Origin of the sequence: Trichocoleus sp. FACHB-90 (assembly GCF_014695505.1) — a bacterium.
Lineage (GTDB): Bacteria > Cyanobacteriota > Cyanobacteriia > Cyanobacteriales > FACHB-T130 > Funiculus > Funiculus sociatus.
This window is the reverse complement of record NZ_JACJOK010000007.1, coordinates 1-57,671: the sequence shown is the minus strand read 5'-3', so window position 1 is coordinate 57,671 and position 57,671 is coordinate 1. Positions and strand designations below refer to the sequence as shown.

Here is a 57,671-nt window from a genome sequence, read left to right as displayed (position 1 = left end):
CTTCATCGACGCGCTGGGGTGCAGCATCTGACAACTCGCGGACAAAGGCGATCGCTTCTGGGTTAGGGTGATAAACGGCAACTGTATTCAACCACTGTCCATCGTCCGACACTAGGCGAATAGTGCAAGTATCCCCGACTAACTCGACTGTGCGCTGACAGATTGTATCCAAGGCAGTTTGATAATCTAGGATTGCTTCAGCAAAAGTTCGGGAAGCCTCGGCTAGAACTTGTAAGCGATTGGCATGGCGAAGAATTTGCTTTTCTGCCCGCTTGCGTTCTGTAATATTAGTATTTACGCCGATCCATTTTATCGGTTTACCATTGTCGTTTTTGATGGCTGTGGCGCTATCTGTCCAATACAGGTAGGTGCCATCTTTTCGCTGGACGCGGTATTCTTGGAAAAATGGTTCACCTGTTTGCAGATGTTGGTCTACCGCCGCTATGACGCGATCGCGATCGTCCGGATGCAGCATAGTTTTCCAACCTTGTAGCGTTCGGGGAAACTCTCCCGGTTCGTATCCCAGGTGTTCGTCTATTTTACCGAACCACTCCATGCGATCGCTCTCGATATCCCATTCATAAATCACATCTGTAGCGCACTGTGCCGCTATTCTAAACCGTTTTTCGCTCTCGCTCAGTGTGGCTTCTGCTTGCTTGTCCAGAGTGATGTCGTTTTGAGTTCCCCACGCTCTTACTAATAGACCATTTTCCACAATTCCCACCAAGTTATTCACAAAGTATTTGAAATTACCTTGCTTATCAATTTCATAAGATTCTGCTTGGTGTAGTCGGTAGCCAGAACGAATAAATGCTTGTAAATATTCAATATTATTTATATCTTCACGAACAAGAAAGTTTTCTAGTCTTGTTCCTACAATTTCTTCCGCACTTTCATAGCCATACATCTGTGCCATAACATTATTACATTCCCCCAAGTAACCATATTGATAAAACTGCTCGATTTGCTCATCTTCTGAAGAGTTTATATAAACTGGCTGCTCAAGTTCAAACCGCCAAATTCCTTCTGAACTTTGTTCTACAAAAGCTCGGTAGCGATCCTCGCTTTGCCGTAATGCTTCTTCTGCTTGCTTGCGTTCAGTAATGTCATTGACGAGAACAAAAAATCCTTTAACTTCTCCCCGTTCTCCAAAATGGGGAACGTAAGTACCCTGAACATACCGCTGCTCTCCATTGCTGCGTGTAAAGGCGCTTTCATAACTTACTTTTTGTCCAGACAATGCCGCTTCTATAAACTTTTCAACTGACTGATAAATCGACTCACCCATAACTTCCTTAAGGTGCTTTCCGGTAATTTGGGCGCGCGAATATCCAAACCATTCTTCGTATGCCCGATTATTAAAGCGATAACGCTGTTCTGAATCAACGTAGGAAATGTATATCGGCACCGAGTCTGTTATCAGACTAATTTGTTCTTGACTATCCTGTAGCGACTGTTCGGTTTGCTTGCGGAGAGTGATGTCGCGGAAGTAAACAGATAAACCATCTTTGGATGGATAAATGCGGACTAATATCCATTTTTGAAAGCGCTGATTAAACTCTTCATACTCGACAGTCACCTGCTCGGAAAGTGCATGATGAGCATGAATATAAAATTGCGAGTTAGGGAGTGGGGGAAATACTTCCCACACAATTTTGCCGATTAACTCTTCGCGGGGTTTCTGGAAAAAATGCTCTGCGTGAGTGTTTACGTAGATGTACCTCCATTCGCTGTCTAAGGCAACAAAAGCATCGGAAATGCTTTCTAAAGTGTTAGTAATTTGTTCTTTAGCAGCTTGTTCTTCCTTGAGTAGTTGAATGCGTTCTTCTTCAGCTTGCTTGCGGAGGGTGATATCGGTAATCATAGCGATCGCGCCCATAAATTGACCGCGTTCGTCTAAAATTTGGCTAGTGGAGACAATCGTCCAAAGCGTTGAACCATCTTTGCGGCGGTAACGAAAGTCAAACTGATCTTTATTTGGCTGCTTGCGTCGCTTAATCCTCTCATGAGCTTCGATTTGAGCTTCTTCATCCATAAAGTCAAAAATCGAACTTCCCAGCATTTCCTCTACGCTGTAGCCAAGAAGGTGCGCCATGCGCTGATTGACATACTCGGTTTTAAACTCAGCGTTGGTTGTCCAAATACCTTCGTAAGCGGTATCGACAATGCGACGATATTGCTCCTCACTGGCTTGCAGTTCTAGCATACTCGTCTCCAGCCGCTGTTTAGCAGTGCAAAGTTCCGAGTTGAGCGTATCAATCAGTAGCGTTACCAGCACGAACACGCCTAGCCGCAAGATATCGCTCAAACTAGCGATCGCCAGCGAGTAAACTGGAGCTACAAAGAAGTAGTTGATGACTAAACTAGACAAAATTGTCGCCAGCAACCCCGGTTTCATCCCGCCATACCAAGCACTAACCGTCACGGCGGCATAAAACAGTGGCAAAATGGTAGGCGCGATTAGTGGCTTCAGCACTAATGTCAGTTGTAGTGCGATACCTGTACTGATTACAGCAACACCGTAGCGCCGCAGCCGGGGATGCGTTACTCTCCACATCTTTGTTCAGTTCTCCTCTGTCGCTACCGTAAACACGCTGTTTGTTAAGGAAGCATTCCGATTAAAAAAATCTAGCTGGCGATTAAAAATCATCAACTGCAAGATGTCAGGCGAACTACCATTCTGCATTATGCCTTGAGTCTTCTAAAATTATCGGGGACAGAGAATTCAAAAAACAAATGGCTCGTACCCCTACATTATCTTTTGATCGAGGAACTTTAATTTTGCATCCACCGCCAAGGGGGAAATCTTGGGTAGAATACGCTACTTGGGATGACAGGGTGGAAAAGTTCCGCATCCAGGCGATACATTATCGCCAATTGGTAGAAGTGCTGCAAGCGGAAGGGACGAATTTTATCGATGAGGCGAAAGGTTTTGAGTCTCTCTCCCTGGTGGCGAGTATGGAGATGGAACCTTACCCGCATCAGAGGGAGGCTCTGTTGGCTTGGAAGCAAGCGGGTAGGCAGGGGGTTGTGGTGTTGCCAACTGCGGCGGGAAAGACTTATCTGGCGCAAATGGCGATACAATCGACACCGCGCAGTACGTTGATTGTGGTGCCGACTCTGGATTTGATGCACCAGTGGTATGCTCACTTAACAGCGGCTTTTCCGGATGCGGAGGTGGGGTTGTTGGGTGGCGGTTCGCGGGATAAAACGCCGATACTGGTTGCTACTTACGACAGTGCGGCTATTCACGCGGAGACTTTGGGAAACAGGTATGCTTTGTTAGTGTTTGATGAGTGTCACCACTTACCTACAGATTTTAGTCGGGTAATTGCTGAGTATGCGATCGCGCCTTATCGTCTTGGACTCAGCGCTACTCCTGAGCGTTCTGATGGCAAGCACACTGATCTTAATATCTTAATCGGTGCGGAAGTTTATCGCAAAACTGCTGAGGAATTAGCGGGTGCGGCTTTAGCCAATCATGAGGTGGTACAGATTAAGGTAAAGTTATCGCAACTAGAACGCGATCGCTACAACGAGCTGATTCAACTACGCAACAATTTTTTGCGAGAATCAAATATTTCTTTAGGCAGTATTCAAGGGTGGCAGCAGTTTGTCATGGTGAGTGCGCGATCGCAAGCTGGACGACGTGCCATGTTAGCTCACCGCGAAGCTAAAGATATTGCCCTTGGTACTGATGGTAAACTGCGAATATTATCTAATATTTTAGCGCAACATTATCCGGAACGCACCTTGATTTTTACTACCGATAATGCTACAGTTTATCGCATTTCTCACGAGTTTTTAATTCCGGCAATTACCCATCAAACCCCTATCAAAGAACGTCACGAGATATTAACTAAATTTCGGGAGGGAGAATACAAAAATCTGATTGCTTCTCACGTTCTGAATGAAGGGGTTGATGTTCCTGCTGCAAGTGTGGCAATAATATTATCTGGTACGGGTTCACAGCGCGAGTTTATTCAGCGATTAGGGCGAGTTTTGCGTAAGGGTAATGATGCTAATAAACGCGCTATGCTTTATGAGGTTGTGGCGGAAGATACGAGTGAGGAGGGTACTTCTAGTAGGCGACGTGGTGAGAAGAGGAATGAACCGCGAAGACCCAAAGAGCGCGAAGGAGGAGAAAGAGAGAAGAAAGGGCAGTTGGAGATTTTTTATGGGGCAAATTCTAATGTTACGAAGAAAGCAGCGGAATCACCAGCAAAGTGGGTAGATGATGAAAATCTTCCTGATTCTTAGTCTTTTCTCTTTTTTGCGGTTCATTCATCATGCTACCAACTGACCTTTTAATCCACAGACAAAATGGCGAAACGATAGTCCCCAAACGCCTAAATATTGATGCGAAAAATTTAGCGGTTGCCAATGAATTGATTATTTGCTTCCAAGAGGCATTAGGCAACACTCAAGGAGAACTAGATCGTCAATTATCAGAATTAGAAGGTGATAGCCCAGATTATCGCTTAAAGCGAGGATTAGCTCATATTCTCAAAAGCAGTTTGTCTACTTTTGAAGTAGTTAGTCCTCTGGAACCGCCGCAACTACGAGAGCGAGTTTTTGCCCTTTCTGCACAATCAATTCCGAGTCCGCAAGCTTCTGGTGCAACACTTAATATATTAGCTGACAAACTCAGTCAGGAATTAGAAAGAGAAATTTTACCAAGTCAAATTCAGGCTGGACTTTACGCAGATTTAGCCGAGAATCGCATCTTAACTCAGTTTGATGGGATTACGCCAGAAGATTTGCTACACCGCTACAATTTATCTCAAGTGCAAGGCGTTTTCTATCGCGCTAGTCAAATTACTTTGAATGCTCACCGCAACGTCCCAGGAGAGTATAAACTGTTATTTCGCTATCTGAAACTATTTCAATTGATGGCGTATATTGAGGGCGATGCGGATCATGGGTTTACGATTACAGTTGATGGCCCGACGAGTTTATTTAAGCCTAGTACAAGGTATGGGTTAGCGATCGCTAAACTCCTCCCCGCTTTACTCCACGTTACAAAATGGAGTCTATCCGCCATCCTCCAAAATCGCGACACCTACACCGGAACCTGGAAAACCGGACGCTTTACTCTCAATTCCGATTGTGGCTTAGTGTCCCACTATCCCCCCGGTAAGCCTTACGATAGTATGCTGGAAGCATCTTTTGCTGACCGCTGGGACTCGCTAAAATCAGATTGGGTATTAGAACGAGAAGTAGACCTGATCCCAATTCCCGGTAGCGTGATGATTCCCGACTTTCGCTTAGTACATCCAGATGGTCGCACCTTCTTACTAGAAATTGTCGGCTACTGGCGACCGGAATATTTGCAAAAGAAATTTTCTCAGGTACGTCGTGCTGAATGCGATAACTTAATTTTAGCGATTTCGGAACGGCTGAATCTAGAAAAAGCAGGGGTCAACTTGAAAGATGTACCAGCAAGAATTATTTGGTTTAAAGATAAATTAATACCTAAGGCGGTGTTAGCTGCGCTCGATTAAGTATCGCAATATGAATGCGATTAATCTACTTTGAAATATTTTTCGCACTCGTACTTTGCTTTCTTCTTTCCAGCTATGGTAAGGCGCTATAGCAGGATAAGAGAATAATTTTGTAAGGTGCAGCCGCGCCTAAGCTCGTAACATTACCCATTATTCCATCACTTAGGAAGCACTACTTCTATCTATAGTATGACGACTATGATGTTGAGGATGAGATTTAATCAAGTGCGACCTGATACTGGTAAGAGCCAAGTAGAAACTGATGAATACATCTCTGAAAACTCGATTTAAAAAAGGCATTGGTATGATGTCGGTGGTTACAACTGCTGGAATTTTTCTGGCTTTCCCAGCATTAGCACAAGTTAGCGCTAATAATAGCGTTAATTCTATTAATGGCAATGCTCGTATTGACTCCTCCGCAAGCAGCCAACAATTCGCTCAAACCCAAACACCCGGCACTACACCAGGCGCTGGCGCCACCGACGACAGCGCACCTGGCACTACACCCGGCACCACCAACGACAACGCACCCGGCACCACCAACGACAACGCACCCGCCACTACACCCGACACCACCAACGACGCCACACCCGCCACTATACCCCCCGGCACTACGCCTGCACGCACACCCACCACTAATACACCACAAAGCACTACTGGAGATAGCAATCTTCGGCCAGGAAGTTGGGATTGTTTACATAATCCAAATCCAGTCTGTATGAATCCCAAAAGATAGTTAAACTCTTTGCGTGTATGGCGTGGGAAGGTAGCGATCGCACGCCATTGACATAACCAAAAAGCCCCTATATTTGGGGGCTTTCGCTTTCTTCTAACTAACGATAAGGAAAGCTGTTTTTTTCCAAACGTGAGAGGTCACTAATAGTTCAACGACATCAATTTGGCACGACGATATATAATTCGTCTTAATGACAATAATCTGTCACAGATGACAAACAATTAGTCACTCTACAACTAATATGGGCGATACTGGATTTGAACCAGTGACCCCATCCGTGTGAAGGATGTGCGCTACCACTGTGCTAATCGCCCAAGCTTTCCAAGTATATCACAGGCATTCACAGCCAACAACCATTTTGAATTTTGAAGTCTCTGAGCAATGTTCAATTAACCTAGTTTTCATGGCGTATATGAACATCAAGGAGAAGCAATGCCTGAAAATAGCGAAATCAATATTAATAGTGGTGATAGCATCAACCAAGAGGTGACAAATGCGGTTGAACAGTTACCAGAGTCCAATCAAGGCGGTTTACCTGGAATCAGGGAATTGCTGACTCAATTGCAAACAGTAATTCAGGCTGACGATAGCTTGCAAGCAGAGAAGAAAACCAAAGCACTTCAGCAAGTGCAGATTTTAGCCGAAGCCGGGAAAAATCCTCAAGTATCCCAACACCAAACGCAAGCAGAAACAGCTCTGGGTGTTTTGAGAGAGATAAGCGCCGAATTACCCAAGACGACTACTTTAATTACAACGTTTAATCAGGTATTGCCTAATATAGCCGAGATATTCGCTTTGCGATGAAGCCAACAGATCGCTTTGTAACAAGAGCGCGATCGCTTTAATATTGTAGAACGCGATCGCGTCAGCTACAGTTAAACCCAAAATTAACCCTTTGGGTGACTTTCCAACCAACTCACCAAATCTGCTGCATCCGAAAAGTCTAACAACACCTCCGCTAAATCTTCTAACTGGGGGAGAGACAACTGGCGAATTTGCTCTTGCAACTCAGGCGCAACTGTACCAATTCGACGGTTGAGTAGCCGCATAATTACTGCCAACTCTCCCTCGTGTCTACCTTGTTCCAACCCTTGTTCTATCCCTTTCTGCATCCAACTGGTGACGATTTCCATAACTACCTCAATTTCAACTGGTTCAAAGGAAGCAATCTCAGCCTGAAAAATTTCTTCTTCTGCTGTATTCAACTGGATATAAGTATCAACAAACCCAGAAATCATTTTCATCTGTGCTGGATTTAGTCGCAGAGTTGCCAGCAGGCGCAGACACTCTAATTTTACTTTAGGACGGTCTTCTGGCGCTATGTTCATTTTAGCCATCAGCGCACTGGCTACTGGATTTTGGTGTTGCAGAAAATCTCGCCAATTCAGGCGATTTAATTGAATCACCTGATAGTTAAACTCCAAAACCACTGTATCGGGAAATTCTACGCGGTGAAAGTTTGGCTGTGGAAGTTTCGGAGAGTTGTAAGAAAAGATAGCGATGGGATACACGGGTATGGCAAATTTTTCATACAACCGGGCGAAATAACGAAACATTCGCCGCCCAAAATCTGCTTGTGGTTGCGCTTGGTGTTCTAAGTGAATTAGAAAATATGATTCTTGTTGTCTGAATCTAGCCTTTACTAATAAATCAGCTTCATATTTTTCCCCAGCCGTGACATCAGTATATATTTCGTTTGGTTCAAAGCTGATTGAATTGGGTTCCAGATAAGCAACCATCTCTGGAAAGAATAACTCTAGAAATTCTGTAAAGAACTCGGTGAGTAGTTCTTTAAATAAACGGTCGTGGTCAATCATGTTAAAATCGCGCCACCCATTAAGCGCTGGTAGCGATAGTCTAACTCAGCTTTCATTAAAGGATGTTGCTCTAATTTTTTATCTTGCAATATCACCTTTTCAGCTGCATCCCGCGCTATATTTAAAACTTCTTGATCTTCCACTAAACTTGCCAAAGCTAAATCCTGCACCCCAGACTGGCGAGTACCTAACACTTGACCGGGGCCGCGTAACCGCATATCCATTTCAGCAATGAAAAAGCCGTCTTGGGATTGTTCCAACACGTTCAGCCGATAACGGGCATCTGCGGTTTTACTGCTGCTCATCAAGAGACAGTATGATTGGTAAGAACCCCGACCCACGCGACCCCGCAACTGGTGCAACTGAGACAAGCCGAAACGCTCCGCATTTTCAATTAGCATTACCGTAGCATTAGGCACATCCACGCCAACTTCAATTACGGTGGTGGAGACAATGATCTGAGTTTGGTTGTCGCGAAATAAGTTAATTGCCTCGTCTTTCTCGGCTGAAGTCATCCGACCGTGTAGCAAACCTACCTGAAACTGGGGGAAAATGCTCTCAGAAAGGCGCTGATGCTCCTCCACTGCTGAGCGCACGTCCAGCTTTTCTGATTCTTCAATTAGGGGTAAAACGATATACGCTTGCCGTCCCTGAGCGATTTCGCGGCGGATCAGGTCATAGGCGTTGGTGCGTTCCCTTCCGGTTAAAACTGTGGTGTGTATCGTCTGACGGCCGGGTGGTAGTTCGTCAATCTGACTGACATCTAAATCGCCATGCACTGTTAGCGCCAAGGTTCGGGGAATCGGCGTGGCTGTCATAGTTAATACATGGGGCTGTTCGCCTTTTTGCTGCAAAAGCGCCCGTTGTTCTACACCAAAACGGTGTTGTTCGTCAATTACTACTAAACCCAGCTTATGAAAATTAACTTTGTCTTGAATTAAAGCATGAGTACCTACTAATAGAGGTAATTCTCCTGTTTCTAATTGGGCGTGAATTTCCCGACGTTTGGCGGTTTTGGTGGAACCTGTCAGCAGTTCTACTGGTAAGTGTAGGAGGTTGAACCAACCGACTAATTTGCGGTAGTGCTGTTCTGCTAAAACTTCCGTGGGAGCCATCAACGCTGCTTGGTAGCCTGATTGAATGGCGGCGAGGATCGCAATTACTGCTACAACAGTTTTACCAGAACCGACATCCCCTTGTACTAAACGATTCATCGGGCTGGATGATTGCAAATCGTTGAGGATGTCGTTAAGAACTCGCTGCTGGGCGTTGGTTAGCTTAAAAGGCAAAACTTTGTGGAATTGCTCGATGAGTCTACCTCTGGGAGCTAAAATTGCACTTGCTTGCTTTTGACGTTGGGCTTGACGACGCATGAGGAAACCCAACTGAAGGTAGAAAAATTCATCAAAGACTAAGCGACGACGGGCGGCTTCCTTGGCGGCACTGTCGGGGGGAAAATGGATGTTAGCGATCGCTTCGGGTAACTTCATTAACCCATACCCATCTCGCAAAGCAGCAGGTAAAGGGTCTTTTAGCTGTTTAGCAGCAGGCAAAGCGGCAATTACCGCACTCCTCACCATATCAGCCGCCACACCCTCAGTAAGCGCATACACCGGCACTACCCGACCAATCGACATAGAATCAATCGTGTCTCCTGGGTGTGCCAAAACTTCCATTTGTGGTTCTTCCAGAGTAATGCCGTATTGACTCTTTTTCACCAAGCCAGATGCCGCCACGATTGTTCCCACCGGATACCGACTCTTTTGACCTTCCTGCCAGCCGCGATTGCTGTAGCGATTGCCCGCAAAAAAGCGGCTGAGGGTGATTTGGCCGGTTCTATCTTTCAGAACCACTTGGAAAATCGTTAATTTCTGGTTTTTCGGACTACTAAAGCACGTACAGCGCTTTACAGTTCCCACCACTGTCACCGTTTCGCCTGCTTCGAGTTCGCAGATATTCACTTGGCGGGCATAGTCAATGTGGTCGCGGGGGTAGTAGAAAAGGATATCCCGCACCGTCTGTAAACCCAGCTTGGCTAAATATCCGCTTTTTCTCACCCCCACATCCGGCAAATGCGAGAGCTGTTGGTCGAGAGATACGCCGCCTACATTAGACTGAACTAAGGGAGCGGTTAGCGGGGCTTTATAGTTGGGGTTTTCAATAGTATATTGTTCCCTATTTTCCCTTGTTTGTTCTTGGGTTTGTTTGTTGCTAGATTGCTGCATCTGGTGAAGAAACCGCCGAGTTTCTGCTACCAAATGTTGTCGTTCTTCAAGTGGGAAGTCAGGATAACGGGCAAATTTGTTTGCCATTTCTTGCCACCTGCGCCGTTCCATAGGTATCAAGGTAGCTGGAGGTTTGCCAAACTCCAAACACAAGAATTCACTGAAACGATATTGTTTTCCCATCAAGTCCGTGAAGCCCCGTTCTGCTTCCACCGCCAGGGCTTTTTGCAATCGCAACCAATCCGGTGATTCTGTTTCCATAGTTTCTCCTTAGTCCCTAATCCCTATTCTTCAAACCAACACGCACGCCAAGCGGCTTGAGCATCTGCAACGGTACGCTCACGCTGCTTTTTCTGAAATTCCCGGCGGAGTGTAGTGAACTGTGCGTTGAGGTTGCGAATTTGGTTGCGAAACGCCATTACAGTTGAGTCAGCAAACTCAATTTCCGATAACCGCAAATGAATTGCCACGATTGGTGTGACATTGGAGTTTTGGATAGTTGGAAATTCTGGCATTTCTATCTCATCATTGGCGATTTCGATTGCCAATTTTATGATATTGGGTCGTCCTCCCACTGGTTGACCTGATGGTTCTGTTTTGACGGCTGCTTCCAGAACCGCTGGCGGGAATTTGTTGGGTAAAATACCAGTTTCCTGTAATAGGCTATTGATGTCGCAAGAGACTGAGATCAAGGTTTCGCTAATGGCGCTTTCTAGCTGCTCTTGCCACTTAGCGATATCTTCCAGGTTTGTTGTCGGGACGCTGTTGGCTGCTGTCTCGATGGGGCGAGGTAGGTGCAACAACAGCTGTGTTTGAGCTTTACGTGCTAATTGCAGGAGGTTCTGCTGTAATTTTTGTCTTGCGTCAACAGGCAAGCTTAGGAACGCTTCTGGGTAAGCCTGGGTGCAAATATAATAAATAGCTTGGATTAACTGCTGGCGCATTGCTTGCCCCAACGCGGTCAGGTATTGGTTGTAGGTATTGTGGAATTCAGACGCGATCGCGTCGGTCGCTTCTTGCAGCACTGCCATATCCCACTCTATTTGCTCTACTGTTCTCGCCATAGCATCATCTAGACAGCTGCTTATCGGAACGTTATTTGCGTACAACTGTACTACTCTACTTTAGAATAACGGCTTATCGTCATTAGTCAATTGTCAATAGATTCAGGACTCAGGACTAATGATAAAAGACAGGTCAGCCATGTGAGGGGTTGACCTGTCTTTTCGACTCTTGATAGCAGCTACTACCTTTTAGAGCAGCATACAAGGGGAGCGATCGCGCTGATTATTTATTGCCGCCCATTTGAGCTGCAACTTCCTCAGCAAAATTGCTTTCTTGCTTTTCTAGCCCTTCGCCCAGGATATACCGGACAAAGTGACGCACTTCGATGTTTCCACCTAACTGGGTAACGTGCTGCTTCACCAAATCTTCCACCGCGATGCTTTGGTCGCGAATGTAAGGCTGATCCATCAAGGTCATCTCTTGCAGGCGCTTGTCAATTCGCCCTTGAACAATCTTTTCCTTGATGTTCTGCGGCTTATTCCCCAGGTCATCCCGCCCCATTTCAATTCCTTTTTCTCTCTCAACGACTTCGGCGGGGATGTCGCTGACTTTCACATATTCCACGTTGGGACAAGCAGCAATTTGCATGGCAACGTTCTGCACCAGAGTTTTGAATCCTTCACTGGCCGCAACCTCATCGCTTTGGCAGTTCACTTCCACCAAAACCCCAACTCGTCCCCCTGTGTGGATGTAGCTGCCTACTAGCCCGGAAGTTCCTTCATTCAGCACAAACCGCTCAAAGCGACGCACCTGAATGTTTTCACCCAACTGGCTGATGTTTTGCTTCACCAACTCTTCAACCGTAATATTTTGGTCGTGAATGTACGGCTGAGACATCAGCGAATTGACATCTGAAGCGTCCGCTGCTTGCATCGCAATGTTCTGCACCAGGGTTTTAAACGCTTCGTTGCGGGCAACAAAGTCGGTTTGGCAGTTAACTTCCGCCAAAACGCCAACTCTTCCCGCAGTGCCAATGTAGCTGCCGATCAACCCATCGGTGGCGGCGCGGGTTTCCATCTTCCCCGCCTTGATCATATTTTTCTGGCGCAGCCATTCAATGGCTTTGTCCATGTCACCGTCGGTTTCTTTGAGCGCTTTTTTGCAGTCCATCATGCCGACGCCTGTTTTTTGGCGCAGCTCTTGGACGACTTTTGCAGATATTTCCGCCATTGCTTGGTGTTCCTACTAAGATATTGATGTTTCCAACGCTGAATTACTCCTGGGTTTCCTCTTCCTCTTCATCTGGAATGGGTGAGTCGGTTTCCTCGTAATCGAGGTCGTCTTCAGCGCCTTCGTAATCTTCGTAATCGTCTTCTGCTTCTGCGTCTAGCTGACCGTGACGCCCTTCATAGATGGCATCCGCCAACTTACCCACTATTAGCTTAATTGACCGGATGGCATCATCATTGGCTGGGATGGGAATATCTACCACATCAGGATCGCAGTTTGTATCAAGGAGAGACACAATGGGAATCCCCAACTTCTGGCATTCCTGAACAGCGTTATATTCCCGACGCTGATCCACGATTACCACGATATCGGGAACTTTCCGCATCAGTTTGATGCCGCCCAGATACTTCTGCAATTTTGTCATTTCCCGACGCAGCATGGAAGCTTCTTTTTTGGGCAACAAGTCGAGGACTCCGGTTTCTTCCCGACGCTCCAAATCCTTCAGGCGCTCTACGCGGGTTTTAATCGTCGCCCAGTTGGTAAGCATTCCCCCTAACCAACGTTGGTTAATGTAATAGGAACCACAACGAGCAGCTTCTTGTGCCACAATACCCGCAGCTTGACGCTTGGTGCCAATGAAGAGAAACTTCTTGCCCTTCTCAGCTTCCGAACGCATATAGTTATAAGCATCTTCCATCAAATGTGCTGTCTGCACCAAGTCGATGATGTGGACACCATTGCGGGAAGTGTAGATATATGGAGACATTTTCGGGTTCCACCGTCGGGTCTGATGCCCAAAGTGAACTCCCGACTCCATCATTTGAGCCAAAGAGACGACTGACATATTTTTTTCTCCTTTCGGGTTAATCCTCCATCCAGACGTATTTCCTGCGGAAACACCCGAAACCCTGGATGTGCGAATTGAGACAACTCTTCTAGTGTATCATAAGTTAGGCTTAAATGCAGTTAAAAGTGTTGGGAGTTTTTAGCGAGAGATACTATAGCAAGCAACTCCTTTAGGAATCGTAAAATTTCCTATTTCCGAGACATGATATAGAACGTCTCTACTTGCCACAACCTATTTAGGACTTACGCACTAGGAACCAGGAAATCAATTTCCTGGCTGAAAGCCCAAGTCAGTTGAAACTGACTAAAAAACCCCGAACCAACCCATTTCAATGGGTTTGGGCTTTGAGCCGGAACTTTAGTTCACGGTAAGTGCGTAAGTCCTGCTATTAAAGGAATTGCTCTTATCTCGTACCAATCAACTCCAATCTTCTGTATCTTGTCGCTTAGCGCGACTTTTATAAGCAAGACCAAGAGAGTGAATTTGACGGGTTTTTTCATAGAGTTCTTCTTCGGTCAACTTCCACGCTTGAAGAACTTTATCCAGGTCTTGTTGGATATCTCTTGCGCCGGGAAAGCCGAAATAGCGAATGCGTAGCCTTGCAAGTTCTGCCAGGTTATAATCATTAATTTCCCCGTTTAAGAGGTTGTTAACAAGTGCGCGATCGCGACTGTACAGAGGATGCTGTTGGTCTTTTTCGTTACTCATAGGGAAAAAGGTAATTTTTTTTCCATTAGCTATTCTTAAATCTCAACTTCATCTCCTACCTGTAAAATTTTACCCGCTTCCGATTCTGGTATCTGCGTATTTAAGCTCAACCGAAAAAAGTGATTGAAGCGAGATAAATTTACGCCATCAGGCAAAGTTTCTTGGCGCTGACTCACGAAAATTTTTTGAAAGCTAGGATAAACTTCTCCCGTAAAGGTGTCTCGTATTGGCACCACACAACGCTGACAGGGATTCACCCCCATCATCTGCACATCTTTGACTTGAAACTGCATTCCTATACCAACTTCTGCAAACAGTCCATCCTCCCAAAATTGGGGAACGCCGCCAATTTCCAGATTAGCTCGAATGCGGCGACGCATCTCCTCTACAGGGGAAATCGCACCTTTTTTTAGTTCGGGAAACCAGGAAGCAACTGTTTCCAAGGTTGAAGTGCTAATTACCGTTGGGCCAGAAGCATCAGTATCATCTGGAAAGCCTAAAAGAGAGTTTTGCAGCAATTTTACCTTGAAGCCGAAATAGTTGCTCAACCAAGCTTCTAGTTCAGCACGTTCTCGTTCGAGGTGAAAAACTCCTCCCAGCTTAGTTCCCTGGACTTCTAAGCAGACGCGATTAATCGTGTCGCTACTAGCGTCAATATCAAATGATGTTCGTAGTAAATGAACTTTCGGGTTCCGCTTGCCATTGACAAACTTACCATGTTCGTCAACAATGGCAAACTCTCGGTCATGCTGTAATGCACCACTTTTGAGAACGGTTGCCTTAGTAACAGCAACACCGTCCAGCGATTTAATGGGATAAATCAGAATCCGGGTGAGGTAAGGCACGGGAGAATTAAGAGTTGTAGAGATGCGATGTATCACGTCTTGAGTTATGAGTTAGAAATTCCTAACTTTGGACATGATACAGGACTTTAATCAAAGCAAGCCACATATAAAAGAAGGTAGAGAAACCATCGTTTCTCTACCTTCTTTTTAGTTTTTAGCCAGCGTGAAAGCTATGAATCTTGAATTAATAACTCAAGAGCTTTTATTCTGCGGCTTGGGGTAACAGCTCTCGCTTTTCTCCTTGCAGCACTTTCACTTCCTTGGTGGTTTCATCGACATCAACAACCGCCGTGTCGCCATCGGAAATCCGACCGCTCAAGATTTCTTCGGCTAAGCTGTCCTCCAAGAGGCGCATGATGGCTCGGCGCAGTGGACGCGCACCGTAGCTGGGATTATACCCCTCCTCCACTAGGCGATCCTTGAAGCGTTCCGTAACTTCCAAGGTGATTCCCTGCTCCGCAAGTCGTCCCATCACCTCTTTGAGCATGATGTCGGAGATTTCCTTCACCTCGTCCTTCGTCAATTGGCGGAAGACGATGATCTCGTCGAGACGGTTCAGGAACTCTGGACGGAAGTATTGCTTCAGTTCCTCGTTCACCAGTGACCGAATCCGGGTGTATTGTGCCTCTGCTTCGTTTTCTTGAGTATCGAAGAAGCCTAAGCCTGTGCCACCTTTTTCTATCACCTTAGAACCGATGTTGGAGGTAAGAATCAGCAAGGTGTTCTTGAAGTCCACTGTGCGTCCCTTGGCATCAGTCAGGCGACCGTCTTCCAAGATTTGCAGCAGCATATTGAAGACATCTGGGTGTGCTTTCTCAATTTCGTCGAATAGCACCACGGTATATGGACGACGGCGCACTGCTTCGGTGAGCTGTCCGCCTTCGTTGTAACCGACATACCCTGGAGGCGAACCAATCAGTTTAGAAACTGTGTGTCGCTCCATGTATTCCGACATATCCAGGCGAATCATCGCTTCTTCTGATCCGAAGAAGTATGCTGCCAAAGATTTCGCTAATTCTGTCTTACCTACTCCGGTGGGGCCAGAGAAGACAAAGCTGGCAATCGGTCGGTTGGGATTCTTCAGTCCTACCCGTGCGCGACGAATGGCGCGAGATACCGCTTTGACAGCCTCTTCTTGACCGATGAGGCGGTTGTGTAGGGTATCTTCCATGTGCAGCAGTTTCTCGGATTCAGATTCTGTGAGTTTGTTCACAGGGACTCCTGTCCAAGAAGCTACAATTTGGGCGATGTCTTCTTCGGTGACGACGGGTGAGGCACTGTCATCGCGAGTGGTAGACTCGGTTTTCTTCGCGTTAGCGATCGCGCGGATTTCTGCTTTAATTTCCATTTCGCGATCGCGCAGTTCCCCGGCTCGGTCGAAGTCCTGACTCCGCACTGCGTCGTCTTTGTCTTTGAGAACTTGACGCAGTTCTTTATCTAGTTCCTTCGCGGCTGGTGGAAGCTGCGAGTTAATCAGGCGCACTCGCGAACCCGCTTCATCAATTAGGTCAATTGCTTTGTCTGGCAAGTAACGGTCGGAGATGTAACGGTCTGAAAGCTTAGCAGCAGCTTCCACCGCCTCATCAGAGATTTTCAGTTTGTGGTGTTGCTCGTAACGTTCGCGCAAACCATACAAAATTTCAATTGTTTCGGTAACTGTCGGCTCTCCTACCATTACTGGCTGGAATCTCCGCTCTAAGGCTGCATCCCGCTCAATGTGCTTGCGGTATTCATCCAGCGTCGTTGCGCCGATGCACTGCAATTCACCTCTTGCCAAGGCAGGTTTCAGAATGTTTGCTGCGTCGATGGCACCTTCTGCTGCACCCGCACCAATCAAGGTATGTACCTCGTCAATCACGAGAATTACATTCCCCGCCGAGCGGATTTCATCCATGATTTTCTTTAAGCGTTCTTCAAATTCACCCCGGTATTTGGTGCCTGCTACCAGCAAACCAATATCCAGAGTGACGACGCGCTTATCTTCCAGAATATCTGGGATATCGTTGTTGGCGATTCTTGAGGCCAAACCTTCTGCGATCGCAGTTTTCCCGACTCCTGGTTCCCCAATCAATACTGGGTTATTCTTCGTTCTGCGTCCCAGAATCTGAATTACCCGTTCAATTTCCTTTGCCCGACCAACTACTGGATCAAGCTTGCCCTCAGATGCCATTTGAGTTAGATTGGAGCCAAACTCATCTAAGGTTGGTGTCTTCGTGCGTCCGCCGGAAGTTGGTGCGCCGACTTCTGCCGTCTCTCCCAACATTCTAATTACTTGCGTCCGCACCTTCGAGAGGTCTACGCCTAAGTTTTCCAGAACTCTCGCCGCCACCCCTTCACCTTCCCGGATTAGACCCAGAAGCAGGTGTTCCGTTCCAATGTAGTTATGCCCTAGCTGACGAGCTTCTTCTAAAGATAACTCTAAAACGCGCTTGGCTCTGGGGGTGAACGGAATTTCTACCGCCACAAAGCCGGAACCGCGACCGATGATTTTTTCCACCTCTATCCTGGCATCTTTGAGGTTTACCCCCATTGATTTCAGGACTTTGGCGGCGACACCAGTACCTTCTCCAATTAGACCCAGGAGGATCTGCTCCGTACCCACGAAGTTATGTCCCAGGCGACGTGCTTCTTCCTGGGCCAACATGATTACTTTAATGGCTTTTTCTGTGAAGCGTTCAAACATGGCGGCTTGTTATTTCCCTGCTGCGTGCCTGTAACGTGATTCTAACATAGGGTTTTTGTGAGGCTGTTACCTTGCAGATAATCAGCAATCCCACAATTTATTTGTTACGGTTTCCCTATCTAATTAGTTGGGATTAGGGAAGTCTACTATCTAAGGTTAGAAACTTTAAATTTTTTAACCTTTAGAGGTAGGTTAAAATACTGAAAATGTAAAGCCAGATGCAGCGAGGCGATGGGAGGCGGTCAAGTACCAATCGCTTAAAGTCTGTTTAAATTCTGGTTTCTGAAGACCGCCGCGCCATAAAATTAGCGCATCTTCACCAGTATCTTTGTAATAATGCCGCCGTCTGCCTACTTCCTCAAAGCCAAACTTCTCGTAAAGAGAACGTGCTGCTTGATTAGAAGTTCTCACTTCTAGGGTTGCCCATTCTAGTCCGCGTTCCCAAGCACTTTTGAGTAAAGCGTAAAGCATCGCCTGACCCAATCCCAAGCCCCGGTACTCTGGATGAACCGCCAGAATTGTGATGTGCGCCTCCTCCAAAATTGCCCAGAGGCAACACAATCCTACTATAGTTTGAACGTTGTCAGGTGGGAAGGTAGGGTTGTTTGAACCTGACAACTCACAACTAGACAATTGCGCGATCGCTGATGATTCGCTGACCATGATCAGCAAGTCACTATTGGGACTTTCTAGCTCTCGCTTGTAACCATCTAGAGTCCACAGTTCACCAAAACAAAGTTTATCTAGCTCCACTACCGCACTTAGCTGGTCTGCTGTTAGTGGCTTAAGTTCTAAAAAATTCACAGTTAACAATTGTACACTAAAAAACAAGACGCACTCGATGCCTGTTAAGCAAGGACAAATATCAGATCATGTTATTGACACCAAATGTCGGGGTTCAGAATTCTGGACGTAAGTATCTACCGACTCCGACAGAAACTCAGGAAACTCCCTCGCCAAATCAGGAACTTTTGCCCCTGACATCTAAAGTCAACAGTCAGGATTGTCTGGAAATTGGCGGATGTGATGTAACGACACTTGTCCAGCAATTTGGTTCGCCACTTTATATTTTGGACGAAGAAACGCTGCGAACAGCTTGTCGTCAGTATCGGGATGGTTTGAAGCGTCATTATGCCGGGTCTTCTCAGGTGCTGTATGCTTCTAAAGCATGGAGTTGCCTAGCTGTTTGCGCGATCGCTCGTTCGGAAGGCTTGGGAATTGACGTAGTATCTGGGTGCGAACTCTACACCGCCCTAAAAGCTGGTGTCAGTCCCGACAAAATTTATTTCCACGGTAACAATAAATCGCTTGAAGAACTGACTCTGGCTGTAGAATCTGGCTGCACCATTGTCGTAGACAACTGGCTAGAATTGAAAACTGTCGCCGGGCTGAGAACCAAGCAAGAATCTTTTCCCCAGTCCCCAGTCCCCAGTCCCCAGTCCCCAGTCCCCAGCCCCCAGTCCCCAGCCCCAATCCGCATCATGCTGCGGTTTACTCCTGGGATCGAGTGTCACACTCACGAATATATTCGCACCGGACACCTGGACAGCAAATTTGGCTTCGATCCCAATCAACTAGAAGAAGTATTTGCTTTTATCACTCAGCAGCCAAACCTACACTGTATCGGTTTACACGCTCATATCGGTTCACAAATCTTTGAACTCCAACCCCATGAAGATTTAGCTGGTGTCATCGTGCAGTGGTTTGGGAAAGCTGCCAAGTTAGGTTTGCCAGTCACCGAGTTAAACATCGGCGGGGGCTTAGGAATTCGTTACACCGAATCCGACGATCCCCCCAGTATTGAGGACTGGGTAAAAACCGTCAGCGATGGGATTACCCAAGCGTGCCAAGCTCAACAAATACCTTTACCTAAGTTACTGTGTGAACCAGGGCGATCGCTAATTGGTTCCGCCTGCGTCACAGCTTACACCGTAGGTTCCACAAAAGTTGTTCCAGACATCCGCACCTACGTCTCCGTTGATGGCGGTATGTCTGACAATCCGCGTCCCATCACCTACCAATCAATTTATCGCACGGTAGTTGCCAACCGGATGTCAGAACCGATTACCCAAACAGTCACCCTTGCTGGTAAACACTGCGAATCTGGAGACATTCTAATTAAAGAAGCGGCTCTACCTAAAACTGAGCCTGGAGATATCTTGGTAGTCATGGATACAGGTGCCTACAATTACAGCATGGCATCTAATTACAATCGATTGCCTCGTCCGGCAGCAGTTTTAGTAGGTCAGGGAGAAGCCAACCTGATTCTACAGCGGGAAACCTACCAAGATTTAATTCGGCAGGATCGCGTACCTGACCGATTAGCTGTTGGGAATTGACTTTTAGGCAGTTTTCGGCTAATTGGGTAAACCTAATTAAACGTTTGGTGGGCTTTTGCCCACCAAATCTCCTGAAAACTATCTCGCTATTTTGGCCTCTCTCCGATTCCGGAGAGAGGCTTGGAAATTAGCCCCGCAGCCCTATTTCGGGAGGGGTTGCGGGTGAGGTCTGATTTTAGTTGACTCAAACGAGAAGCGTTATATATTCCGAAGCGATGCCGGACTGGGTAGAAAACAGCTATGTTTAGTTTAAATATGTTCACCTACTTAATCGCCCAAAAGCGCGTCACCTAAAATCGAACCTTAGAGCTAAAAAACTCAAGCAAGCAAAGGAAAAAATAAAAATAGCGATTAGCTTTTAGCTGATTGGCAGGATGTAACCGCAGTTACACTAGATTTAGACTCTGACAAATAACTAAAGTTGAGTAGCTATAATTGCCTTTTGCCTTTTAACCTATCGGTGCAAACTTCAGCAAATCCCATTAAAGTTCAATGAATTCGGGTCCTGGTCAAGACCCTGCCGGAACTTCTGCCTTGGTGCTTCAAAGCCTTGATATTGTATTAGTTCTAGTCCTCACGTATCTGGTACTCCTGTTTATTGGGGAGCGCCGCACGTTGTGGATGGTACGGGGTTTAATTGTCTTAATGTTGGCCTCAGCGGTGAGTAATCGACTGGGGCTAGTGCTTTTGAGTTTTGTGCTGGAAAAGTTGGTAGTTGGCTCGGCTGTGGCGATGGCTGTGATCTTCCAGTCAGAGTTTCGGCGCTTTCTGGAACAATTAGGCAGGGGAGAAATTGTGCAGTTGCTGCAACCTTCCCGCCGAGCAGTCCCCAAGGCTGATAGCGTGGTTGATGAAATTGTGGATGCCGTTAAAGAACTGTCTCAAAACCGTACTGGTGCCTTGATGATTCTGGAAACGAGTGGGACGATTGATGAGCGCGATTTTTCCGTTCAGGGTGTCAAGCTGGATGCTGAAGTTTCAAAAGAACTCTTGCAAACCATCTTTCAGACATCTACCCTATTGCACGACGGTGCAGTGTTTATCAGTGGTTCCCGTATTATGGCTGCTGGGGTGATTCTGCCCCTTTCTGAGCGCACGGCATCGCGCCAGCTGGGAACGCGACACCGGGCGGCAATGGGAATTACCGAGCGAGTCGAAAATTGCCTGTGTGTCGTTGTATCTGAAGAAACAGGCTCCATTTCCTTAGCGGAGCGGGGGAGCCTAAATCGTCCCCTCACCAGCAGTAAGCTGAAAGAACTGTTAGAAGCGCGTTTCTCGCCGTCAATCGAGGAGGGAGCCGTCGCCCCAAGTCTACGCAGTTTAGGACGCCAGATTAGCGATAAGGGAAAGGCACTGATTTTGCGCTTGCTCCGTCTTGTATCTCCGGCTTCTCGTGACAAGAAATGACTCCAAAACCAACTGTCTTACAAAATCTGCCTGCTGACCTGGATGAAACCCGCCTGCCAAAGCACGTAGCGGTAATTATGGATGGAAATGGGCGCTGGGCAAAGCGTCAGGGTCTACCCCGGATTATGGGTCATCGGCGGGGAGTCGATGCGCTTAAGGAATTGCTGCGCTGCTGTAAGGATTGGGGTATTCCAGCACTGACGGCTTATGCTTTTTCTACGGAAAATTGGGGGCGTCCGCTGGATGAAGTTGATTTTTTGATGACGCTGTTCGATCGGGTCTTGCGGCAAGAGCTGCGGGAGATGGTGCAGGAAAATGTGAAAATCAACTTTATGGGGAATCTGGGGGCATTACCGCGAGGCCTTCAAGCTGAGATTGAGCGCTCAATGACCGAAACCCAGCACAATCGCAGCATTCAATTTACGGTGGCAATGAATTATGGCGGTCGTGAGGAAATTTTGCAAGCTTGTCGAGCGATCGCTACCTCTGTGCAGCAAGGTTTGCTCCAGCCAGATCAAATTGATGAAGCTTTGTTTGAAAAGCATCTCTACACTTCCAATGTGGGCGATCCCGACTTATTAATCCGTACCAGTGGCGAAATGCGCGTCTCGAATTTCCTGCTGTGGCAAATGGCTTATGCGGAACTCTATATTACAGAGACGCTGTGGCCTGATTTTGACCGGACGGAGTTTCATCGGGCGTTGTGTGTCTATCAACAACGCGATCGCCGTTTTGGTAAGGTTTGAGGGGTCAAGCTGCTAAGTTTCAAGTTTCTCTGAGCTTGTTTTGCTAACTTTCAACTTTCTAACCTGGAAAGAAGCAAACTCTTTAAGGCCCAGAAAAAACGGCGTTTTCTACATCTTGGCGAGTGAGGGAGTATTTGAAAGAGCGCAGGATATCGCGCCCACCCTCACCCGCTTGCAGATAACGCACGGTTAGCTCTTCCACATCCAGTAACAATTCGGCTTTCCACGAAGGTCGAGCAATGTGCCAACAGTGTAGGTCTGCACGGTCTTGTTGACATCCTAGCCCTTGAAGCCACTGCTCGATCTCAGGGAGGGGATGGTTGTATAGGGGGGTATCAGCAGCGGGAAGAGTCATATGGATACTTGGATTTGGGATTTGGAATTTGGGATTTGTGGAGTCACCAGAAGGGATGCCATATATCCAGGTATAGGCTGTTGATTAATGGTTATCTGCTGCAACACTTGCGGCGGAATTTTCTGCCCGGAAACTTGGAAAGCGGTGTCTCCTCGTGTTAAACCAATAGCGATCGCTAACAGCAGGCATCCCAAAAATGTTACACCCAAGATGAACAAAGCAAAAATTTCCCCAGCAGATAGGGGGCGGTCAGTGGGATCGAGGTAAGCTGATGAGGAATAAGTTGGTTTGGGCTGTGACACTGGACGGTTTAAGTTTCCCGGAGCCTGAATCACGCTGATGCGGGAATAGCCAATTCTCATGTCGTAAGCCTGTCGCCGTTCTGGGTTGCTGAGGGTGGCGTAGGCTTCGTTGATCTGCTGGAACTTAGCTGTCGCCGTTTTAGCTGGCAAGTCTGTTGTATCGGGATGGTAGCGCTTGCTGAGTTCCCGATAAGCCCGGCGAATTTCGATTGCTGATGCTGAAGGATGCAGCCCCAGCAGGGCATAATGACTGGTTGCCAAGTTTGTTTGATATGGCATCCTTCGACTTTCATTGTTCGCAGTTGCCCTGTTATGAGTCACCGCAGCTCCACTCTGCCTGGTTACGAATAGGTTTCAATTATTCTAAGACACCTGTGCCTCGACTGCCCTCAGCATGAAGTAAAGAGTTAGGGGAGTGGGGATGCGATCGCAAGACATCAAGTATAATTTTTTCTGATTTTATTAATGGCTTTTTTCAGACCATCGGAATGAATCCAACCTACAAAACCGCCATAAATTATCTTCCCATTATTATCTGCCAAGAAGATATGCTCGACTCCTAGCGGGTTTTTCCAAGTTCTAACAACCGTTTTATCTCTAAGAGTAAATATAGGTCTAGATTTCTGAAAATCTCTTTCGTCAGCAAAAGTCATTCCCGGCACATTTTCTAAATCTTTTATAACTTCCTCTGTAACCTTACAAATAGAATTAGCTACTTTGGATTGTTGGGTTTTAATTTGATTTACTATTTCCATGCTAAATTTAGCTAGAGCAACGGCAATTAATCCTGTGATTCCAATAGCTGCTATACCTCCCATCATTCCACCGGAACCGCTAATAGTTGCTACTATTGCGATGGCAGCGCCACTCAAGCCTGTAGCAGCCATTGTGATAACGAATATTACTCCAAGCATCCCCAAAGTAGAAATTTTTTTAATTACTTCCTGCATTTTCTATAGCAATCCTATTTGAGCTGTGACTACCTTTTAAACGAACCGCACAGGCCTTCTAGGGGGCAAGAGAGAAGTTGATATATTTTGTTACTAAAAACTCCTCCCTATTTCTGAAAGGCGCAAGCCTCCCGGCTAACCTCATCCGCATAAAAGTGATATTAATCTAAAAATATTTAGTAATCAATCCGAAAAACTACTTGTATTTTCAGACCCAACTTCAAAATCTTAGTAATTACCACGCTTGCTAAAAAAGCTAATTCAAATGATAAGCGATCGCTTTCTTTTTATAAACGACTCCACAAATTGCTGCTAACAGCAACCAGCCCAAAGTATTCACTCGTAAATCAAAGAGGGTTACATCTACAGTGTTAAATAAAGTGCAGCAACCAAAAGCAACTAAATAACTAAAAATAATTAATTTATTTTGTGGTAAAGCGGTGAAGTGCATCTTTGCTAATAACAGGATACCTTGAGACATTACCCAACCGACTAATCCAAAAAATAAAATTGTTGCTGGGATGCCAGTTTCAGCAGTTAACATTAACAACAAACTGTGGGGATGTCCCAGCCAAATTTGCATTTTTGCCTCATAGAGAGGCGTAAAATTTCTTAACCCCCAACCAGTCCAGGGACGTTGCTGCGTCATCGACCAAGCAAACTTCCATTGGGTTGTTCGTAACAACGCTATTGGTCGGTCTGGATAACGGTGGTCGGTGAGTCGCTCCCAAAAGTAAGTTGGGACAATGATTCGCAGCCATTCTCGCACAGGTGAAGGGCCAAAAGCTGCCCAGAGGACGGTAGTAGCCACACCTGCGACTAGGGCAATTAGCCAACGCCAACCCTGATAGAGCGCAAAGGCGAGACAGCTGACGATAACAATTGCCCAAGCGTTGCGGGAGTTGGTTAAGATGAGAGCGATCGCATTCCCAATTACCGCCACACTCAAAAACACCCAGCGCAACCAATAAGAATCCCTTTTTTTACCCTCGTTAAGAGTCTCTGACTGGGAATGCACGTTTTGCAGGCTCCGTCTCCCCCAATTCCTAAGAAAGCTAAAGGATAAGTGAGGCTGGAGCCTCACGGTAGGCATTCCCAGCCGGAGACTGGGAACGAGAAACCTTCCCCCGCCTTCGGCTCCGGCTCCCCTCTCCGCAAGCGGAGAGGGGCTGGGGGTGAGGTGCTTTTGCCTTTTGGTTTCTTCAATCCACAGTCCCAGCGACAGAATGAAAACAATTTGCAAATACGCCGCTAGGATATTGGCATACATAAACACCGAAGCCATGCGTCCGGGGGGATTGCCTTTGGGTTCAAGCGCCCAACCCACGATACCTTGCAACTGCGCTGGAGTTGCCCAACCTAAAAATATCTGCCCGAAGCCTAGAATAACTACTGGTACTGAAGGAATAACCAGAATCCAAGCTAGTCGCCGCAACTGATTTGGTGTTTGGATCAGTTGACTGTAAGCGGCAAATAAGAGGAAAAACGGGAATAAATTAGCCAATCCCAGAAAAGCTTCAGCGCGATTAAAGGCAAAAGCAGCTGAAATAATCAAGATTACGCTCAAAAGAGCAAATCCCCAGTTCAGGGGGCGGCGGATAATTGGGCGATACTTTTGTTTCCAGGTGCCTACCAATGCCAAAAATATTCCCAAGGCACCCAGAATCGGAATGAAGGGAAAAATTAGTAACCCCAGCTGGGCATAGTTCCAAGATGCCTGCAAGCTGGGGTCAGGATGTTGGGAAGAAGGCAAAAGAATTTTCCTCATTTCTTTTTGCTTTTTCTTTTGCTGCCCCCTTTTTTAAGGAGGGTCGGCAGGGTAGTTTATTTATTAAAAGAAAATTTTTTAACGTTGATTTTGGTTGGAGGTAGGGGCATTGCCATGCCCCTACAAAATGTCGCAATTTTCGATATTTTCTAAGGGTTGTATGAAACCACCCTGATTTTTTAAGGATGGTAGGGCGATCGCACGAGTATCTTTTTACGCCATTTCCCAGCACTCTGAGCGAGTGAGGCGAATTTGTGCTAGGGCAAAAATGATCGGGATAATGCGACCATAGTTAGTAGCGATCGCTCTCCAGCCTAAATCGGCAAAAAACCATCCCCACATCACCGGCCCCACCAAGGCAAATACACTCCGCATGGCACCATAGCGGGCAGCACTCATCGCCATACCTCGCTTAGCTGTTTGCAGCGCCATATAATTCTGAAACTGTACCGCCGCCACCGCACCGCCTTGAATAACTGTTTCTTTGGCAACTTGATAGCTGGCAAACTGAATCGCGAACTGACGGGCGACTTGTTGCAGCAATATCGGCTGCACAATGGAACTGACAGCCAAAGCGCTACCGCCTTTGACCAGTAAACCTACAGGATCGTGCTGCAAGTTTACTGGCAATGGGTCGGAAAATTCAGAATTTGCCAGACTTCCCTGTATTCTTACAGTCATTGCTCTTTGTTCTTGTCGTGGCAGTTGTTTCCACACCCGTCCCATCAGGTTGAGAAACACTTCTGCCTCTAAATCTGTAGTCGAAAGTTCTGCGGAGTAGGGGATTTTCAGGTAACGACAAACCTGAATCAAAGCTTGGCGATACGTTACTTCGCCAGTGCGTCCCCGCAATACTGTCACTCCATCTGCTGCTAAAAAGCGAAATCTATCTTCGATAGCATCCAACCAACTTTCGCGATCTTGACTTTGGATGTCTATTGGTTCAGGTGTCTGAACGTAATCTAAGGGATTAAATTTACGACGGAACAAGATGTCCGTCAAATGCTCTAATTCTTCTTCTGTCGCTAACTCCAGCGCGGCTCTCAGCTCGTCCAACTTGCAATCCTCCCAGACCCCAGATGCGGTGCTGTCCCTTATTCTACTCATATATACCTTAAGGCTGTGGGTAACAAGCTATGTTTGATGTAGCTGTGATTGGTTCTGGAATGGCGGGACTTACCTGTGCGAACCAGTTGCACCAAGCTGGATATAAAGTAGTTGTGGTTGACAAATCTCGTGGTGTTGGGGGACGGGTAGCGACGCGCCGATTGCAGGGTACTTGTGCGGATCATGGGACGTGCTATTTAAAACCACAAGGTGAGTTGTTGCAAAAGTTTGTCGGGGTTTTATGCGATCGCAATATTCTTGAAGTTTGGACGGATACTGTTTACGAATTAGATACTGCATCGCCGTCTCAGTTAGTAGAAGCAAAGCGATATCCTCGTTATGTGGCACCTGCTGGAATGACTGCGATCGCTAAGTTTTTAGCTGCTAATCTAGAGATGCGATTGAGTCAACGAGTGCAGGCGCTTAGTCTCACAGGGGAAAAAACTTGGAATCTTACTTTTGAGGACACAGCCGACGAATTAACAGCAAAAGCTGTGGTTGTGGCAATTCCAGCGCCTCAAGCTTTGATGTTACTGGAATCTTTAACCCAAACTATATCATCAGCATTTCTGGAGATTTTGCGGTCTGTGGAGTTTTACCCCAGCCTTAGCGTTATGGCTGGTTATTCCAAGGAATTTCCTCTACCAACTTGGAAAGCTTGTAACATCTCAAATGACTCTGATTTAGCCTGGATTGGTTTAGACAGCAGCAAACGTCAACATCCAGAAATGCCGATTTTTGTTCTGCAAAGCAGTGCGGAGTTTGCCCAACGTTATTTAGATGCCCAAGATTTAAGTTCAGCTGCACAGCAGATGTTATCCCGTGCTGCACAGTTGCTAATTCCTGGGCTGGATTCCCCTGAATGGTTGCAAATTCACCGCTGGCGTTATGCTTTCCCCAGTAATCCTTTGAATATTGATTGCCTTGATGCTGAGACACCATTGCCCTTAGTTTGTTGTGGCGATTGGTGCGGCGGAAACTTGGTGGAAGGGGCAATGAATTCTGGATTAGCTGCTGCTGTCAGGATAAATCAACAGATGGAGATGCGAAGTCTTCCAGGGGAAAGTTTCTTGGATGTTCTCTAGCAACAATCCTTTAGTGATGGGTAAGGAGTTAATTGAAAACTATGGAAGATTCTATCCAAGTAGTAGATTACGATGCTAATTGGTCTATCCGATTTGAGCAGGAAAAGTCCCAGATTCTCAACGCCCTCGGTGATGCTGTCTTGGATATTCAACACATTGGCAGTACCTCAGTACCAGGATTGGCGGCTAAACCGATTATCGATATTCTTGTAGGCGTGGAGGAGTTACCACCAAGCCCCACCTACATCAAAGCTTTGGAAACACTCGGCTATGTCTACCAAGGTGAGGCGGGTATTCCAGGGCGGCACTTCTTTCGTAAAGGAATGCCCCGCACTCACCACCTTCATCTAGTGAAGCTGGGAAATGAAGTTTGGGAAAACCAACTTCTATTCCGCAATTTTCTCCAGCACCACCCAGACAAGGCGAAGCAATACGAAGCTTTGAAACGCAAGTTGGCTGTTCAATTCCGGCTAGATCGAGAGGGCTACGTCCAGGCAAAGGCCCCTTTGATTGAGCAGATGCTCTCGGATGCTATGGCTTGGAGCAAGCCGTGTGAAGCAAGCGAGTGAATCAAGTTTTTCAGCCGTCCAATTCTAGTGCTTAGACAATTACATCCAGTAATGAACCTCACGCCACGCATGAAGAAAGCCGATTGGTGCAAGTTCTTGATGGCGCGATCGCAGTCTCCCTTTTGTAAACTTTTATTGAAGAATGTAAAGTTTTTGTTATATATTTATTACAGGAGAGAAAGATTCGTAAACCAGAGGCTTCTGGTTTGACACTTTTGGCGAATCTAAAAATACATCCATGACGTATACGATCGAGACAGCTCAAGGCATTTTCCCTACCACCCAGGTAGCTAATGCTGTTCCAGCTACCACGCAAGCCTTCGATAAGCTCAGCGTTGACGATCAACTGGCATTACTTTGGTTTGCCTACACCGAAATGGGTGTTTCAATTACTCGCGCCGCTACAGGAGCCGCCCGCATGATATTAGCGGAAGGTTTACTAGCCCAAATTAAGCAGATGCCTGCTGCCGCCCAAACGCAAGTCATGAACGATCTTGCTAACCGTGCTGACACTCCCATCAGCCGCTCCTATTCTTCTTTCAGCGTCAACACCAAACTAGGTTTTTGGTATGAATTAGGAGAGTTGATGGCACAGGGTATTGTCGCTCCCATCCCCCCTGGCTATCAAATGACTCCTGAAGCCGCAGCAGTGCTAGAAACCATTAAGAAACTCGATCCGGGTCAGCAAATCACAGTTTTGCGTAATACCGTAGTCAACATGGGATTTGATCCTGCTCTTAACGATTACGCAAAACCCGAAGATCCCCTGATGACACCAACCGAGCTAGCTTCTCGTGCTAAGGTCAAAATTGAGGGCATCACTGAGCCTACGGTGCTGAATTATATTCAGAACATGAACGCATTTGACTTTCAGGCTGCTGTGGCTTTATTTGCTGAAAACGGAGCATTGCAACCGCCATTCCAGAAGCCGATTGTCGGTCATGAGGCAATTTCTGCATATATGCGTGAAGAATGCCAGGGACTCAAAATGATCCCACAGAAGGGCGTATCTGAGCGCATAGAAGATGGCTATACGCAGCATAAAGTCACAGGCACAGTAGAAACACCTTGGTTCGGTGCTAGCGTTGGGATGAACATTGCGTGGCGGTTCTTACTAGATCCCCAAGGCAAAATTTTCTTCGTAGCAGTTGACTTGCTGGCATCTCCCAAAGAACTACTAAATCTGACTCGTGCGTAGAGTGCTAAGTCGCTTTGAGACATAGTTAGGTTGGGTTAAGATTGAGAACCCAATAAGCCTTGTGGAGTAGGGTAAGTGCGATCGCATTCACCCTACTCTGTAATTTTATTTTCTTAATGTAATCCAAAAATTACTGCTCCTCAAGTAATTGGGAAGCTAATTTTATGGCTTCTGCTGGGGTGGATATTTTGCCTTCGGCGCGTGCCAATCCCAGCGCGGTGAGGACTTTACCAACTTGTGGCCCAGCTTTTAAGTTAAAAGTTTGTATTAGCTGTGTACCCGTTACGAGTGGCGTAGGATGGGCAACTTGGTCATCAGGGGTGAGGTAGAGATTGATCAGGGGTGCCAACTCTTCTACAGGTGTCCCAGATGCCACAGCTAACACTACCAAAGCCGGAAAGACTTGCCCAACTCCCCGAAAGAAAAAATACTGTTCTGGTAAAGACATCTGGGATGATTGCAATTGGGGTAGGTATTTAATTGCAGTGGTGAGGGCGCGAATTTCAGCGCGACTGTATTTTAAATTTAATAATTCAGCTTCGGCTTGTTCAGGGATGGGTGACAGCAGAGTTGCCAGTTTTGCAATTCCCAACCAAGAGGTTTTTAAGGTATCGCCTACTGGTTTGGAGAGTAAGTTTCCTAACTCAGCCCAAGTTTGGGCTAGTACAACAGCTGAAGGTTCAATGGCTGTCAATCTTGTAGAGACGACTGATCCGCCCAACTCCTCTTGAAGGTTAAGAGATACGCCCAACTCCTCTTGAAGGCTAGGAGATCCCCCCAACCCCCCTTCAAAAGGGGGGCTAGGAGATCCCCCCAACTCCCCTTGAAGGCTAGGAGATCCCCCCAACCCCCCTTCAAAAGGGGGGCTAAAGGCACTCTTAAACCAAGTTTGAAGTAAACCATCCTCAATAGCCGCGATAATCCAGGGTGTGCCATCAGGGGCATTGAGGAGATAAGCTAACTCTGCTTGCACCCGTTCTGCTGATACTTGCCCCAGCAAGGGCGCTAGTTGCCGAATTACGGTTAGGGTTTCCGGTTCAATGATAAAACCCAGCTGGGCGGCTTGGCGGTAGGCTCTTAATAGCCGTAAAGGGTCATCTTGCAGATTTTTGGGGGAAACCATCCGGATGATGCCTTGTTGCAAATCTGCATAGCCGTTGAGGGGATCGATGAGTTCGCCTGTGTGGGGATTGTAAGCGATCGCATTCATCGTATAATCCCGCCGCCGCAAATCTGTCTCCAAATTTGCTCCTTCAGCTTGAGCAAAATCAGCAGTTGCTTGGTCAAATACTACTCTGGCAATCTGTCTAGAGGCATCCAGCAGCACAAAACCCGCCTTGTAGCGACTGGCAATTTTTCGCGCTGTCTTTACCGCATCTGTGAGTAGGACAAAATCCAAATCTAGGTACTCGCGGCGACGTTCCAGCAAGGCATCCCGCACGGCACCACCTACCATATAAGCAGGAGTAGCCAGCAATTCCAGGCTAAAAGGCCATGTTTCGGGAGATAAGGCAGAGGAATTAGTCATTAGTCACCTTAAGGGTTGAAAAGTGGGAAAGTTGAAACGATTAAGGTTCTAACAACTTTCCTACATTCAAACTTTCCAACTTTCCCACGCCAAAGCGCAACCAACAAAAAACTGATGCAACAAAAATCAACCCTGAAGGTAATTAATATCAAGTGTTGTCTGCGCTAGATTATCAGAAAAGCCTTCGGAGGCTGCACCATGTGTATTTGTATTAACTGCCATTACGTAGATCGCTGCACTACCTACAATGCCGTAGAAACGCAGCATCAGGTGCCTCACCTGACTGAAACACCTGATTTTGAGGCTACTGAACCCACAATTAACGTCAATATCCGTTCAATGGACGATTATATTGAAATGGAATGGGATGTTGTGGGTTGTCTCAGCTTTAAACAGGAAACTGGCAAATGGGCGAAGTTGCGTCCTGGTGAGCTAGTGCCAACCTGAAATAAGCTGATAACAACACAGCGGCTCTTTAACGGTGAATCGTGCCTAGCTGTTGACAAGGCTTTGTCAAAAATTGCCTGTCCTCTACAGAACCCGGCATAACTGCTGGGTTCTTGATTTTCAGTAATTTCGCCCAGATCAACAGTAGGCGATCGCACTGTTTTATAAAGTTGCGTTGAACTTGGTGAATGTTTTCAGTGAAAATTCTGTGATCTGTATTCTATATTACATAACTAATTAAAATAATCTTTAGATTTATACCCAATCCACCCCAATTTACGGAAATGCTTTAGGTGAAATAACGGACGATTTATACCGGGATTCGCTGTAGTTTGGAACTAAGAGCTAAACTACAGCGAATTATTAAAGTAATATGCGCTCTGACATAATCGTAAAAACTATTGAGAACCTGGCACAAGACCCGTGTAACTGCCAGATGGACTGGGATCGCTCAGATTCAGACAACGAGTATGGAGAAGCGCTTGATACTAAAGTGTTGCAAAAATGGCGAGAGTCATTAGGCGAAAGCGCTTTAGAATTTATGATGGGTATAGTTGATATTTTTGTCGAGGAGGCTCCCAAAAAGCTGCGAGCGATCGCGATCGCTGTAGCAAAAGGAGATATGGCAGCATTAGAGCATCAAGCTAACAGCTTCAAGTCAAGCAGTGCTGCCCTTGGTGCAACCAAACTCTCAAAGCTTTGCCAGTATCTAGAATCAAACGGTCGCGGTGGCAGCAGACCAGACGATTTGGGCATAGCAATCCAGCTTTATGTTGAGTATGCCAGATGTAAAAGCGCTTTGTATAGAGAATTACAAAAATTTCAGGCTGAAAGCAACGCCTATAGGGATAAGTCGTTTTTTTGATTGACACTTATCCCGGAATCGCGTCAATATGAGTTAATAGATGAAGCTTTATTAAGTTACCTTAAATGTCCTTCGATTTTGTATCGCTGGAAAACGTCCAAGAAATTGCTCACCAATACGGTTATTGGGCAGTTTTTTTGGGAATTTTGATTGAAAACCTGGGAATTCCCCTACCCGGTGAAACGATTACTCTAGCTGGGGGGTTTTTGGCAGGTAGTAAAGAACTGAATTACTGGTTTGTGCTAGGTAGCGCGATCGCTGGTGCAGTCGTAGGCGGTACCTGTGGCTACTGGATTGGCAGATATGGCGGCTGGCCTTTACTGGTGAGTGTAGGGCGAATCTTCCGCATCCGCGAAGAGAAACTCGCCGAATTTAAAAATCAGTTTAGCGAAAACGCCGGGAAAACCGTATTTCTCGGTCGTTTCTTAGCGCTGCTACGGATTGTTGCCAGTCCCCTAGCTGGAGTTGCCGAAATGCCCTTTCTCAAATTCATGATGTATAACATTGCTGGGGCAACGGCGTGGGCATCGGTGATGGTAACTTTATCATTTTTCGCAGGGCGAATCATTCCCCTAGAAAAATTAGTTTTGTGGGTAGCACAATTTGGCATAGTAGCTTTGCTGGCGGTAATTGCCTGGATTGTCGTCCCCCTCTGGTTAGAGGCACGCGAAGCTAAACGCGAAATTGAAAAAAGTTAAAATATCCGCGTTCCCAGTCTCAGACTGGGAACGCATTCAAGAGGCTCTACCTCTAGTGATTCCTTACTTTCAGTTTCAAAGTCCTTCCTTAAGGAACTTCGGCACGAGCCGATAGATAGTTCCAGTGCGAGACTGGAAGAGACTTTAATCCGCTTTCTGCGACCAAACGCGAGTAGGCAATCCCCAAACGTAGATAAAGCCTTCAGCTGCCTTGTGGTCAAACTGATCTTCAGCGCCGTAGGTAGCTAAGTCATGGCTGTAGAGAGAATTGTCAGAGTTGCGTCCCACAATCATCGCGTTGCCTTTAAAGAGTTTAATCCGCACTGTTCCTGTCACCCGCTCTTGTGTTTGTTGAATGAAGGCATCCAGAGCGGCTTTTAGCGGACTATACCACAGACCGTTATAGACTAACTGACTGTAAGTTTCTTCAATGCCTCGCTTGTAGCGGGTGACATCTGCGGTCAGAGTCAAGCTTTCTAAGTCGCGGTGCGCGTGGATTAATACCAGCATTGCGGGAGATTCGTAGACTTCCCGCGATTTGATACCCACAAGACGGTTTTCGATCATGTCGATGCGTCCGACACCGTGGTTTCCAGCTAGCTCGTTGAGTTTAGTAATTAGAGCCACTGGCGAGAGGTTTTCGCCGTTAAGGGTGGTAGGTAAGCCTTTCTCGAAGCCAATCTCAACATATTCTGGCTCGTTGGGTGTATCCGCGATCGCTTTGGTGAGCGCAAAAACTTCTTCCGGCGGTTCCGTCCACGGATCTTCCAGAGGGCCAGCCTCAATTGCTAAGCCTAGCAAATTGCGGTCAAGGCTGTAAGGCGAAGACTTTTTCACTGGCGATGGAATCCCGAAGCGTTCGCCGTAGGCAATTGTTTCCTCGCGGCTCATGCCCCATTCCCTGGCTGGTGCTAAGATTTTGAGGTTGGGATTAAGTGCGCCAATCGACACATCAAAGCGCACCTGATCGTTACCTTTGCCAGTGCAACCGTGCGCGATCGCATCTGCACCGTATTTTTCGGCAGCTTCTACTAATATTTTCGCAATCAACGGACGGGCCAAAGCAGTCGCTAAGGGATAGCGATTTTCGTAAAGTGCATTCGCCTGAATTGCCGGAAATCCATAATCTTTGACGAATCTCTCGACTACATCAATTACTAGCGATTCACTCGCACCCGATTTTAAGGCTTTTTCCCGGATTGGATCTAGTTCATCTCCCTGTCCTAGATCCGCCGCCAGGGTAATCACTTCTTGTACTCCCCACTCCTCTTTAAGGTATGGGATACAGACGGAGGTATCGACTCCACCTGAATATGCCAGCACCACTTTAGTAGCACGACCCATTTATCTCTCAATCCCGCAAAACAACGAGTTCTTATTATGCAACTAATCTTTGTCCATTCTTGTCAGTAATATCACAGATTCATATTCAATTATGGGCTTACCTCTTCTTTGAGGGATACTGTAAACAGTTGTATTCCAGGGGAAACGGTGTTTTTTAGCGTTGTCATTCCAACTTACAATCGCAAACCTATTTTGGAAAAGTGCTTGAGAGCGCTAGAATCTCAGCAGTTGGGCGCTTATAGTCGCGTTACAGGCTACGAAGTTGTGCTGGTGGATGATGGTTCGACGGATGGGACGCTGGAGTGGCTAGAATCGCACGCTGCTGAGTTTCCTCATGTGCGATCGCACTCGCAAGACCACAAAGGGCCAGCCGCCGCCCGTAATCTGGGAGTAGAACAGGCTCAAGGTGACACTATCATTTTTATTGATAGCGATTTGGTTGTCACTGAACATTTTCTCGCCTCACACGCTAATGCTTTGGTGCAGGGACAGCAGAAGTTAGGAAGCGATCGCATCTTTACCTATGGTTGGGTGATCAATACCAATAACTTTGAGAATCCGACTTCTGAACCTTACAAAATCACGGATTTTTCAGCCGCTTACTTTGCTACCGGAAATGTAGCGATCGCAAAGCATTGGTTGGAAAAAGCCGGACTTTTCGACACCCGCTTTCAACTCTACGGCTGGGAAGATTTAGAACTAGGTGTTAGGCTCAAACAACTAGGGTTAAAACTGATTAAATGCCCCGAAGCTGTCGGTTATCACTGGCATCCACCCTTTGCCTTAGAACAAATTCAGGGCATGATTGGCAGAGAAATTGAACGGGGACGCATGGGAGTTTTGTTTTATCAAAAACACCCTTCTTGGGACGTGCGAATGATGATTCAAATGACTTTGCTGCACCGCATCCTCTGGGGATTACTTTCTCTTGGTGGTAGGCTTAACGAGCAGACAATGGCACCCTTTCTACAATGGTTAATTGACCGAGGTAATCCCCAATTAGCTTTAGAAATTTCCAGAATTTTCCTTAACTGGTATAACGTTCAGGGAGTTTATGCTGCTTACGCCCAAATGCAGCATAAAGCTTAAATCATCAAATCTGGTTGGTGCATTGAGTCCGCGCAGGCGGACTTAGTTTCTATAGCCGCCATTTCTAATCGCCAGGTGCTTTTACTGGGATGCAATCCAATTTTTCCCAAATAAGAAGAATTAATCTTACAAATCACCAATGATTTCTTGATAATATTGCTCTTGCTGATTGGGAAGAAAAGCTGTAGCTTGCAAAGTTTTATTTTTAATTCTCCAGGCTTTGGTTATCTGAATCTTACTCAAGAAATCGATGTCATGGGAAATAACACAAATTGCCCCCTGAAACTCCGATAACGCTTCGACAATCTGAGCAACTGTTTCTAAATCCAGATTGTTCGTCGGTTCATCCAAAACCAGTAAATCAATTGATGAAATACTTATCATAGCCAATGCTAATCTCGCTAACTCACCTCCACTTAACAAATTAGCCTTTTTATTGACTTCATCATTGAAAAACAAAAAATGTCCTAACTGTTGCCGTAAAAGTTGATAGGCAAGACTTGAATTAGCTTTTCGCATATTTTCTAAAACTGTCATTTCCCTATCTACTAACTCATAATTCTGGTCGAGATATACGATTTGCATATCTTTTGAAACTAAAACTTCGCCTGCCTCAAGAAAAAGTTGGGAACTCTGATTTCTAATACCCAGAATTGCTTTCACCAAACTTGACTTACCCGAACCATTAGCTCCGGAAACAGTAACCCGCTCTCCCGATGAAATATGAAGCTGTATATTTTTGAGGAGAAGTTGGTTTCCAATTTTGAGTTCCGCACCTTGAATATCAATGAGATTTCTCCCCTTTTTACTACTTCCTTCCTCCAAACTTACCAGAGTAACCTTATTTGTCTTAATTTTAGAAGCTTCAAATTTTTGCATTGCTTTAGCCACGGTTGCTTCATGTTTTTTTGAAGCGCTTCCAGCAGCAGCGGATGCTAACTCAGAAAAGAAACCTCTTTCTGCCCTTCCCATACTTCTATCGTGAGCTTGTAAGCGTCCTTCTTTTCTTGAGCGTGCAGCACGTTTTTGTTCCTCTAAGGCTGCATCTTTGACACGTAGCAGCTCTTTTTTTGCTACTTCATGTGTCCTTAAGGCAACCTGTATTTCTGTCTCTTTTTGTGCTTTATAGCCACAATAGTTACCGCCGTAAACCTTCAGTCCCGATTGAGTTAATTCCCAGGTTGTATTCACAACTTGGTCTAAGAAAAAAGGTTTGTGAGAGACTATTACGAAAGCTCCGGTAAAGTCTGTTAAGAAATTCTTCAAAGTCTCTAAAGCTAGAAAATCCATGTGATTAGTGGGTTCATCCAGCAATAAGAGACTTGGCTGTTTAGATAAACCAATCGCCAGAAACAGTTTAGTTATTTCTCCACCGCTTAAACTTCCAATCGGTAAAGACATATCAATAGAGGTGCCTAGTGTCGCCTCTAATATATCTCCGATTTCCCACCATTCATCGGATAATGAACTGAGAAAGTTGAGAACAGTATTTTCTTTGATTTCCTGTTTAATTGTACTAATTTGCGGTAAGTAATAAACAGCGCGACTAATCACCGAACCAGAGCTGGCTTGGATTTCACCAGCCAAGATTTTTAAAAATGTTGACTTTCCTACCCCATTAGCACCAACCAGAGCAATGCGATCGCCTTTAGAAATCCCAACTTTGATTTCCTTGAATAAAGTTCTCCCTGAAGCAAATTCGTAGCTAACATTTTCAGCTACTAAAAGTGATTTTACATCCATAGTAAAAACCCCTAATTTTAAGGTTTATTGGTAATGCTATACTTCATACCCCCTTTTTGAAGGGGTGAGGTATTTATTCGTAGTGCATCGAAAGAGAAATGGGTAGCAATGATTAACGCTTGGGATTTTTCCTTAAAGCTTTATGGATTTTTTTCCATTTCTCTTTCTCGACTAATTGCGCCTTTTTATCTTGTTTGCGGCTCAAATAGGCAACTTCTTGTTCCAGTTTTTGATAGTTGTGGAAACGTTGCTTATCAAGCGTACCCTCAAGAATCGCCTGTTGCACTGCACATCCAGGTTCTTTCTCATGTTGACAATCGCGGAAGCGACACAACTTGGCTATAGTTTCGATATCCGAAAAAGTTGACTGCAAACCTTCATTTCCAGCCCATATTTGTATTTCTCGCATTCCCGGAGTATCTATCAGCAAACCGCCAGAAGGTAAGATGATTAACTCTCGATGTGTTGTGGTGTGACGACCGCGACTATCTCCAAGGCGGACTGATTGAACAGCTTGAATGTCTTCACCTACTAATTGATTCGTAATCGTGGATTTTCCCACTCCAGAAGAACCAATTAGGGCTACAGTTTGCCCAGTGGTAAGGTAAGGGGTTAAAGCTTCCAGTCCAAGGTGCGCGATCGCGCTCAGAATGATAATCTCTACACCGGGCGCGATCGCTTCTATTTCAACTCGTCTTTCCTCAACTCGATCGCACAAGTCTGCTTTATTCAGAATGATGACTGGATTAGCGCCACTTTCCCAAACTAAAATCAGATAGCGTTCAATTCTTCTAACATTGAAATCCCTATCCAATCCCGAAACTAGAAATACCGTATCAATGTTAGTACCAATGATTTGCTCATCTGTAATTGCGCCTACAGTTTTCCGAGAAAATTTACTTTTGCGCGGCAAAATCTCATGGATTATTGCTCTTTCCTCGCCGTCGATAGGGCTAATTACTACCCAATCTCCTACCGCCGGAAAGTCTGCGCGTCCTCCGGCTTGGTGGCGCATTTTCCCCGTGACTTCTGCTCTTTGTCCAAACTCAGTATAGAGAAGGTAAGTGTTTTTCTGCTCTATAGCGACTCGCCCAACAGTATATCCCTGTTGGAAGTAGCTATTGAAGTTTTTGGCAAAAAAACTATTCCAGCCTAATACCTCTAAATTCATTTAATTTTCCTCTAGGTGTGCGTATGCTGACCGCTACACTCACAGAGGAATTGTGGAAATTATTCGCGTACATCTGTGAGGTTACGGTGTTGTGTCTTGATGGTTATTGGTTTCAATGGCGACAATATCCTTCATGTTTCTTTCTCCTTTGATACTTTTCAAGAATTTTCCAATCGAACTTGTAACATCGTACTACAAGAAATCTATCGAAGCAATGTAGTTTACATAACTTAGGAATCTTCGCAGAGCCGATATATTGAAATAAGCGCGATCGCTTAGCTTATATTATTGGCGCGTTTAGCTTTAGAACATCACCCGATCAGGCGACTCGGAAGGATGAAGTTAATAAGCTTAGGGTGGACTACCTCCCTACTAGCTTTATTAGGACTCTTGAGAGATGTGGCGTTTGAAAAACAAAACCCAACAACCAGTAACCGAGGGGGAGTTGTTGGGTTTTGCTATGATTATCAACCTAAAAATTCCTAAAAAAAAGACTAAGTGAGGCGACCGTCGCCTCACTTATAGCATTCCCAGTCAGAAACTCTTAACGAGTAAACCTCTTTATCGTGCGGAAGCAGCCTGTGCCTGGGAACCAGCCGACTTCAGCTTGCGAGAGGATACTGACCTTGGTAAGGTGTCTAGTTTAGGTTGAACATTAGACACTGCTTTGGCTTCTAAGTTATTAAAATCTTCCGAGTTATTAAGGATTTGAACAACTTGATCTAAACCTGTCATTTCCAAAATAATTCTGACTTGATCGCTGCTTGAATGAATAAAAGCTTTGCAACCAGAGGCCCTAGCCATTCTCAAAACTGAAACTAGAGCCATTAAGCCAGAACTACTCATAAAGGTGACATTTCTCAGGTCGAGTAGAACAATTTTAACTCCCTGCTTAATCAGGATTTCGATATCACGGGTAAACTGGGTAGCCTTAGAACCATCCAAAACATCAGGAGATTGAACGACTTTAGAAAGAATGCTCATATAGATACGCCTCAATTAGTAAAAGAAAGGGGAAAAATTTTGCTGAAATGGTTGTTAAAAAGGACAACAGATTTATGTGCATTTGTTATGCCAAAAGTGGCAGCTTGCACTCTTGGAAATAGCGAGCGATCGCATTCTCCAGAGATGGCAGCAAAACACCCCTTTCGCTAGTCAGAACGCTGTACTTTGGACGCGGTGCCAATAGTTGGACTTGCATGGGGCGAGCTTCAACCTGCTTGGCATCGAGACGAGCGCATCTAGCCGCAAACCTTGCCAAATCAGCCCAGGAACTCTCGCCTGAGTTAGCGATGTGCCACAAGCCGTACTCGCCATCAATTAAAAGATCGAGGCTGGTATTGACAAGATCCGGAATGTATGTAGGTGAGATAACCTCATCCTCTACTGCTACGAAAGGCTTCCCAGCGGAGAGCGTCCGTAGGGCAACGGTGATAAAGTTATACTCGTCCCACGGCCCAAAGAAGGCGCTGGTACGGATTACAAGTGCTGAGGGCAGGGCTTGTAAGACACGCACCTCAGCTTCAGCTTTGCTGCGTCCGTAGACGTTAAGCGGTGCAACAGCATCACTTTCAACGTAGGGAGAGGTAGAAACTCCATCGAAAACAAGATCCGATGAGAAGGTAAGCAGTTGCACTCCATGCCGAGCGCAACTTTCGGCTAAAACTGCTGGCCCGTCGGCATTTTCGCGTCGGCAAGCATCAGGTTCTAGTTCGGCATCATCTACGCGAACATATCCGGCGGCGTTGACAATTGCCCAAGGCTTCAACTCTGTTAATACACTATCAACAGAGGCAGGGTTAGCAATATCCATCTCTCTGCGTGTTAAGAGATGGTATGGAATACCCCGAAGGTCGCACAGTCGAGCAAAAGCATTTCCTAGCGTCCCGGTTGCTCCTGAGATTAAAAGAGGACGGAGGGATTGTGGATTTTGGATTATGGATTGTGGATTTTCTCGGAATTGGGAATTAGAAATTGGTGAAGAGGAAGTGTTCTTATCTTCCCAAGTCCCAAGTCCTAAGTACCCAGACCCTTCTTCGCCAGTTCCCAGTCCCGAATTGCAACTTACTGGAGGATAGAGAAGTCGCTGGGATCGCCACCACCAACCAGGTACATCGAGAAGCGGATGCTCGCATGTCTCACCTTTTGCCAAGTCGCGGATCATTCGGGCAATTGCTGTGGGACGCGGGTGAGGCGATCGCAAGTCGAATACCCCAGGCTCATAGTGTCCTTCATCCCTAGTCACCAGGCTATTCCAGTCGTAGGAACCCAACAGCGACCAAGCAGTGATGGCACGCAAGTCTATGCCTTCGGAACGCACAGTGTTTGCGGCATCCCAAACTTCCTTAAGCCAACGCAACTGCTCTTCGCGGGTACAACCGTGGTGTACTTCGGTGACTGCGATCGCTATTTCGTAGCGTTCCCATACTTCTTTGATGAGTGTACGCGGCCCCGCTATCCCTTCGGTGCAAACCCGCACCGCTTCTACATCTGCATATTGATCCCGCCCGTTGCTTCCATGCGTCCAACTAGGATAACGGTCAAGGCGCTCATCAAGGAAGCGATCGCTTGTCAAGTAATGATTAATGCCCATTATGTCCGGCGGACAGGGATTTTCCAGAAACCACTCAAGATCAGCTTCATCAATTCCCACCAGCTTACGCAGATATGACCAAAGCGGATGAGCTTGGTTCAGGCGACCGCACAGCAGATCGAAACTCAGCCAGCGACGCTCATTTTCAAACTCTGCCTGATACGCCATCTTCGGCGTACTGAAAACTTTACACAAGTCTTCCGTTTGCACCAACTTTGCAGCCGGGTTAATTTGGCGAATCGCCTGCATCGAAAGAATAACAGCGCGGCACTGGGTCAACAACGCTTGAATGAAAGTTAAAGCATCCCGACCGTGAGGATACCAGTGACCGTATAATCCGCTAAAACGTGCCGTAGTCAAAGGCTCGTTGACAGGGGTGTAATTTTCCACCCAAGGATAACGCTCAGCAACCGCGTGGGCAAACTCTGCCAGCCCAGTCGCAAAGGATGGATCGATCAGGCTAGTATGACGCGGGCCGCTACCGTGGTGAACTAAGCCGACAATCGGAGTGATGCCTAGTTCTTGCAAACGTCCCAGTCGCTCATCCGCCCACGACCAATCTGCCTTATCTGGCCCTTCGGGGGCAGTTAGTTCCCACAGCACCGGGTAGCGAATGGCAGTCACGCCGAGTTCGGCAAACAAGTTCAGGTCATCCAACCGGGTGCCGTGACCGTTGCGCTCCATCTGGTTGAAATAGCGATCGCCTACGCGATTAACGGTACACTCTAGCCCCGCCCACATCTCCAATTTTGATTTTTGATTTTTGAATTTTGAATCTTGAATTAATTCAGAATTCTTAATTCCTATTTGCCAATCTAATGATGCTTTTGTCATTTTTCACTCCTCATTAATTCGCTGTCGCGTCACAGGTACATTAGGTAATGTCCACCATTAGTCACAGGTAAGGTGGGCATCACCCACCCTACAGAACAATGACTAATAACCCATGACTAATGACTAATGACTAATGACTGCTTTTCCCATTACCGTTTGCTGTCACCGTTTCCGCCTGTGGGCGTTGCTCAACAATTTCGTTGAGACTAACATTCTGGGTATAGCCGCTTCTACCTTCTACTGGTTCTAGTTCTAAAGGTAGTTTTGTGCTGATCTTTTCGTGGATGGAAAGAGCTTGAGCGACCACTTGATCCATGTTGTAATACTTGTAAGTCGCTAGCCGCCCCACGAAATGCACACCAGGAGTTGCATCAGCCAGTTCCTTATATTTCTTGTAAACTTCAGCGTTTTCTGGACGCGGTACTGGGTAGTAAGGATCTCCCTCGGCGCGGGGGTACTCGTACACAAGGCTAGTTTTAGGATGCTCTTGTCCCGTCAGATACTTAAACTCTGTTATCCGGGTATATAGCTGCTCGTTGGGATAGTTTACCGTCCCCGTTGGTTGATGGTTTGGCTGGTTGAGGGTTTCGTGCTTGAACTCTAGGGAACGGTAGGGAAGCTTGCCATAGCGGAAATCAAAGTAAGCATCAACTGGCCCGGTGTAAATCATCTCCCGATACGGCATTATCTGCTGAATTTCCCGATAATCGGTGTTGAGCATGATCTTGATGTTCGGGTGAGACAACATTTTCTCGAACATCCGGGTATAGCCGTGCAATGGCATCGCCTGATAAGTATCGGTAAAATATCGGTCGTCGCGGTTGGTGCGAGTTGGTACGCGAGCTGTAACTGATTTGTCAAGTTCCGAGGGGTCGAGATCCCATTGCTTGCGGGTGTAACCGCGGAAGAACTTTTCGTAAAGTTCCCTTCCGACTTTGCTAACAACTACATCCTCCGAAGTGCGGATATATTCTTTCTTTTCCGCAACCGACGCAAAGAACTCTTCAAGTTGAAACGAGGTGAGATTTAGTCCGTAAAGTTTATTTACGGTATCGAGGTTAATGGGAATTGGAACTAATTGACCGTCTACACTAGCTAGTACGCGATGTTCGTAAGAACGCCACTCGGTGAAGTTTGAAAGGTACTCGAAAACTTGGCGGGAGTTGGTGTGGAAGATGTGGGGCCCATACTTGTGTACGAGAATGCCGTCATCATTGTAGTGGTCGTAAGCGTTGCCACCAATATGCGATCGCTTGTCTACAATTAGAATCTTCTTTCCTGCCTGACTCGCCAGCCTCTCAGCCAGAACGCTTCCAGCAAAACCGGCCCCAACAATGAGATAATCAAACATTTTTTTATTCCGCCTTTTGAATTTCGATTAGTGATCTTGCTGGCATAAAAAAATACCAGCTACGTACAGTAACAACCTCTCAAACTTTGAAAACTCAGCCTTGTGCAACTTACTCGAAAAGGCACTTTCAAAGTTATATCTGACCAAAACGCAACAAACTCTAGAAATACCGCGATTTAATTTGCCTTTGTAAAGTGGGCTACCCCACCCTGAGAATGCAAACCTGATCCCCGCGCGGCAGCATCTTGACTCTCTTAGCCTGTGGAAACGCTTTGCATATCCGGCGTTAAGGCCTCTTTAGAAGACGCACTTGCGTTGCTGATTACACCTTCCACCAGCTGCATCATACTTCCCCAAGTAGAATCCCAAGAATTGTCGGCTAAAAACTCATCCACCTTGTTCAGCCACTCAGATTCCTGAGATTGATTCAACGCCGTCTCAACTGCGGCAACAAAATCGGGTACTGTGTCTGCAATCTGTACCAAACCCATATCCCCGTAAGGACGCACCACATCGCGGATGGAAGTAGACACCACTGGTTTACCAGCAGCGAGGTATTCTGGGGTTTTTGTGGGACTAATAAAGCGTGTTGACTCGTTATGAGCAAAAGGCAACAATGCCACATCCCATCCAGCAATATATGCAGGCAACTCTTGATAAGATTTGCCACCCAGATAATGAATATTGGGGTGGCGTGGCAAAACTTCTGGATCTATTTTGACAACTGGGCCAATAATAACTAAATGCCAGTCAGGACGCGCTTCGGCAATGCCACCAAGCAAGTCAATATCCATGCGCTCGTCTATCACCCCAAAGAATCCCAGACGCGGGTGGGGAATATCCACTTGATCTGCTGGTTCTTGTGTAGCGTTGCGTTCAACGTCTCGACATTGTGCAAAGTGCGCTTTGTCAATGCTACTCGGAAATGCGTAGACGTTCGGGTGGTGGTTGCGCTTGCTCTCGTAAATACTTTGTCCGCCTGTAAATACCAAGTCTGCACGGCTGAATAGTTCAGCTTCCAAGTCTTTTAGGGCAGGTGGCGCTCCCTTAAATGCAGATAGCTCGTCCATGCAGTCATAGACAACAACCTGCGGCTCTAAGTGGCGCGAGAACCCCATAGCCATCGGCGTATAGTACCAGAGGATGTAATCGTTAATCTGCGCTGCATCAAACAAATCATCTAACATCACCTGTTGAGTGGTTTTTACTGCTTCTTCACTCAGTCCTTCTCTCAGGTGTGGCACTACAACGCAGACTCCATCTTCACCGATGCTAATATCAATTCGCCCCTCGGCATCGGCACTAAAAATCGGCTCTTCGATAAAAAATACACGTCGCTGCTTGCTAAAGCGGCTTAGGAGATGCTGAGGTCGCTGATAGACAAAATTCCAACGTAAATGCGACAAGCAAACCAGATCCGGTGTATCTGAAAAGGAAGATTTAGGAAAATCAAACTTCAACTTTGATGATGCATTTAGGGATGGCGATTCGGGTGCAGTTTTAGAAGAATTTTCTATTTCCCATGCTCCAACACTGCTAACACTATTGTTCACTTTTTTTTCCTGTTGGGACATAACTAGCCTCGGATAGTTATATAATCGAAATATGGCTTCCAAAATTGTCTTACCCTTGAAAGGTAAAAGCTAATTCAGAAAGTAAAACATGGCATTTTTTGCAGCCTTCATTCTTCAGAAACAGCAATAACAAACGTAATAAAGCACCAACTAGCGCTTTGCAAACCGTGTCTTAACTTGCCAAGCATTTATTAAAAACAGCTTGGTACTGTATGTAAATTTACCTGATAAGTCTGCCGTTTCCTTCTCCCTGAAGGATGAATTTTATCTAAATCCTAAAAAAGACTATCGCTGGTCTTAGGCTTTACTAGAGCGGCTTGCTAGTCTTTCTAAAGAAAGGGCGGGATGTAAAAGAATTTTGTGCTATAGAATACAAAGAATGCTGTGTAAAGGGCATTATTCCCAGGTAAAATGCCATAAAAATAGGTGGAATAGCTTTTTGCTGCTGCATTCCAAGGGGTGAGATCGCGCTGTTGCCAATCAGTCAGAAAATTGGAACAACTAAGTACGCGATCGCACAGTTGCTTTTGACTATAAGGTTTCCCGATAAGCCATAAAAGCTCAGCTGATAGGGAGTTGCAGACAAAGCTCGGATTTGATATAGTAATCTCATTTTGCGTTGTAATTGGTAAAGATAGAGCAGCTTAACAGGATGCGATCGCGCAAATTTTCATGGCTGACATTCATCCTGATAAAACTCTTTGGTTGTTCCATCTGGATAGAATAACTTCACACACCAACTATCTCGTATTCGCCACGTATCATAGGCGAAAACTAACGCCCAAACTGTCAGTAACCCGGCCCCGGTGGTAATAGCTAAACGTTTCCATGCGACCTTTGTTATTTTTTTAGAGCGCTTTCTTCTGCCAATACTGGGTTTCAATTGCAAAAATCCCTTTCACTCACAGCAGTTATCCTTATACAAACGCGATCGCTGCTAGTCTGCACAATTCCACAAAATTCTCAAGTCAATAGTAAGCTGGGAAAACCGTTAAAATATCGCCCAAAACGGTGCATTAGGGCGTTTACTCTCAATACATCTCGGTTAGTAGACTTCTTGCATCCCTTCCGCCTTGAACTAAGGTACTCTGCCACAAGCCGCGAAAGCGTATACACGGCTTCATAACTAAAGCCATCGTCACGATTCCCAAATAAATGTTCCAACCTGTTTTAGGGGTTTAAGCTTTAAAAAGAGAAATTTATTTCAACGCCATGAATGCTTTATCAGCAAGGTTATCTCGATTGGTAGAATTTATATAAAAATCCGAATTGGGTTAGAAAAAGCAGATATAGCAGTCCTCAATGATTCGTGAACCTATGTAGGGACACGGCATTGCCGTGTCCCTACACCAGGGTGAATACTCGTTCACAACTCAAAGAAGATTGCGATATTAGTTAGCATGAAAATGTATCTGTCTACAACATCACAAAGCACGTCGGATGGCTATAGTATTAAAATGATTATGCGATCGCTTGTTCTGGGGCTGCTGGCTTACCTCACCTCTAGCTGCTCGACTATGACCTTAACTCGTATTGAGCAACCAGTTTTTCAATCGGCTGGTTCGACAGCAACTGCAATTACCAGCCTGTTACCGCATCTGAAAAATACGGAACAATCCTATAAAGAAGTAGCCAGCGCACAACCACCTAAAGCAATGTTCAATCTTGGCTCCTATCAATGGAAAAATCGCCTATTATTGGTTTTTGCCCCTACAGAAAATAGCCCCGCTTACCAAAGCCAAATGCAGCTACTTCAGAGACAAGCTGCGGGATTAAATGACAGAGATTTGCTAGTTATTGAGTTGTTAAAAGAAGGTAAAAGCCGCATCCAAAAGCAAGTTATTGATGAATCAGCGGCGGCTCAACTCCGCAATCGATTTAATATTAGCTCTGAGGAATTTAGTGTCATCCTAGTGGGTAAGGATGGTACGCAAAAGCGCCGCGATAAATCTCCAGTCGCACCTGATATTATTTTTAAGCAAATTGATGCCATGCCTATGCGCCGCCAAGAGATGCAACAACGGGGCAGTTAAATAGCAGATACACCCCACACGCCCGCACCCTAAAGGGTCGATGATGCCCCACAAGATAAGCCCGCCTGCGTGGGCTTAACATCAGCCGTAGCGTAGGCAGGCTTTTTTTATTCGCCCTAAAGTTTACTCGTTAGGCGTTTTTACCAAACTTTTTATCGCTAAACTTTGCCATCCTTTCCTGGCGATTAAAATTAACAATGCTGCTACCAAACCCACAGCCACGATAGGCGCAAAAATTGCTAATATCGATAGAATAATCGAACTAGCTGCTTCAACTGTGGAAACAACGGCATTGCCAATTCCCACCGTCAGCGCTGTTGAAGATAAGCGAGTCATTGCAGTAAATGCTTGCACAAGTCCCGCCGAACCGCCACCAGCAATTACCGCTATTGTCCACTGCAATAAAGGATCAGTGTTGGGAATTAAGGCTGCAACGATGGAAGTTCCCACAGCGATCGCAGTCGGTGTAGAAACAGTATCGAGTAAATTATCCACCCACGGAATATAGTAAGCCGCAATCTCAATGCAAGTCGCTACAGCAAACGCCTCCAACGCCGGATAAGTTCCCACCCACTCAAAGTTCTGTGAAAGTGGCAAATGTCCAAAGAGTGCAGCAATACTCATTACCAGCGGCGGTACAAAAATCCGAAAGCCGCAAGCCGCACTCAAACCGATACCAATTGCAATAGTTAACAGAATATCCATAGCTACTTCAAAATGCGGAAACACACACTACTAGCTTAAGAAAAATTTCTTTTAGATGTTTCCTACTTTTTGAGTAACATATTGCAACATCGCTGATTTTACGTTTTGGTTCAACTTTACAGATTAGAACCATCCTTAAAAACGGGACTAATATTGCGCTGATTATAAGCGGCGCATCCCTCTTAACAAAACTAACAACCCCAAGGCTAAAGCTAATCCTACCGCTGTTGCAGCAATTAGTGGTTGATTAGCTTGACGTATTGCGATCGCTAAATAAGCCCAGATGATTACCAGGGGAAAGGCAATGTCAGATCGCGTTTTAGCAATAGTAGCAGCGATCGCTCCCCCCACTAGCAGCATAATTACTGTCCACACTTGGGGACTGATACCCCAACCATTCCAGCCTAAACTGTAAAGTGTACTCGCCACATTGACAATCGTCGCCACGCTAATCCAACCTAGATAAATACTCAAAGGAGTATGAACCAACCACAACTCTTTGCGCGATACTCTTTCCCTACCAATTCCCAACCGCAGATAAATTCCAATCAGAGGTAGCAAAATAAAAAGCATCGCTACCACCGAAAGCGCAAAAAATTGATATACAAAAAGAAACACCCAGACAATTTGAGCAATACTAGCTACTGCTAGAAGATAGCCAATCCGCCGCAGCAGAGGATTTTGCCGTTGGTTAGGAAGTACCTGATATACGCCAAAGCTAATTAACCCCAAATAAATCAGACCCCAAATTGCAAAAGCATAATTGGCGGGTATAATTTGCACATTGCTAAAGAAAGTATTGGAAACGTCGCCAATTGTTAATCCATTAGGCGGAGAAACATTGGCATATACATTGATACCGAAAGCAGCGAGGACAGCAATCAAATTGACCCATTGCAGAATCAAATTTGAATCAAAGGGCTTATTGACTGAATTCATATAGATAAATACCTCAAACACAGATTGCTCAAGCCGCGATATAGCAATCCTAAATAGGTTGTAAACCTCTCTCTTTTATCTCTGGAGCGCCCTCTGCGCCTGGAGCAGTTCGTTTTTTTACGAATCAGAATCACATAGGACTGCTATATAACGTTTCTCAGTTGGGTAGAATATATCGCAATTGAAACCTTCGGGCGACCTTGATAGGGACATTGCCATGTTCCTACAGATATATCGCACCCAACCCTTGAATTGCCATATATTATTATCGCGTTTCTAGCTTAGATAGGCTCTCCGGTCTGTCTACGGTTTACAACCAATTTAGGTTGTCCCATTAGGCAAAATTGCCCTTTGGAGATTAGCGCCTGTGAGGTTAGCGCCTGTGAGATTAGCGCCTGTGAGGTCAGCTGCTGTAAGATTAGCTCCTCTGAGATTGGCTTTGCTGAGGTTAGCACCAGCCAGCGTAGTCCGCACCAGGTTAGCCCATCTCAAATCAGCTGCGTAAAAGTCAGCTTCGCTCAAGTTGGCTCGGAAAACGTAAGCTTTACTAAGGTGCGCTTCACTTAAGTTAGCTTTGTGAAGGTTAGCCTTGTAAAGGTAAGCCCCCAGGAGTTCAGCATTGTAGAGGTTAGCGCCTGTGAGGTCAGCTTCAATCAGGTTAGCTGCGATCAGGTTAGCCTCGCACAGATTCGACCTTCCCAGTTTTGCTCCGCCCAGATCAGCACCGCTGAGGTTAGCTTCTCTGAGGTCAGCGCCGATCAAGTTTGCATTGCTGAGGTTAGCTCCTTTTAGGTTAACCATTCTTAGGTCAGCGCCGATCAGGTTAGCGTTACCCAGATCGGCATCTCTGAGGTTGGCTCCGCTTAGGTTCGCAATGCTGAAATCGGCTTCTTGAAGGTTTGCGTCCATGAGTTGGGCTTCTTGAAGGTTCGCATGAGCCAGATTCGCATGGCTAAGGTTCGCGGTGATCAGTTTAGCTTTGCAGAGATCGGCTTTTCTGAGGTTTGCTCCTCCCAAACTTGCACCTCTGAGGTTAGCGCCTCTGAGATTCGCTTCGCTGAGGTCTGGTTCTATCTCTGGGTTTTGCCTTCTCCACTCAATCCATTTGACTGCACCTTCTTTAAGTAGGGCAAGATGCTGTATAGACATATCTGTTTGGGTTGGTAATTTTTGTTGGGTAATCTAGAACAGAGTGGTTTTATATAAATCCAAAAAATTATTCCTTACGCATAGCGGCAGGATTTTGCCTCCCAAGCACGTTTTCAATCGCCGCCAGCGCCCCACCAGCACCCGCTAAAATATCTTGTTCTTTTCCACCCAGGTAGAGGCGGCCGAAGCTTCCGACAGCATTAACCTCAAGGATGTTAATCGCGGCGGCTTTCTCCGCTTCGTTCGCCGCTAGTGCTGCATAAGCGGCTGGTTCTACTTCTAATACATAAAGTGTTTGTCCTGCTAGTAGCAGCTGTCCGCGTCGGGTGCGATTGATTAGTTGTGTTTGGTGCGCGTCTATGTTTCGGATAATTTGGCTGGAAACGACTCGCGGTTTGAGACATTCGTCTCTTTTGACTCCCAGTGCGTCTAAAATTGCTCTCCCAGCTGCCCGCGTCTCGCCTTGTGTGCTGGAATGAATTTCTAGAAGTCCATAAAGTCGCTCAACAACCTGCACCCCTGGACGTACAGAGGCGGATTTTAGGGCGACATCGGTAATCCGGTTGATTTCGATCCCTGGCGAGATTTCAATCCACAGCGACGCATCTCCTGGCAATGGCAAGAAGCCTAGCGCCACCGTACCGATGTAAGCTGCGTGCTGTGGCTGCAAGCTGTCTAGAAATACGTAACTGCGTAGTTCTATGCCCAAGGTCTTTTCTCCGGACAATATGGTGCAACTTAAGAGTTTACCTTGATACCGGAATCAGTAAAAATATCGGCTGTTGATGGGCTTCGCCAATTTGCGGGACTGTGAGTTTTTTCAATCGTGGTAGTTCTACCCATCTATAGACGATGGTTCTATCCATTTACAGACACAACCGCCCAGATAGCCGCGTTAGATTATTTACATAAGTTAATAACGCTAGACAGGCGGGGCGATTTATGATACCTGATCTTTTAGAAGATACCAAAGACTATTGGCGGAAATTAGATGAGTTGGAAGCTGCCTATAAAAAAGGGGAAGTTTCTATTCAGGAGGTGGATGCTAAAGTAAAATTGCTGATGACCGAATTAGGGCGATCGCGCAAACAAGCATTGACCTATTTTGTGAATAGCTTTCGCGCCAAGTGGTCACAGCAACCTGAAATCATTGTTGGTGTAGCACTTTTGGGAATCATTACCTACGCTTGGGCAGTTGTCAGCTAGACTATTTTTCTGGGTTCAAAATTGAACTTTGTACAATTCAAATAACTCGCCGGATTTCCGCTTGACAATTTTTGCTCCGGTCGCTTTAATGATTTTTTCCCACTCTGCGATAGGCGAGAGAAACACCTCTGCACCTAAATAGGTTTCCAGAACCGCCCAATCTTCCGATAAGGGACTTTCTTGGTTGAGAATGTCAAAAACAAATATACCGCCGGGTTTCAGCACTCGCTTGACTTCGTTCATCGCGATTTCCCAGTAATCGAGGGGAAAATAACAACTCCATCCGGTTGCGATCGCTAAGTCAAAAAAATCATTTTCGTATTTTAACTGCTGGGCTGAACCCAACTCAACACCTTTGAACAGCTTCGAGTTTAACTGGGAACCGCGAGAATTGAGTGCATCGCGGGCCACGGTGCTAATTTCTTGACCATAAAAATATGCTCCCCAATCCCGCCAAGGATAGATTAAAAAGCTAACGCCACAGCCAATATCTAAACAGCGTTGATTTTTTTGAGGTTGGGCAATTTCCCAGAATGGAGAAGTGATTTTTTGGGTAAGAGTACCTGCTACCCACTCTTGAAAAATTGGCATTGCTTCAACTTCTTCGGGCAATTCAAAGGCTGCACTCTGATACTGTTTATTGAAGCGAATAGCTAAATCTGCCTGTCTTTGGGCGTACAATCTCTCTGATTGATGGTCATCTGCACTTTGGGCGCTGAGTGAGGCGAAGCTGTTTTGTTGAAATGGTTTTTCCGGAAATTTAGACATGAGACGATATTTGCTGTTTAAATTCGGACTATCTCTACCTTAAGGGTAGATGACAAAAACGCTTCCTTGCCCATGATATTAGCATGAAGCCGCCTTGATTTTGAGCGATCGCTGATTGCGGATGTTGGTTTAGGGGTGGATTTATTATAGCGATCGCTTCCCATCTTACAAAACCCGGACTTGCGAATCTACTTTATCCCTGCTTTCGCACTAAAGACTGATTAAATTTATTTTTAAACTTGACAACATGGCTTTATAACCCTCGCCAAGGGTTGTTTTCAGGTTGATTTATCACAAATAAAGGTTAAAAAAATGATTAAATCGTGGATGGTTATTGTAGGTATCACCTTTTTAGTTGCCTTTGGTAGTTTTTTTATTAAACCGCGCGATGTTAAGTGGGCAACCCACCTACGCTTACCAAAGTGGTTAGTAGTTTTTGAGCCAGCAATTCCCGTAATCTGGAATCTCATTTTCTTAAGCGGAGCCATAAGTGCTTCTATTATCTGGGATAAAGACCCAGGAAGTCTCAAAACTTGGTTATTAATGGCAACCTATCTGTTACTAGAAGTAGTTACAGTGACTTACATTCCAGCTACTCTGAGACTGAGAAATCTCAGTGTCGGTACAATTATCGGAGGTGCTGGATTAGTTGTAGCTATTCTGTTGACACTCTCTGTATTACCGATTTCTAGTTCGGCGGCGGCACTACTAATTCCTTATTTGGTTTGGAGTCCGATTGGCACTTATAGTACCTGGAAAATGACTCAGCTTAATCCTGATGCTGCATAAGTTGCCTTTCTACAACTAAAATTAGATGGTAGTAAGCAGTATGCCATTCATCGCCAAATATGACGAAAAGCGACAACACAATTAAGCTGGATCAGTTTTTGAAGTTTACAGGTGTAGTGATGACTGGCGGCGAAGCCAAGCTAAGGATTCAAGATGGTGAAGTTTTAGTCAACGGCACGCTGGAAACCAGACGGGGACGGCAGTTAGTAGCAGGCGATCGCGTGACGGTGGGAGGTCAAACTTTTGAGGTTAATTTGCAAAATTCCTGATAAGTTGTAGCCCATCTAATTGAAAATATCAATTAATCATTTTTTGTCAGTTGTCAAAAGTAACAGATAACTGACACATCTCCCTAAGTGTAGCTATATACAAATTAAATACACAATATTTCTGATAGTTTATAGGTGGAATTTAAGCCTCAAGGTAGGGTATTCCTGACAACAAATAAGTTTAAGCTGGAGTGTACAGTTAACATAATTGAGGACATAGTTATGCCTAGCGGTCATGCCAGCCATAAAGGTGCTTCAGCAAAAACCAACACAAATGCTGACGGTTTGATTAATGCTGCTGCTGATGAATCTACACCAGCTCCCCAGGGTGTTATTAATGAAGCCAGCGATTCAACAAGACTTGATGAAGCGCCAGAAAATGCGGCTGCTACTGAACGACCACATGAGGAAGAATAAGTGATTTATAATCGTTCCCAGGCGACCGCCTGGGAACGATTACGAGTATTACGCCCCATCCTGATGAAACCGTAGCCGCGAAATCAATTGATAAAAAGGTTCCCAATTATCTTCTTGATCAATTTTCTCCCAAACTGCCTCTATTTCTGGTCTGAGTAACACAGTTTTTGGATTATGACGCTGCAACCGCTCAAGCATATTATCCATCTCGCTTTCTGGTAAGCTAAGCAAAGTTTGCAGATATAAATTTCGCCAAGCTTCTAATAATCCTGCCGCCTCACTTAAATTTAAAAAGCTATCTGATTTCAGAATATTTGCCGCATCGTCGCGCCAATTGCGGTTAAACTGTTCTGTCAGTTCTGAAAAGAAAGTGTGATAACCAACTTGAGTTTTTTGCAGCAATGTCAGAGTTGACATCAGCAATTCTTCAGCTTCCGGCTGAGCAATATTTGCAAAACCCAACTTATTCAGCATTCGCTCATTGTAAGTCTGGTAATAATGCTCGTCAAACTCCTTTAAAATAACTTGCATATCTTCAACCCGAATCACGGCTGAAAGTGGGTCTTGAAGCATTTCTAAATTCAACTTGCAAATTCCCGGCTGATTGCCGTAACTGTAACGCCCGTAATAATCAAAGTATGCCGCAGTAAATTGCGGGTTATACGTGTCAATAAAAGCGAAGGGGCCATAGTCGAAACTTTCCCCAGTAATTGACATATTATCTGTGTTCAAAACAGCATGACAGAAACCCACAGACATCCATTGGGCAACAAGTCTCGCCACTCGTTGCACTAACTCTGCGTAAAAAAGTGCATAGCGGTCTTGCTTATCTTTGAGGTGGGGATAATATTGCACAATTACATGATCTAAAAGCTGTTGAATTAAATCGTTTCGGCCGAAATTATGCAACCTTTCAAACGTCCCAAAACGGATATGAGAACGACTAAAACGAACCATCACAGAAGACCGAGTTGGAGAAGGTTCATCGCCTCGCCAAAGCGCGTCTCCAGTTTCAATCATTGACAGACAGCGAGAAGTATAAACGCCTAGATAGTGAAGTGCTTCTGAGGCTAAAACTTCTCTTACTCCACCTTTTAGCGTTAACCTACCATCGCCACCTCTAGAGTAGGGAGTAGTACCAGAACCTTTAGTTCCAAAATCGTAAAGTTCTCCATCTGTTCCTCGCACTTGACCGTAGAGAAATCCTCTACCATCTCCTAAACGAGAATTGTATTCGCCAAATTGATAACCGTGGTAACGCAAAGCCAAAAAAGGTTTTCTTCCTTGAAATTTACCAAAAGCTTCGATAAAATCTTCGTCCGTTACTTCTTCTGGCTTTAGTCCCAGTTTTGGGAATAATTCGTCATTGCGGAAGCGCAGAATATGTTTAGGAAATTCTGCGGCTGCGACTTCATCAAAAAAATCGTCGCCTAAAGCTTCTAGCGCCGAATCGTAATTGAGGTTGAGAAAGGGATTGGAGGAATTTTCAGGGGTCATAAGCTGTCAAAAATACCAGGCAAATAAAATTCAAGAGGTATAGAGTCTAGGCAGTCTGGTTTCGTGTAGCGTCACCATGCCAGAGCGATCGCACTTTGCCAGTCATTCCATTTCTATGCTACGGATAAGTAAGTATATAGGTTCAGCATCAAACGATAGAGATATGCTTATCCGTTCTGCTACACCTGCTGATGTACCAGCTGTTCTACCAATGGTTGCCAAGATTTGTGCGTTGCACGAAAAGTGGGACTCAGCAAAATATGGATTTTTGCCTAATCCAGAGTTGCGTTATAAGAACTGGTTGAGTAGGATGGCGACTAGCGATCGCAACATCTTCCTAGTGGCTGAGGCTGAACCAGGACAACTGGGAGCATTCCTCGTGGCGACAGTAGAACAGGAAATCCCAATTTATCGTTTACAGGAATACGCTTTTATTCATGACCTCTGGGTTGAGGAGGAATATCGTCACGCCGGAATTGCGCGCCAGATGGTGATGCAGACTATTGAACACTTTAACAGGATGGGAGTCAAACAAATTCGCCTCGATACTACTGCTGTTAACGATGCGGCGAGGCGATTATTTTCTGCTTGCGGCTTTCGCCTGAGTACGATAGAAATGCTGATTGAATTCGATTAGGGAAGCGGCGCAAATACGCGATCGCGCTTTTCAAAATCAAAAATAATAGTATGACATCAAATTCACCCAATCTCAAAAGCATCACCTACACAAAAATTGTAGACCTCAGTCATGTAATTGACCCAAAGATTCCCATATGGCAAAAAGATCCGCCCGTTGAATTTGAGTCAGTAGCCGAATTAGAAAAAGATGGTTACTATCTACGACGATTTTCGATGGGCGAACATAGTGGCACTCATATCAATGCGCCGAATAGCTTTTATCCAGATGGAATGGGGATTGATAGTTATCCATCCGAGTCCTTGGTTGTGCCAGCTATTGTAATCGATATTCGCCACAAAACTACTGAGAATCCTGACTATGCTTTAACAATAGATGATTTCCTCAACTGGGAGGAGCAACACCACTGCATACAAAATGGTAGCGTTGTACTGTTGTATACAGGTTGGCAAGAAAAATGGGGCGATATTGGAGCCTTTTTTAATCAAGTTGAGCCTGGTAAATTTCATTTTCCAGGGTTTGGCGCAGAAGCAACCCGATTCTTGCTAGAAAAACGTGCGATCGCTGGCATTGGAATTGATACTCACGGAGTAGATCCAGGAGTTGACGAAGCTTTTACGAGTAATAAACTTGTACTAGAAAAACCTAGAATTGTCCTAGAAAACTTGACAAATCTCCATCAATTACCGCCTACTGGCACCACATTAGTAATTGGAATTTTACGGTTAAAAGGTGGTTCTGGCACACCTGTATCGGTGTTAGCTTTTGTGCCTTGATGCTCATAATAAATTAAAGACTAAAAAATATCAGGCAAGAATTTTCCATACGAGTATTCGCCCTGGTGTAGGGACACAGCACTGCCGTGTCCCTACAGAAGTTCACGAATCATTAGAATTGCTATAGTAGGAATTATACTTAATTTAATGCACCCTTAAAAAAGCCGCTACTTTCATGTAAGACTTGCGTCAGCAGAGAACCGCGAGCAAGCTAGGGTGTAGAGTTAATCGTCATTATTAGTAATGTTATGAAAGTGGTTCAGCAAACTTTTACATTACTCACTTTGCGAGAACGCCCAGTCGGGGTTTGGATATTGAGCGGTTTTACAGCTGTCGTCGGACTTTTTATTTTTCTATCGTCCAACCCACCTGTTGATTTTTTTGGGTTGTTTTGCATTGCTTGCGCCAACTTTATGATATTTGGGAGTCCGGTTAAAACTTGCCTATTCGATAAAAATATTAATCGGGTAACTTTTAAACAAAAAGGTTGGCTGGGAACCAAAATAATTAGCTATTCATTGGACAACATTACTAGCGTTCAAGTAGAAAAATCTAACTTAATATGGATTCATTTTTACAGGCTTAGTCTCAGGCTTGTATCAGGACGACGTTTTTATTTAACCCCAATTCCTAGCACCGACTGTAAATTGCAGCAAAATTTAGCTGATAACATCCACGAATTTCTGGGTTAGTAGAAATACTAAATCGTCTCTAGTTTTTTAAACGAACCGCCGAGGCGCTCCAGAACACAGAGGAAGAGAAAAGAAATAATTTAATAAATTAGGATTGCTATAGCAGTCCTAAATAATTAGAGAAACCGGGGATCTGAAGGGCTGGCGATAACTCAAATAGGATTGCTATATGACATTCTGCTTTAGAGCGAAGGTTGAACCAAAAGAAAATCCTATCCCTGACTGGTTAGCAGTTGAATTTTCGTTGGATGCACAACAGCCTCGTTGTTATAAAATTTGGGTTGTGCCAGAAATTGCAGAAGTGGCACTTATATTAGGAACTTTGGAAATAGACCCAAGTGTAGAAGGGTGGATAACTTATCTTGAAAGTCTAGGTTTTGAAGATGTGGTGCAGGTATCTTGCAAAGAGTTTTTTAGTCCTAGAGCTGACAGAGATAGGTGAAGATGGGGAAAAGTTAATGAGTGTTTGAGTTTTTGTCTGCAAGTGCGATCGCTGCTTTTGGTTCAACGCCCATTGTTCCGACAGCGAAGCACAGTAAACAAATTCGATATTATGCTGCTATGGAGAGTTGCTATACTACCTGAACTCGTCCTTTTAGCACTGCACGGAGCAATCTATTGAGAGAGCTTCTATCTTCTTCATCTAAGGACTCATCTAGGGCAGCTGCCATCAGTCCATAGCGGTCAGCTAAAGTAAGAACACCAGTTTCAGCAACGCTGGCGAGAATTTCAGAAATGGCACCGGGGAGAAGATTTACTGGGGACATTGTTTTTGGGGCGTGAACTCTACACTCTAAATATCGCCTTTTTAAAGATTGTGTAAAGCGATCCATTCCACAGGAAGTCTGTGAAATTACTGAGGTTTTAGAGTGATCGCGATCGCAAGTAAGGCAAATTCCCCCATTTTCTAAGTGCGATCGCTGTGATCTGGTGTCTGGTTGATTACTCATAATCCCGTTTGACAAAGGAACCTCACCCCGCCATCGCCTGCGGCTCCGGCTCCCCTCCCCGCCTGCGGCTATCCATTAGTCACATCTTTCTTAACAAAGGTACAAACAAGATAGAGAAGGGATTTCAGAGAAACCAGTAGGTAGAGGTCTTGACACTTCAACAAGTATATGAACTAAAAAG

Annotated in this window: 53 protein-coding genes, 1 tRNA gene and 1 pseudogene (1 of these 55 running past the window's edge); 23 read left to right on the top strand and 32 right to left on the bottom strand. The window is 45.6% G+C overall.

All coding sequences use genetic code 11. From position 1 onward, the window contains the following. Positions 1–2,557, bottom strand: partial view of a PAS domain S-box protein gene (locus tag H6F74_RS01465; RefSeq protein WP_190435204.1) — the 5' portion only. Its footprint begins 1,496 nt before the window's first position; only the first 2,557 of its 4,053 coding nucleotides appear in the window; it begins with the start codon at positions 2,555–2,557; its stop codon lies off the left edge, out of view. Positions 2,558–2,736: 179 nt separating this feature from the next. Between H6F74_RS01465 and H6F74_RS01460 the strand changes: the two genes are divergently transcribed. From H6F74_RS01460 to H6F74_RS01450, 3 genes are all read left to right on the top strand, one after another. After that, positions 2,737–4,260, top strand: a complete 1,524-nt coding sequence (locus H6F74_RS01460) for a DEAD/DEAH box helicase family protein (RefSeq protein WP_190435201.1) — start codon at positions 2,737–2,739, stop codon at positions 4,258–4,260. A 29-nt stretch (positions 4,261–4,289) separates the two neighbouring features. After that, positions 4,290–5,504 (top strand): DUF790 family protein, encoded by a 1,215-nt coding sequence (locus tag H6F74_RS01455; RefSeq protein ID WP_190435198.1) that lies wholly within the window; start codon positions 4,290–4,292, stop codon positions 5,502–5,504. Between the two features lie 262 nt (positions 5,505–5,766). Beyond that, a complete protein-coding gene (locus H6F74_RS01450; RefSeq protein ID WP_190435194.1) occupies positions 5,767–6,240 on the top strand; it encodes a hypothetical protein in 474 nt (157 codons plus the stop codon). 242 nt (positions 6,241–6,482) lie between these two features. Here the strand turns inward: H6F74_RS01450 and H6F74_RS01445 are convergent. Next, positions 6,483–6,554 (bottom strand) — tRNA-Val (locus tag H6F74_RS01445). Positions 6,555–6,672: 118 nt separating this feature from the next. Here H6F74_RS01445 and H6F74_RS01440 point away from each other — a divergent pair. Continuing rightward, a complete protein-coding gene (locus tag H6F74_RS01440) occupies positions 6,673–7,044 on the top strand; it encodes a hypothetical protein (protein ID WP_190435191.1) in 372 nt (123 codons plus the stop codon). An 83-nt stretch (positions 7,045–7,127) separates the two neighbouring features. Here H6F74_RS01440 and H6F74_RS01435 read toward each other — a convergent pair whose 3' ends face one another. The 9 genes from H6F74_RS01435 to rimI all read right to left on the bottom strand — a co-directional run bounded on the left by H6F74_RS01435 (position 7,128) and on the right by rimI (position 18,404). After that, positions 7,128–8,057, bottom strand: coding sequence for a DUF4351 domain-containing protein (locus H6F74_RS01435; RefSeq protein WP_190435190.1), 930 nt, complete (start codon positions 8,055–8,057; stop codon positions 7,128–7,130). Further along, positions 8,054–10,543 (bottom strand): ATP-dependent DNA helicase RecG, encoded by a 2,490-nt coding sequence (gene recG / locus H6F74_RS01430; protein WP_190435186.1) that lies wholly within the window; start codon positions 10,541–10,543, stop codon positions 8,054–8,056. Before recG ends, H6F74_RS01435 begins: the two co-directional genes overlap by 4 nt. A gap of 23 nt (positions 10,544–10,566) precedes the next feature. Continuing rightward, positions 10,567–11,346, bottom strand: coding sequence for a hypothetical protein (locus tag H6F74_RS01425; protein WP_190435182.1), 780 nt, complete (start codon positions 11,344–11,346; stop codon positions 10,567–10,569). Positions 11,347–11,569: 223 nt separating this feature from the next. Beyond that, a complete protein-coding gene (gene tsf / locus H6F74_RS01420; RefSeq protein ID WP_190435179.1) occupies positions 11,570–12,517 on the bottom strand; it encodes a translation elongation factor Ts in 948 nt (315 codons plus the stop codon). Between the two features lie 43 nt (positions 12,518–12,560). Next, a complete protein-coding gene (gene rpsB / locus H6F74_RS01415) occupies positions 12,561–13,361 on the bottom strand; it encodes a 30S ribosomal protein S2 (protein WP_190435176.1) in 801 nt (266 codons plus the stop codon). A 420-nt stretch (positions 13,362–13,781) separates the two neighbouring features. Next, the gene (locus H6F74_RS01410) at positions 13,782–14,072 is read right to left on the bottom strand and encodes a DUF3288 family protein (protein ID WP_190435172.1); all 291 of its coding nucleotides are present in this window, start codon (positions 14,070–14,072) and stop codon (positions 13,782–13,784) included. 35 nt (positions 14,073–14,107) lie between these two features. Next, positions 14,108–14,917: an MOSC N-terminal beta barrel domain-containing protein gene (locus H6F74_RS01405; protein ID WP_190435170.1), complete on the bottom strand. Its 810-nt coding sequence runs from the start codon at positions 14,915–14,917 to the stop codon at positions 14,108–14,110. A gap of 202 nt (positions 14,918–15,119) precedes the next feature. Further along, complete coding sequence (locus tag H6F74_RS01400) at positions 15,120–17,600, bottom strand: ATP-dependent Clp protease ATP-binding subunit (protein WP_190435165.1); 2,481 nt, start codon at positions 17,598–17,600, stop codon at positions 15,120–15,122. A gap of 192 nt (positions 17,601–17,792) precedes the next feature. Next, the gene (rimI, locus tag H6F74_RS01395) at positions 17,793–18,404 is read right to left on the bottom strand and encodes a ribosomal protein S18-alanine N-acetyltransferase (RefSeq protein ID WP_190435162.1); all 612 of its coding nucleotides are present in this window, start codon (positions 18,402–18,404) and stop codon (positions 17,793–17,795) included. A 68-nt stretch (positions 18,405–18,472) separates the two neighbouring features. Here rimI and lysA point away from each other — a divergent pair, with 68 nt between their 5' ends. The 3 genes from lysA to H6F74_RS01380 all read left to right on the top strand — a co-directional run bounded on the left by lysA (position 18,473) and on the right by H6F74_RS01380 (position 22,092). After that, positions 18,473–19,939, top strand: coding sequence for a diaminopimelate decarboxylase (gene lysA, locus H6F74_RS01390; RefSeq protein WP_190435159.1), 1,467 nt, complete (start codon positions 18,473–18,475; stop codon positions 19,937–19,939). Between the two features lie 492 nt (positions 19,940–20,431). Further along, complete coding sequence (gene cdaA, locus H6F74_RS01385) at positions 20,432–21,346, top strand: diadenylate cyclase CdaA (RefSeq protein WP_190435156.1); 915 nt, start codon at positions 20,432–20,434, stop codon at positions 21,344–21,346. Next, positions 21,343–22,092 carry an isoprenyl transferase gene (locus tag H6F74_RS01380; protein ID WP_190435153.1) on the top strand — a complete coding sequence of 250 codons (750 nt, stop codon included), beginning with the start codon at positions 21,343–21,345 and terminating at the stop codon, positions 22,090–22,092. The genes cdaA and H6F74_RS01380 overlap by 4 nt, the downstream gene beginning before the upstream one ends. Positions 22,093–22,174: 82 nt before the next feature. Here H6F74_RS01380 and H6F74_RS01375 read toward each other — a convergent pair whose 3' ends face one another. The 5 genes from H6F74_RS01375 to H6F74_RS01355 all read right to left on the bottom strand — a co-directional run bounded on the left by H6F74_RS01375 (position 22,175) and on the right by H6F74_RS01355 (position 26,523). Then, on the bottom strand, positions 22,175–22,447 hold the full coding sequence (locus tag H6F74_RS01375) for a DUF3143 domain-containing protein (protein ID WP_190418703.1): 273 nt from the start codon (positions 22,445–22,447) through the stop codon (positions 22,175–22,177). Beyond that, on the bottom strand, positions 22,444–23,028 hold the full coding sequence (locus tag H6F74_RS01370; RefSeq protein ID WP_190435150.1) for a J domain-containing protein: 585 nt from the start codon (positions 23,026–23,028) through the stop codon (positions 22,444–22,446). The genes H6F74_RS01375 and H6F74_RS01370 overlap by 4 nt, the downstream gene beginning before the upstream one ends. Before the next feature lie 158 nt (positions 23,029–23,186). Next, complete coding sequence (locus H6F74_RS01365; protein WP_190435147.1) at positions 23,187–23,699, bottom strand: hypothetical protein; 513 nt, start codon at positions 23,697–23,699, stop codon at positions 23,187–23,189. A gap of 256 nt (positions 23,700–23,955) precedes the next feature. Continuing rightward, on the bottom strand, positions 23,956–25,467 hold the full coding sequence (locus tag H6F74_RS01360) for an O-antigen ligase family protein (protein ID WP_190435143.1): 1,512 nt from the start codon (positions 25,465–25,467) through the stop codon (positions 23,956–23,958). 213 nt (positions 25,468–25,680) lie between these two features. Continuing rightward, positions 25,681–26,523 (bottom strand): YaaW family protein, encoded by an 843-nt coding sequence (locus H6F74_RS01355; protein ID WP_190435229.1) that lies wholly within the window; start codon positions 26,521–26,523, stop codon positions 25,681–25,683. A gap of 80 nt (positions 26,524–26,603) precedes the next feature. Here H6F74_RS01355 and H6F74_RS01350 point away from each other — a divergent pair, with 80 nt between their 5' ends. The 3 genes from H6F74_RS01350 (at position 26,604) to H6F74_RS01340 (ending at position 29,426) form a co-directional block, all read left to right on the top strand. After that, positions 26,604–27,659 (top strand): FAD-dependent oxidoreductase, encoded by a 1,056-nt coding sequence (locus H6F74_RS01350; RefSeq protein WP_190435140.1) that lies wholly within the window; start codon positions 26,604–26,606, stop codon positions 27,657–27,659. Positions 27,660–27,700: 41 nt separating this feature from the next. Further along, entirely contained in the window at positions 27,701–28,228 is a 528-nt protein-coding gene (locus H6F74_RS01345; protein WP_190435137.1) for a GrpB family protein, read from the top strand. A 238-nt stretch (positions 28,229–28,466) separates the two neighbouring features. Continuing rightward, positions 28,467–29,426 carry an orange carotenoid protein N-terminal domain-containing protein gene (locus H6F74_RS01340; protein ID WP_190435134.1) on the top strand — a complete coding sequence of 320 codons (960 nt, stop codon included), beginning with the start codon at positions 28,467–28,469 and terminating at the stop codon, positions 29,424–29,426. 130 nt (positions 29,427–29,556) lie between these two features. On the opposite strand, the gene H6F74_RS01335 is transcribed toward H6F74_RS01340, so the two are convergent. Beyond that, entirely contained in the window at positions 29,557–30,954 is a 1,398-nt protein-coding gene (locus H6F74_RS01335) for a CCA tRNA nucleotidyltransferase (protein ID WP_190435131.1), read from the bottom strand. Between the two features lie 198 nt (positions 30,955–31,152). On the opposite strand from H6F74_RS01335, the gene H6F74_RS01330 reads away from it, so the two are divergent. The 3 genes from H6F74_RS01330 (at position 31,153) to H6F74_RS01320 (ending at position 32,964) form a co-directional block, all read left to right on the top strand. After that, entirely contained in the window at positions 31,153–31,401 is a 249-nt protein-coding gene (locus H6F74_RS01330; protein ID WP_190435128.1) for a Ycf34 family protein, read from the top strand. Between the two features lie 373 nt (positions 31,402–31,774). Continuing rightward, entirely contained in the window at positions 31,775–32,266 is a 492-nt protein-coding gene (locus H6F74_RS01325; RefSeq protein ID WP_190435125.1) for an Hpt domain-containing protein, read from the top strand. Positions 32,267–32,331: 65 nt separating this feature from the next. Next, positions 32,332–32,964, top strand: a complete 633-nt coding sequence (locus tag H6F74_RS01320) for a DedA family protein (RefSeq protein WP_190418722.1) — start codon at positions 32,332–32,334, stop codon at positions 32,962–32,964. 144 nt (positions 32,965–33,108) lie between these two features. On the opposite strand, the gene H6F74_RS01315 is transcribed toward H6F74_RS01320, so the two are convergent. Beyond that, positions 33,109–34,308, bottom strand: a complete 1,200-nt coding sequence (locus H6F74_RS01315; protein ID WP_190435122.1) for an argininosuccinate synthase — start codon at positions 34,306–34,308, stop codon at positions 33,109–33,111. A gap of 147 nt (positions 34,309–34,455) precedes the next feature. Between H6F74_RS01315 and H6F74_RS01310 the strand changes: the two genes are divergently transcribed. Beyond that, on the top strand, positions 34,456–35,397 hold the full coding sequence (locus H6F74_RS01310; protein WP_190435120.1) for a glycosyltransferase: 942 nt from the start codon (positions 34,456–34,458) through the stop codon (positions 35,395–35,397). Positions 35,398–35,523: 126 nt separating this feature from the next. Here H6F74_RS01310 and abc-f read toward each other — a convergent pair whose 3' ends face one another. From abc-f to H6F74_RS01275, 7 genes and pseudogenes are all read right to left on the bottom strand, one after another. Next, positions 35,524–37,140, bottom strand: a complete 1,617-nt coding sequence (gene abc-f / locus H6F74_RS01305; protein WP_190435116.1) for a ribosomal protection-like ABC-F family protein — start codon at positions 37,138–37,140, stop codon at positions 35,524–35,526. 112 nt (positions 37,141–37,252) lie between these two features. Beyond that, positions 37,253–38,311, bottom strand: coding sequence for a ribosome small subunit-dependent GTPase A (gene rsgA, locus H6F74_RS01300; protein ID WP_190435113.1), 1,059 nt, complete (start codon positions 38,309–38,311; stop codon positions 37,253–37,255). A 561-nt stretch (positions 38,312–38,872) separates the two neighbouring features. Beyond that, positions 38,873–39,295, bottom strand: a complete 423-nt coding sequence (locus H6F74_RS01295) for an STAS domain-containing protein (RefSeq protein ID WP_190435110.1) — start codon at positions 39,293–39,295, stop codon at positions 38,873–38,875. Positions 39,296–39,380: 85 nt separating this feature from the next. After that, complete coding sequence (locus tag H6F74_RS01290) at positions 39,381–41,645, bottom strand: family 1 glycosylhydrolase (protein ID WP_347269468.1); 2,265 nt, start codon at positions 41,643–41,645, stop codon at positions 39,381–39,383. A 223-nt stretch (positions 41,646–41,868) separates the two neighbouring features. Continuing rightward, the gene (glf, locus tag H6F74_RS01285) at positions 41,869–43,089 is read right to left on the bottom strand and encodes a UDP-galactopyranose mutase (RefSeq protein ID WP_190418729.1); all 1,221 of its coding nucleotides are present in this window, start codon (positions 43,087–43,089) and stop codon (positions 41,869–41,871) included. Positions 43,090–43,406: 317 nt separating this feature from the next. Next, positions 43,407–44,663: pseudogene (locus H6F74_RS30835) on the bottom strand (glycosyltransferase family 1 protein); the annotation flags it as partial. A 670-nt stretch (positions 44,664–45,333) separates the two neighbouring features. Next, positions 45,334–45,552 (bottom strand): hypothetical protein, encoded by a 219-nt coding sequence (locus H6F74_RS01275; RefSeq protein WP_190435104.1) that lies wholly within the window; start codon positions 45,550–45,552, stop codon positions 45,334–45,336. A 511-nt stretch (positions 45,553–46,063) separates the two neighbouring features. On the opposite strand from H6F74_RS01275, the gene H6F74_RS01270 reads away from it, so the two are divergent. Beyond that, entirely contained in the window at positions 46,064–46,696 is a 633-nt protein-coding gene (locus tag H6F74_RS01270) for a DUF4174 domain-containing protein (RefSeq protein WP_199300741.1), read from the top strand. A gap of 123 nt (positions 46,697–46,819) precedes the next feature. Here the strand turns inward: H6F74_RS01270 and H6F74_RS01265 are convergent, their stop codons facing one another. The 4 genes from H6F74_RS01265 to H6F74_RS01250 form a co-directional block, all read right to left on the bottom strand. Continuing rightward, positions 46,820–47,401 (bottom strand): DUF4126 domain-containing protein, encoded by a 582-nt coding sequence (locus H6F74_RS01265; RefSeq protein WP_190435101.1) that lies wholly within the window; start codon positions 47,399–47,401, stop codon positions 46,820–46,822. Positions 47,402–47,563: 162 nt separating this feature from the next. Then, positions 47,564–48,340 carry a tryptophan-rich sensory protein gene (locus H6F74_RS01260; RefSeq protein WP_190435099.1) on the bottom strand — a complete coding sequence of 259 codons (777 nt, stop codon included), beginning with the start codon at positions 48,338–48,340 and terminating at the stop codon, positions 47,564–47,566. Positions 48,341–48,661: 321 nt separating this feature from the next. After that, complete coding sequence (locus H6F74_RS01255) at positions 48,662–49,489, bottom strand: pentapeptide repeat-containing protein (RefSeq protein ID WP_190435096.1); 828 nt, start codon at positions 49,487–49,489, stop codon at positions 48,662–48,664. 67 nt (positions 49,490–49,556) lie between these two features. Then, complete coding sequence (locus tag H6F74_RS01250; RefSeq protein ID WP_190435093.1) at positions 49,557–50,198, bottom strand: hypothetical protein; 642 nt, start codon at positions 50,196–50,198, stop codon at positions 49,557–49,559. A 233-nt stretch (positions 50,199–50,431) separates the two neighbouring features. Here H6F74_RS01250 and H6F74_RS01245 point away from each other — a divergent pair, with 233 nt between their 5' ends. Next, positions 50,432–50,695, top strand: a complete 264-nt coding sequence (locus H6F74_RS01245; protein ID WP_199300740.1) for a hypothetical protein — start codon at positions 50,432–50,434, stop codon at positions 50,693–50,695. A 15-nt stretch (positions 50,696–50,710) separates the two neighbouring features. On the opposite strand, the gene H6F74_RS01240 is transcribed toward H6F74_RS01245, so the two are convergent. Further along, complete coding sequence (locus tag H6F74_RS01240; RefSeq protein WP_190418799.1) at positions 50,711–51,463, bottom strand: class I SAM-dependent methyltransferase; 753 nt, start codon at positions 51,461–51,463, stop codon at positions 50,711–50,713. A gap of 312 nt (positions 51,464–51,775) precedes the next feature. Here H6F74_RS01240 and H6F74_RS01235 point away from each other — a divergent pair, with 312 nt between their 5' ends. The 3 genes from H6F74_RS01235 (at position 51,776) to H6F74_RS01225 (ending at position 52,938) form a co-directional block, all read left to right on the top strand. Continuing rightward, positions 51,776–52,252, top strand: coding sequence for a TspO/MBR family protein (locus tag H6F74_RS01235; protein WP_190435090.1), 477 nt, complete (start codon positions 51,776–51,778; stop codon positions 52,250–52,252). A gap of 59 nt (positions 52,253–52,311) precedes the next feature. After that, entirely contained in the window at positions 52,312–52,521 is a 210-nt protein-coding gene (locus H6F74_RS01230; RefSeq protein ID WP_190435087.1) for an RNA-binding S4 domain-containing protein, read from the top strand. A gap of 222 nt (positions 52,522–52,743) precedes the next feature. After that, positions 52,744–52,938: a hypothetical protein gene (locus H6F74_RS01225; RefSeq protein ID WP_190435084.1), complete on the top strand. Its 195-nt coding sequence runs from the start codon at positions 52,744–52,746 to the stop codon at positions 52,936–52,938. Positions 52,939–52,986: 48 nt separating this feature from the next. Here H6F74_RS01225 and H6F74_RS01220 read toward each other — a convergent pair whose 3' ends face one another. Then, entirely contained in the window at positions 52,987–54,435 is a 1,449-nt protein-coding gene (locus tag H6F74_RS01220) for a YdiU family protein (protein ID WP_190435081.1), read from the bottom strand. Positions 54,436–54,511: 76 nt separating this feature from the next. Between H6F74_RS01220 and H6F74_RS01215 the strand changes: the two genes are divergently transcribed. The 4 genes from H6F74_RS01215 (at position 54,512) to H6F74_RS01200 (ending at position 56,982) form a co-directional block, all read left to right on the top strand. Continuing rightward, positions 54,512–55,072 (top strand): GNAT family N-acetyltransferase, encoded by a 561-nt coding sequence (locus H6F74_RS01215; protein ID WP_242021751.1) that lies wholly within the window; start codon positions 54,512–54,514, stop codon positions 55,070–55,072. Positions 55,073–55,122: 50 nt separating this feature from the next. After that, positions 55,123–55,848 (top strand): cyclase family protein, encoded by a 726-nt coding sequence (locus H6F74_RS01210; RefSeq protein WP_190435078.1) that lies wholly within the window; start codon positions 55,123–55,125, stop codon positions 55,846–55,848. 248 nt (positions 55,849–56,096) lie between these two features. Further along, positions 56,097–56,540, top strand: coding sequence for a hypothetical protein (locus tag H6F74_RS01205; protein ID WP_190435074.1), 444 nt, complete (start codon positions 56,097–56,099; stop codon positions 56,538–56,540). 169 nt (positions 56,541–56,709) lie between these two features. Further along, complete coding sequence (locus tag H6F74_RS01200; protein WP_190435071.1) at positions 56,710–56,982, top strand: hypothetical protein; 273 nt, start codon at positions 56,710–56,712, stop codon at positions 56,980–56,982. A 130-nt stretch (positions 56,983–57,112) separates the two neighbouring features. Here the strand turns inward: H6F74_RS01200 and H6F74_RS30830 are convergent, their stop codons facing one another. Continuing rightward, positions 57,113–57,307, bottom strand: coding sequence for a hypothetical protein (locus tag H6F74_RS30830; protein WP_190435215.1), 195 nt, complete (start codon positions 57,305–57,307; stop codon positions 57,113–57,115). Positions 57,308–57,671 lie beyond the last annotated feature (364 nt).

Bases quoted from the DNA above. Each gene is read 5' to 3' on its own strand.
- H6F74_RS01230 (WP_190435087.1), top strand. From the start codon at position 52,312: ATGACGAAAAGCGACAACACAATTAAGCTGGATCAGTTTTTGAAGTTT.
- H6F74_RS01350 (WP_190435140.1), top strand. From the start codon at position 26,604: ATGTTTGATGTAGCTGTGATTGGTTCTGGAATGGCGGGACTTACCTGT.
- H6F74_RS01400 (WP_190435165.1), bottom strand. From the start codon at position 17,600: ATGTTTGAACGCTTCACAGAAAAAGCCATTAAAGTAATCATGTTGGCC.
- H6F74_RS01290 (WP_347269468.1), bottom strand. From the start codon at position 41,645: ATGTGGGCGGGGCTAGAGTGTACCGTTAATCGCGTAGGCGATCGCTAT.
- H6F74_RS01320 (WP_190418722.1), top strand. From the start codon at position 32,332: ATGTCCTTCGATTTTGTATCGCTGGAAAACGTCCAAGAAATTGCTCAC.
- H6F74_RS01200 (WP_190435071.1), top strand. From the start codon at position 56,710: ATGACATTCTGCTTTAGAGCGAAGGTTGAACCAAAAGAAAATCCTATC.
- tsf (WP_190435179.1), bottom strand. From the start codon at position 12,517: ATGGCGGAAATATCTGCAAAAGTCGTCCAAGAGCTGCGCCAAAAAACA.
- H6F74_RS01245 (WP_199300740.1), top strand. From the start codon at position 50,432: ATGATACCTGATCTTTTAGAAGATACCAAAGACTATTGGCGGAAATTA.
- H6F74_RS01240 (WP_190418799.1), bottom strand. From the start codon at position 51,463: ATGTCTAAATTTCCGGAAAAACCATTTCAACAAAACAGCTTCGCCTCA.
- H6F74_RS01440 (WP_190435191.1), top strand. From the start codon at position 6,673: ATGCCTGAAAATAGCGAAATCAATATTAATAGTGGTGATAGCATCAAC.
- H6F74_RS01265 (WP_190435101.1), bottom strand. From the start codon at position 47,401: ATGGATATTCTGTTAACTATTGCAATTGGTATCGGTTTGAGTGCGGCT.
- H6F74_RS01345 (WP_190435137.1), top strand. From the start codon at position 27,701: ATGGAAGATTCTATCCAAGTAGTAGATTACGATGCTAATTGGTCTATC.
- H6F74_RS01360 (WP_190435143.1), bottom strand. From the start codon at position 25,467: ATGAGGAAAATTCTTTTGCCTTCTTCCCAACATCCTGACCCCAGCTTG.
- H6F74_RS01260 (WP_190435099.1), bottom strand. From the start codon at position 48,340: ATGAATTCAGTCAATAAGCCCTTTGATTCAAATTTGATTCTGCAATGG.
- H6F74_RS01325 (WP_190435125.1), top strand. From the start codon at position 31,775: ATGCGCTCTGACATAATCGTAAAAACTATTGAGAACCTGGCACAAGAC.
- H6F74_RS01340 (WP_190435134.1), top strand. From the start codon at position 28,467: ATGACGTATACGATCGAGACAGCTCAAGGCATTTTCCCTACCACCCAG.
- glf (WP_190418729.1), bottom strand. From the start codon at position 43,089: ATGTTTGATTATCTCATTGTTGGGGCCGGTTTTGCTGGAAGCGTTCTG.
- H6F74_RS01235 (WP_190435090.1), top strand. From the start codon at position 51,776: ATGATTAAATCGTGGATGGTTATTGTAGGTATCACCTTTTTAGTTGCC.
- cdaA (WP_190435156.1), top strand. From the start codon at position 20,432: ATGAATTCGGGTCCTGGTCAAGACCCTGCCGGAACTTCTGCCTTGGTG.
- H6F74_RS01450 (WP_190435194.1), top strand. From the start codon at position 5,767: ATGAATACATCTCTGAAAACTCGATTTAAAAAAGGCATTGGTATGATG.
- rsgA (WP_190435113.1), bottom strand. From the start codon at position 38,311: ATGAATTTAGAGGTATTAGGCTGGAATAGTTTTTTTGCCAAAAACTTC.
- H6F74_RS01255 (WP_190435096.1), bottom strand. From the start codon at position 49,489: ATGTCTATACAGCATCTTGCCCTACTTAAAGAAGGTGCAGTCAAATGG.
- H6F74_RS01435 (WP_190435190.1), bottom strand. From the start codon at position 8,057: ATGATTGACCACGACCGTTTATTTAAAGAACTACTCACCGAGTTCTTT.
- H6F74_RS01315 (WP_190435122.1), bottom strand. From the start codon at position 34,308: ATGGGTCGTGCTACTAAAGTGGTGCTGGCATATTCAGGTGGAGTCGAT.
- H6F74_RS01370 (WP_190435150.1), bottom strand. From the start codon at position 23,028: ATGCCATATCAAACAAACTTGGCAACCAGTCATTATGCCCTGCTGGGG.
- H6F74_RS01380 (WP_190435153.1), top strand. From the start codon at position 21,343: ATGACTCCAAAACCAACTGTCTTACAAAATCTGCCTGCTGACCTGGAT.
- recG (WP_190435186.1), bottom strand. From the start codon at position 10,543: ATGGAAACAGAATCACCGGATTGGTTGCGATTGCAAAAAGCCCTGGCG.
- rpsB (WP_190435176.1), bottom strand. From the start codon at position 13,361: ATGTCAGTCGTCTCTTTGGCTCAAATGATGGAGTCGGGAGTTCACTTT.
- H6F74_RS01410 (WP_190435172.1), bottom strand. From the start codon at position 14,072: ATGAGTAACGAAAAAGACCAACAGCATCCTCTGTACAGTCGCGATCGC.
- H6F74_RS01460 (WP_190435201.1), top strand. From the start codon at position 2,737: ATGGCTCGTACCCCTACATTATCTTTTGATCGAGGAACTTTAATTTTG.
- H6F74_RS01425 (WP_190435182.1), bottom strand. From the start codon at position 11,346: ATGGCGAGAACAGTAGAGCAAATAGAGTGGGATATGGCAGTGCTGCAA.
- H6F74_RS01210 (WP_190435078.1), top strand. From the start codon at position 55,123: ATGACATCAAATTCACCCAATCTCAAAAGCATCACCTACACAAAAATT.
- abc-f (WP_190435116.1), bottom strand. From the start codon at position 37,140: ATGGATGTAAAATCACTTTTAGTAGCTGAAAATGTTAGCTACGAATTT.
- H6F74_RS01330 (WP_190435128.1), top strand. From the start codon at position 31,153: ATGTGTATTTGTATTAACTGCCATTACGTAGATCGCTGCACTACCTAC.
- H6F74_RS01220 (WP_190435081.1), bottom strand. From the start codon at position 54,435: ATGACCCCTGAAAATTCCTCCAATCCCTTTCTCAACCTCAATTACGAT.
- H6F74_RS01295 (WP_190435110.1), bottom strand. From the start codon at position 39,295: ATGAGCATTCTTTCTAAAGTCGTTCAATCTCCTGATGTTTTGGATGGT.
- H6F74_RS01215 (WP_242021751.1), top strand. From the start codon at position 54,512: ATGCCAGAGCGATCGCACTTTGCCAGTCATTCCATTTCTATGCTACGG.
- lysA (WP_190435159.1), top strand. From the start codon at position 18,473: ATGTTATTGACACCAAATGTCGGGGTTCAGAATTCTGGACGTAAGTAT.
- H6F74_RS01335 (WP_190435131.1), bottom strand. From the start codon at position 30,954: ATGACTAATTCCTCTGCCTTATCTCCCGAAACATGGCCTTTTAGCCTG.
- H6F74_RS01270 (WP_199300741.1), top strand. From the start codon at position 46,064: ATGAAAATGTATCTGTCTACAACATCACAAAGCACGTCGGATGGCTAT.
- H6F74_RS01455 (WP_190435198.1), top strand. From the start codon at position 4,290: ATGCTACCAACTGACCTTTTAATCCACAGACAAAATGGCGAAACGATA.
- H6F74_RS01205 (WP_190435074.1), top strand. From the start codon at position 56,097: ATGAAAGTGGTTCAGCAAACTTTTACATTACTCACTTTGCGAGAACGC.
- H6F74_RS01375 (WP_190418703.1), bottom strand. From the start codon at position 22,447: ATGACTCTTCCCGCTGCTGATACCCCCCTATACAACCATCCCCTCCCT.
- H6F74_RS01365 (WP_190435147.1), bottom strand. From the start codon at position 23,699: ATGCAGGAAGTAATTAAAAAAATTTCTACTTTGGGGATGCTTGGAGTA.
- H6F74_RS01225 (WP_190435084.1), top strand. From the start codon at position 52,744: ATGCCTAGCGGTCATGCCAGCCATAAAGGTGCTTCAGCAAAAACCAAC.
- H6F74_RS30830 (WP_190435215.1), bottom strand. From the start codon at position 57,307: ATGTCCCCAGTAAATCTTCTCCCCGGTGCCATTTCTGAAATTCTCGCC.